General features: G+C 39.8%; 45 protein-coding genes (1 of these 45 only partly in view). 30 read left to right on the forward strand and 15 right to left on the reverse strand.

From position 1 onward, the window contains the following. Positions 1-171: 171 nt before the first annotated feature. Together AC106S_RS11155 and AC106S_RS11160 are read left to right on the forward strand one after the other, a co-directional pair. A complete protein-coding gene (locus AC106S_RS11155; RefSeq protein ID WP_482439144.1) occupies positions 172-1,311 on the forward strand; it encodes an acyl-CoA dehydrogenase in 1,140 nt (379 codons plus the stop codon). A 22-nt stretch (positions 1,312-1,333) separates the two neighbouring features. Then, on the forward strand, positions 1,334-1,699 hold the full coding sequence (locus AC106S_RS11160; RefSeq protein ID WP_482439145.1) for a hypothetical protein: 366 nt from the start codon (positions 1,334-1,336) through the stop codon (positions 1,697-1,699). 293 nt (positions 1,700-1,992) lie between these two features. Here AC106S_RS11160 and AC106S_RS11165 read toward each other — a convergent pair whose 3' ends face one another. The 4 genes from AC106S_RS11165 to AC106S_RS11180 form a co-directional block, all read right to left on the reverse strand. Further along, positions 1,993-2,946 carry a DUF4349 domain-containing protein gene (locus AC106S_RS11165; protein ID WP_482439146.1) on the reverse strand — a complete coding sequence of 318 codons (954 nt, stop codon included), beginning with the start codon at positions 2,944-2,946 and terminating at the stop codon, positions 1,993-1,995. 422 nt (positions 2,947-3,368) lie between these two features. Beyond that, positions 3,369-4,964 carry a peptide chain release factor 3 gene (locus AC106S_RS11170; protein WP_482439147.1) on the reverse strand — a complete coding sequence of 532 codons (1,596 nt, stop codon included), beginning with the start codon at positions 4,962-4,964 and terminating at the stop codon, positions 3,369-3,371. A 61-nt stretch (positions 4,965-5,025) separates the two neighbouring features. Further along, positions 5,026-5,745: a hypothetical protein gene (locus AC106S_RS11175; RefSeq protein WP_482439148.1), complete on the reverse strand. Its 720-nt coding sequence runs from the start codon at positions 5,743-5,745 to the stop codon at positions 5,026-5,028. 98 nt (positions 5,746-5,843) lie between these two features. After that, positions 5,844-6,536 carry a hypothetical protein gene (locus tag AC106S_RS11180; protein ID WP_482439149.1) on the reverse strand — a complete coding sequence of 231 codons (693 nt, stop codon included), beginning with the start codon at positions 6,534-6,536 and terminating at the stop codon, positions 5,844-5,846. Positions 6,537-6,647: 111 nt separating this feature from the next. Between AC106S_RS11180 and AC106S_RS11185 the strand changes: the two genes are divergently transcribed. The 9 genes from AC106S_RS11185 to AC106S_RS11225 all read left to right on the forward strand — a co-directional run bounded on the left by AC106S_RS11185 (position 6,648) and on the right by AC106S_RS11225 (position 21,968). After that, positions 6,648-7,478 carry a CPBP family intramembrane glutamic endopeptidase gene (locus tag AC106S_RS11185; RefSeq protein WP_482439150.1) on the forward strand — a complete coding sequence of 277 codons (831 nt, stop codon included), beginning with the start codon at positions 6,648-6,650 and terminating at the stop codon, positions 7,476-7,478. A 38-nt stretch (positions 7,479-7,516) separates the two neighbouring features. Then, positions 7,517-8,104: an RdgB/HAM1 family non-canonical purine NTP pyrophosphatase gene (gene rdgB, locus AC106S_RS11190; protein ID WP_482439151.1), complete on the forward strand. Its 588-nt coding sequence runs from the start codon at positions 7,517-7,519 to the stop codon at positions 8,102-8,104. Positions 8,105-8,244: 140 nt separating this feature from the next. Continuing rightward, positions 8,245-9,159, forward strand: coding sequence for a ribonuclease Z (locus AC106S_RS11195; protein WP_482439152.1), 915 nt, complete (start codon positions 8,245-8,247; stop codon positions 9,157-9,159). Positions 9,160-9,166: 7 nt separating this feature from the next. Continuing rightward, positions 9,167-9,937 carry a TIGR02757 family protein gene (locus AC106S_RS11200; protein WP_482439153.1) on the forward strand — a complete coding sequence of 257 codons (771 nt, stop codon included), beginning with the start codon at positions 9,167-9,169 and terminating at the stop codon, positions 9,935-9,937. 10 nt (positions 9,938-9,947) lie between these two features. Continuing rightward, positions 9,948-10,478, forward strand: coding sequence for a DUF1003 domain-containing protein (locus AC106S_RS11205; protein ID WP_482439154.1), 531 nt, complete (start codon positions 9,948-9,950; stop codon positions 10,476-10,478). Positions 10,479-10,696: 218 nt separating this feature from the next. Next, a complete protein-coding gene (locus tag AC106S_RS11210; RefSeq protein ID WP_482439155.1) occupies positions 10,697-13,042 on the forward strand; it encodes a choice-of-anchor L domain-containing protein in 2,346 nt (781 codons plus the stop codon). A 202-nt stretch (positions 13,043-13,244) separates the two neighbouring features. Beyond that, entirely contained in the window at positions 13,245-16,796 is a 3,552-nt protein-coding gene (locus tag AC106S_RS11215) for a choice-of-anchor L domain-containing protein (RefSeq protein WP_482439156.1), read from the forward strand. A 131-nt stretch (positions 16,797-16,927) separates the two neighbouring features. Then, positions 16,928-19,303 (forward strand): choice-of-anchor L domain-containing protein, encoded by a 2,376-nt coding sequence (locus AC106S_RS11220; RefSeq protein WP_482439157.1) that lies wholly within the window; start codon positions 16,928-16,930, stop codon positions 19,301-19,303. Positions 19,304-19,595: 292 nt separating this feature from the next. Beyond that, the gene (locus tag AC106S_RS11225) at positions 19,596-21,968 is read left to right on the forward strand and encodes a choice-of-anchor L domain-containing protein (RefSeq protein WP_482439158.1); all 2,373 of its coding nucleotides are present in this window, start codon (positions 19,596-19,598) and stop codon (positions 21,966-21,968) included. A 55-nt stretch (positions 21,969-22,023) separates the two neighbouring features. Here AC106S_RS11225 and rsmA read toward each other — a convergent pair whose 3' ends face one another. Continuing rightward, on the reverse strand, positions 22,024-22,794 hold the full coding sequence (gene rsmA, locus AC106S_RS11230; RefSeq protein WP_482439159.1) for a 16S rRNA (adenine(1518)-N(6)/adenine(1519)-N(6))-dimethyltransferase RsmA: 771 nt from the start codon (positions 22,792-22,794) through the stop codon (positions 22,024-22,026). Between the two features lie 91 nt (positions 22,795-22,885). On the opposite strand from rsmA, the gene AC106S_RS11235 reads away from it, so the two are divergent. The 7 genes from AC106S_RS11235 (at position 22,886) to rluF (ending at position 27,445) form a co-directional block, all read left to right on the forward strand. Then, complete coding sequence (locus AC106S_RS11235; RefSeq protein ID WP_482439160.1) at positions 22,886-23,782, forward strand: cell division protein FtsX; 897 nt, start codon at positions 22,886-22,888, stop codon at positions 23,780-23,782. 1 nt (position 23,783) lies between these two features. Next, the gene (locus tag AC106S_RS11240) at positions 23,784-24,080 is read left to right on the forward strand and encodes a DUF3098 domain-containing protein (RefSeq protein WP_482439161.1); all 297 of its coding nucleotides are present in this window, start codon (positions 23,784-23,786) and stop codon (positions 24,078-24,080) included. 101 nt (positions 24,081-24,181) lie between these two features. After that, complete coding sequence (locus AC106S_RS11245) at positions 24,182-25,000, forward strand: undecaprenyl-diphosphate phosphatase (protein WP_482439162.1); 819 nt, start codon at positions 24,182-24,184, stop codon at positions 24,998-25,000. Next, positions 25,001-25,450 (forward strand): hypothetical protein, encoded by a 450-nt coding sequence (locus tag AC106S_RS11250; protein ID WP_482439163.1) that lies wholly within the window; start codon positions 25,001-25,003, stop codon positions 25,448-25,450. Continuing rightward, complete coding sequence (gene truB, locus AC106S_RS11255; RefSeq protein ID WP_482439164.1) at positions 25,450-26,148, forward strand: tRNA pseudouridine(55) synthase TruB; 699 nt, start codon at positions 25,450-25,452, stop codon at positions 26,146-26,148. The genes AC106S_RS11250 and truB overlap by 1 nt, the downstream gene beginning before the upstream one ends. After that, a complete protein-coding gene (locus AC106S_RS11260; RefSeq protein ID WP_482439165.1) occupies positions 26,145-26,723 on the forward strand; it encodes a hypothetical protein in 579 nt (192 codons plus the stop codon). Before truB ends, AC106S_RS11260 begins: the two co-directional genes overlap by 4 nt. Beyond that, positions 26,723-27,445, forward strand: a complete 723-nt coding sequence (gene rluF, locus AC106S_RS11265) for a 23S rRNA pseudouridine(2604) synthase RluF (protein ID WP_482439166.1) — start codon at positions 26,723-26,725, stop codon at positions 27,443-27,445. The genes AC106S_RS11260 and rluF overlap by 1 nt, the downstream gene beginning before the upstream one ends. 182 nt (positions 27,446-27,627) lie before the next feature. Here the strand turns inward: rluF and AC106S_RS11270 are convergent, their stop codons facing one another. Then, entirely contained in the window at positions 27,628-28,890 is a 1,263-nt protein-coding gene (locus AC106S_RS11270) for a helix-hairpin-helix domain-containing protein (RefSeq protein ID WP_482439167.1), read from the reverse strand. 310 nt (positions 28,891-29,200) lie between these two features. Further along, positions 29,201-29,542, reverse strand: a complete 342-nt coding sequence (locus AC106S_RS11275) for a MerR family transcriptional regulator (protein ID WP_482439168.1) — start codon at positions 29,540-29,542, stop codon at positions 29,201-29,203. A gap of 206 nt (positions 29,543-29,748) precedes the next feature. Here AC106S_RS11275 and AC106S_RS11280 point away from each other — a divergent pair, with 206 nt between their 5' ends. Together AC106S_RS11280 and AC106S_RS11285 are read left to right on the forward strand one after the other, a co-directional pair. After that, positions 29,749-32,403 carry a zinc-dependent metalloprotease gene (locus tag AC106S_RS11280; protein ID WP_482439169.1) on the forward strand — a complete coding sequence of 885 codons (2,655 nt, stop codon included), beginning with the start codon at positions 29,749-29,751 and terminating at the stop codon, positions 32,401-32,403. 115 nt (positions 32,404-32,518) lie between these two features. After that, positions 32,519-33,400 (forward strand): AraC family transcriptional regulator, encoded by an 882-nt coding sequence (locus tag AC106S_RS11285; protein ID WP_482439170.1) that lies wholly within the window; start codon positions 32,519-32,521, stop codon positions 33,398-33,400. Between the two features lie 28 nt (positions 33,401-33,428). Here the strand turns inward: AC106S_RS11285 and ccoG are convergent, their stop codons facing one another. Further along, positions 33,429-34,871, reverse strand: coding sequence for a cytochrome c oxidase accessory protein CcoG (gene ccoG / locus AC106S_RS11290; RefSeq protein WP_482439171.1), 1,443 nt, complete (start codon positions 34,869-34,871; stop codon positions 33,429-33,431). A gap of 265 nt (positions 34,872-35,136) precedes the next feature. Between ccoG and AC106S_RS11295 the strand changes: the two genes are divergently transcribed. Then, complete coding sequence (locus AC106S_RS11295) at positions 35,137-36,030, forward strand: SMP-30/gluconolactonase/LRE family protein (protein ID WP_482439172.1); 894 nt, start codon at positions 35,137-35,139, stop codon at positions 36,028-36,030. Between the two features lie 257 nt (positions 36,031-36,287). Here AC106S_RS11295 and AC106S_RS11300 read toward each other — a convergent pair whose 3' ends face one another. Continuing rightward, the gene (locus AC106S_RS11300; RefSeq protein WP_482439173.1) at positions 36,288-37,595 is read right to left on the reverse strand and encodes a DEAD/DEAH box helicase; all 1,308 of its coding nucleotides are present in this window, start codon (positions 37,593-37,595) and stop codon (positions 36,288-36,290) included. Positions 37,596-37,942: 347 nt separating this feature from the next. Here AC106S_RS11300 and rpsA point away from each other — a divergent pair, with 347 nt between their 5' ends. The 5 genes from rpsA (at position 37,943) to AC106S_RS11325 (ending at position 46,578) form a co-directional block, all read left to right on the forward strand. Further along, a complete protein-coding gene (rpsA, locus tag AC106S_RS11305; protein WP_482439174.1) occupies positions 37,943-39,733 on the forward strand; it encodes a 30S ribosomal protein S1 in 1,791 nt (596 codons plus the stop codon). Positions 39,734-40,139: 406 nt separating this feature from the next. Beyond that, positions 40,140-41,567, forward strand: coding sequence for a T9SS type A sorting domain-containing protein (locus AC106S_RS11310; RefSeq protein WP_482439175.1), 1,428 nt, complete (start codon positions 40,140-40,142; stop codon positions 41,565-41,567). A 196-nt stretch (positions 41,568-41,763) separates the two neighbouring features. Next, the gene (locus AC106S_RS11315) at positions 41,764-44,364 is read left to right on the forward strand and encodes a T9SS-dependent M36 family metallopeptidase (protein WP_482439176.1); all 2,601 of its coding nucleotides are present in this window, start codon (positions 41,764-41,766) and stop codon (positions 44,362-44,364) included. A 129-nt stretch (positions 44,365-44,493) separates the two neighbouring features. Continuing rightward, positions 44,494-45,474, forward strand: a complete 981-nt coding sequence (locus AC106S_RS11320; protein WP_482439177.1) for an EamA family transporter — start codon at positions 44,494-44,496, stop codon at positions 45,472-45,474. Positions 45,475-45,582: 108 nt separating this feature from the next. Further along, positions 45,583-46,578, forward strand: coding sequence for an alpha/beta fold hydrolase (locus AC106S_RS11325; protein ID WP_482439178.1), 996 nt, complete (start codon positions 45,583-45,585; stop codon positions 46,576-46,578). A 369-nt stretch (positions 46,579-46,947) separates the two neighbouring features. On the opposite strand, the gene AC106S_RS11330 is transcribed toward AC106S_RS11325, so the two are convergent. Then, positions 46,948-48,120 (reverse strand): MFS transporter, encoded by a 1,173-nt coding sequence (locus AC106S_RS11330; RefSeq protein WP_482439179.1) that lies wholly within the window; start codon positions 48,118-48,120, stop codon positions 46,948-46,950. Between the two features lie 76 nt (positions 48,121-48,196). On the opposite strand from AC106S_RS11330, the gene AC106S_RS11335 reads away from it, so the two are divergent. Continuing rightward, the gene (locus tag AC106S_RS11335) at positions 48,197-48,979 is read left to right on the forward strand and encodes an AraC family transcriptional regulator (RefSeq protein ID WP_482439180.1); all 783 of its coding nucleotides are present in this window, start codon (positions 48,197-48,199) and stop codon (positions 48,977-48,979) included. Between the two features lie 120 nt (positions 48,980-49,099). After that, complete coding sequence (locus AC106S_RS11340) at positions 49,100-49,543, forward strand: SRPBCC family protein (RefSeq protein WP_482439181.1); 444 nt, start codon at positions 49,100-49,102, stop codon at positions 49,541-49,543. Between the two features lie 561 nt (positions 49,544-50,104). Here the strand turns inward: AC106S_RS11340 and rplS are convergent. After that, entirely contained in the window at positions 50,105-50,461 is a 357-nt protein-coding gene (gene rplS, locus AC106S_RS11345) for a 50S ribosomal protein L19 (RefSeq protein ID WP_062696960.1), read from the reverse strand. A 295-nt stretch (positions 50,462-50,756) separates the two neighbouring features. On the opposite strand from rplS, the gene AC106S_RS11350 reads away from it, so the two are divergent. Beyond that, positions 50,757-53,495, forward strand: a complete 2,739-nt coding sequence (locus AC106S_RS11350; RefSeq protein ID WP_482439182.1) for a fibronectin type III domain-containing protein — start codon at positions 50,757-50,759, stop codon at positions 53,493-53,495. 120 nt (positions 53,496-53,615) lie between these two features. Here the strand turns inward: AC106S_RS11350 and AC106S_RS11355 are convergent, their stop codons facing one another. The 3 genes from AC106S_RS11355 to AC106S_RS11365 all read right to left on the reverse strand — a co-directional run bounded on the left by AC106S_RS11355 (position 53,616) and on the right by AC106S_RS11365 (position 56,437). After that, positions 53,616-54,401, reverse strand: coding sequence for a GLPGLI family protein (locus AC106S_RS11355; RefSeq protein ID WP_482439183.1), 786 nt, complete (start codon positions 54,399-54,401; stop codon positions 53,616-53,618). 71 nt (positions 54,402-54,472) lie between these two features. Further along, the gene (locus AC106S_RS11360; RefSeq protein WP_482439184.1) at positions 54,473-54,679 is read right to left on the reverse strand and encodes a hypothetical protein; all 207 of its coding nucleotides are present in this window, start codon (positions 54,677-54,679) and stop codon (positions 54,473-54,475) included. Between the two features lie 237 nt (positions 54,680-54,916). Next, complete coding sequence (locus tag AC106S_RS11365; RefSeq protein ID WP_482439185.1) at positions 54,917-56,437, reverse strand: toxin-antitoxin system YwqK family antitoxin; 1,521 nt, start codon at positions 56,435-56,437, stop codon at positions 54,917-54,919. A gap of 383 nt (positions 56,438-56,820) precedes the next feature. Between AC106S_RS11365 and AC106S_RS11370 the strand changes: the two genes are divergently transcribed. After that, complete coding sequence (locus AC106S_RS11370; RefSeq protein ID WP_482439186.1) at positions 56,821-57,522, forward strand: CoA transferase subunit A; 702 nt, start codon at positions 56,821-56,823, stop codon at positions 57,520-57,522. Positions 57,523-57,578: 56 nt separating this feature from the next. On the opposite strand, the gene AC106S_RS11375 is transcribed toward AC106S_RS11370, so the two are convergent. Further along, positions 57,579-57,671, reverse strand: partial view of an ABC transporter ATP-binding protein gene (locus AC106S_RS11375; protein ID WP_482439187.1) — the final stretch only. 1,710 nt of this gene lie beyond the right edge of the window; only the last 93 of its 1,803 coding nucleotides appear in the window; its start codon lies beyond the right edge, outside the window; it ends in the stop codon at positions 57,579-57,581.

A 57,671-nucleotide genomic window follows, 5' to 3' on the forward strand; every position in this document is an offset into this window, starting at 1 on the left:
ATTGGAAATTAATTGAATGCCTGCCATAATATATAAATCCTCAAAACATCTTCCGGATCCCGGAAATATTAAAAATACAGACCAATCTTTATTACAGATTTCTTATTACCGATTCTATTTTCAGATTTCGCCAAAAAGTGTAAATTTACGGCTATCTAATTATTATTTTTTATGGACTTTAATTTATCCGAAGAACAGCTGATGATTCAGCAGGCTGCAAGAGATTTTGCACAAAACGAACTATTACCTGGAGTTATTGAAAGAGACCGTGACCAGAAATTCCCTGCAGAACAGGTGAAGAAAATGGGGGAAATGGGACTTTTGGGAATGATGGTGGATCCTAAATACGGTGGAGCAGGTATGGACAGCGTTTCTTACGTTCTGGCAATGGAGGAGATCGCAAAAATAGATGCTTCTGCAGCAGTGGTAATGTCTGTAAACAACTCATTGGTATGTGCAGGTCTTGAAAAATTCGCTTCCGAAGAGCAGAAAGTAAAATACCTTACCCCCCTTGCAAGCGGACAGGTAATCGGTGCTTTCGCTTTATCTGAGCCTGAAGCAGGTTCCGATGCAACCTCTCAGAAAACAACCGCTGAAGATAAAGGTGATTATTACCTTCTGAACGGAATCAAAAACTGGATCACGAACGGAGGAACCGCTTCTTATTATATCGTGATTGCACAGACTGATCCTGAGAAAAAACATAAAGGAATCAACGCTTTCATCGTAGAAAGAGGTTGGGAAGGTTTTGAAATCGGATTAAAAGAAGATAAACTGGGAATCAGAGGAAGTGATACACACTCTCTGATCTTCAACAACGTAAAAGTTCCGAAAGAAAACAGAATCGGTGAAGACGGTTTCGGATTCAACTTTGCAATGGCTGTACTGAACGGAGGAAGAATCGGTATTGCTTCCCAGGCTTTAGGAATTGCATCAGGAGCTTACGAACTGGCTTTGAAATATGCAAAAACAAGAAAAGCTTTCAAAACAGAGATCATCAACCATCAGGCTATTGCTTTCAAATTAGCAGATATGGCTACCCAGATCACAGCAGCAAGAATGTTGTGCTTCAAGGCAGCCTGTGAGAAAGATGCAGGAAAAGACATCTCTGAAAGCGGTGCGATGGCAAAATTATACGCTTCTCAGGTGGCTATGGATACTACCATTGAAGCCGTACAGATCCACGGCGGATACGGATATGTAAAAGAATATCACGTAGAAAGACTGATGAGAGATGCCAAAATCACGCAGATCTATGAAGGTACTTCCGAGATCCAGAAAATTGTGATCTCCAGAAGCATCGCAAAATAAAAATAATATCAACACACTGCTTATGAAAAAATCTTTGTGGATCACCCTCGGAGTTGTTCTCCTGCTGATTGGCGTATTTGTATGGTATAAATTTTTCTTCGTTTTCGGAGAAGGAGTAAAATCCGGATACCTGAACTACGCAATGAAAAAAGGCTATGTCTTCAAAACCTATGAAGGAAAGCTGATTCAGGAAGGTTTCGGAAGAGGAAAAACAGGCACGATAACGAGCTATGAATTCGAATTTTCCGTAGAAGATCCTGAAATTTTCAAACAGTTGGAAAACAACAGCGGTAAAACCTTTGATCTCCATTATAAGGAATACAACGGAACCCTTCCGTGGAGAGGAAATACAAAGTTTATTGTAGACAAAGTAGTGAATATGAAATAAGATGAAAGGCTCCCGGAAGGGAGCCTTTGCATTACAAACCACTTTTTATAATATATGATGATCTAACCTTAAAGATTATGAACATGGTTAGACATTATATTTAAGACTGGTCATAAAACAGCATCATGTATTTCAGCCGGATTTTATGAACACTTAAATATAGAAAGAACAAACAGGATGGCTCACTGATCCTGATTAAAATAATATTAAAAATACAGTAACCCGGGTACACCGGAAATTGACTGTCCAAAAAACACAGAAAAATCCGCCTCGGGGAGACGGATCAGAAAAATTTAATGTGAATTGTTATCAGAAACTTTTTTGTTTCTTTTTTTATAGAAGTAATATCCTATACCGGCAATCAGGAATAATGGCCACAGCGGAAGAAGGAAAAGGAAAATGGAAGTAATCACATTCCAGCCTGAAGAAATAGCCGCCATCGATCTCCCTCCGAAAGATTCCGATTCTTTTCCATTGGCTTTATCAGTAATGGTTACCACAATATTACAGATCGTATTATCAGCATAATGATCTCCGGTAGTCCGGATGTTTTTGCTTTCAACCGTTCCGATACTGCTTAAATCATTCATCAGGTTGTCAAAGTTCCTTATAGGTACCTTAATTTCCATATAATATGATTTCTCGTTCGCTGCTTCATCAGAAGACTGTCTGTCTGAATATTCGGAAGCAACATAAGAGAGCGCTTCGCTTTTTACCAATCCGTTATTTTTTATTGTTTCTTCTTTAATAACATCTTTTATCGTTTCAGTATTATCTGCTGCAATGGATAATTCTCCGGATTTTACCAGTCTGTTTTTTACAGCCAGTTCATAACTGTCGTTTTTAGGTTTGTCTTTGTATACAATTTTGGTTTCTTTAATGACTTTCGGAGCCGGTACATTCACCACGATTTTCTCAGATTTCTTTTCTGCCGAATCTTTTTTCTCCGTTTTGGATTCCAGTTTTACAGAAGCAATTTTATCTGATAAAGAATCTGCGCTTTTTGCTGTACTCTCTATCTTCCGTTGAATATCTTCCTGGGTATCGTCAAAATCTTTTATTCTTACATTGGCAGAATCCAGGATAGCACCCGCTTTATTGCTTATTGAGTTAGCTGTTTCTGTCATTGCTGAAGCAGTACTGTCTGCTGAATTAACCACGCCTTCTATTTTCGATTGTGCAGTTTCTCCCTTTTTGCAGGTAATAAATGTAAGAGATACTGCGGCCATTAATAGGAACTTTTTCATAATATTAATTTTTTGATGAAGTAAAATTAAGACCGGATCTCTTGTAGCACTTGTAAATGGAATGTATTATACTGGTAAAATTTTAACATTTTGATTTTCATTATTTTGTATTTGTTTTACAAAAGATTTACAAAGCCGTCAAATGAAAAAAAACTAAGAAAATCGCATGGTGCAATAAAAAATCTGCTCAATCTGCCAGATCAGCGGGAGAATAAAAAGAAATCTTTAGGTTGGAAAAACGCAAAGATTAAACTTAAAAATCAAAGTGTTTAAAATAAAACTTTCGTGACTTCGTGGTTTAAAAAAAGTTTAAACATCATTAATATAAAAATAAATTGCGTCTCTGTACTTCCCGGCAATACAAAAAAATCCGCAGAAAACTTCTACGGATATTATATGTTTTGAAACTTCTGCAGCCTTATTTAGCTGTTCTGAAATTCACTGATAAAATGCAGTTTCACATTCGGGAATTTTTCCTGCGTCATATGAATCGTGAATGAAGAATCTGCCAGGAATACCAGTTGATTATATTTATCTCTGGCAAGGAATCTCTGCTTTAATCTTGCAAACTCTTTGAATTCCTCAGATCTTTCATCAGCTTCTACCCAACAGGCCTTATGCATCGAAAGCGGCTCATAGGTACATTTCGCTCCATATTCATGCTCCAGACGGTACTGGATTACTTCATACTGAAGGGCACCTACGGTCCCGATGATCTTTCTTCCGTTCATTTCAAGGGTGAATAACTGAGCAACACCTTCGTCCATCAGCTGATCGATACCTTTGGCAAGCTGTTTGGCTTTCAGCGGATCGTTGTTGTTGATATAACGGAAATGTTCCGGTGAGAAACTTGGAACTCCTTTAAAGCTTAATTTTTCACCACCGGTTAATGTATCACCGATTCTGAAACTTCCTGTGTCATGAAGACCTACGATATCTCCTGGGAAACTTTCGTCTACCACTTCTTTTTTATCGGCAAAGAAAGCATTCGGAGAAGAGAACTTCATCTTTTTACCTTCTCTTACCAGCAGGTAATTTTCGTTTCTTTTGAATGTTCCGGAAACAATTTTCACAAAAGCGAGTCTGTCTCTGTGTTTAGGATCCATATTCGCGTGTATCTTGAAAACAAAACCTGTGAAAGTGCTTTCTTCAGGTTTTACAAGACGTGTATCACTTTCTTTAGGCTGCGGCATCGGGGCAATTTCAATGAAGGCGTCCAGAAGTTCGCGTACTCCGAAATTATTCAGTGCAGAACCAAAGAAAACAGGCTGTAAATCGCCTTTCATATAATCTTCACGGCTGAATTCCGGGTATACAGACTGTACCAGCTCCAGTTCATCCCTTAAAGTACGGGCCGCTTTTTCGCCGATCACTTCATCAATAGAAGGATCATTAATATCATCAAACCTGATCGTTTCTCCAACTTTCTGTTTCTTTTCCTCCAAAAACAGCTGAATATTGTTTTCCCAGATGTTATAAATCCCCTGGAAATCGCTTCCCATACCAATAGGCAGAGAAAGCGGAACAACGCTTAATCCCAGTTTCTGCTCAACTTCATCCAGAAGATCAAAAGCGTCCTTACCCTCACGGTCAAGTTTGTTGATGAAAACCAGCATTGGGATATTTCTCATCCGGCATACCTGGACCAGTTTTTCGGTCTGTTCCTCAACCCCTTTTGCTACGTCAATAACTACAATCACAGAATCTACGGCCGTTAAAGTTCTGTAAGTATCTTCAGCAAAATCCTTGTGACCCGGTGTATCCAGAATGTTGATCTTATGGTCTTTATATTCAAATGCCAATACGGAAGTCGCTACCGAGATTCCTCTCTGTCTTTCGATCTCCATAAAGTCGGAAGTGGCTCCTTTTTTTATCTTGTTGGATTTTACCGCACCTGCTTCCTGAATAGCTCCCCCGAAAAGAAGTAATTTTTCAGTAAGCGTTGTTTTTCCGGCATCCGGGTGGGAGATGATCCCGAAAGTTTTTCTTTTTTGTATTTCTTTGATTAAGTCTGACATATCGTATTTTGAAGTTGCAAAAATCGTGATTTTTTGCGAGGTTTTCAAATCTGGTGAACTTCTATTTTGAAAATAATCCTATAAATAAGTAAAATACATAGATGAAGCCCAGAACAAAGGCAAAAGCAACCACTGCTATTACCCATTCAAATTTTCCAAATTTTGGAGCAGGGGATGACTCTGGTGTCAGATAATACGTTTCCAAAGTACGGAAGCTTATTTTAAGATCAGGCCGGAAAGTCTGTACACCCAGCAGAAAATGCCGGTAGAGCTCATATTTATTTTTAAAGCTGTAATAATTATGATTGAGACTGATCTGACTCATTACGGCTTCTCCGGATTTATCATGTTTAAAAACAATGAGTGATTGGGTGAAGGAAGGCTGGTAGCTGTCTCTGCTGCTTACATCGGAAAGATATTTGTCGTTGGACGGGCAGAGGTCAGAATACTGTAAAGAGGAAATGAGTTTATTTTCAGCACTATAAATAGCTATTCCTTTTTCATCCACAATCACTTTGTGGTAATCATTTTTTCTGCCTTTAATCATATAGATCACCAGAAAAACAGAGAGAGCAGTGAGGACGGTTCCCGCAATAAGGAGAATAAAAAACTGATCCGGCTTATTATACAGGTAATCCGTAAATCCATAATCCCGGATTTCACAGACAAGAGTGAGTATCACAGCAGCTGTGGCAATAATCCCGGTCCAGACGAGGATAATTCCGAAGTAAGTCAGCGGCCGGTTGATTTCCGATTCCAGAGAGGTAAACTTTTCCTGCATAATTAACAATTAAAGATCATAAAGAATCAATATTGATTTATTTTTTTTAGACTATTTGATTTTACAGTGGCTTTCAATACCCAGAACTAAAAGTAATTTTAAGTAAATATCATCACCAGCCCGACCAATAATCCGGCAGTTAAAAATACGGCTAAAAAAATAAGAAGTAAAAATGAGGTCGAGCTTTTATCATTGACCTGCCATGTTTCTTTATCGATGGAATAATCCCGGAAGACTTTCGGATCAATTTTCAGGTCCGGCCGGAAAACTGAAACTCCTTTCAGAAAATGAGCATACAGATGAAGGCGGTTGCTGACCACGTGGACGGGAAGGCTCATTTCAATCCGTATTACTTTTGTGCCTTCTTTTTCATTCCGTACAGAAAATTCAAGAAGAGGAAAAAGACCTTTGGATGATCTGTCGGTAGTGGTAATGTCAAAACCGCGGCCTGAAGGGGAAAGATCAGTATATAGTACCTGAGTTACAGCTTTACGGTGGCCATTGTAATAGAATAATCCCATATCATTGACTATGATTTTCCTGGCTGTACGTTTTCTTTTGATAACATAGAACCAAACAGAAGGAGCCCATATAAAAACGAGCAGCAGAAAACAGATGATCACAGGAACGGCTATACCTTCCCATCCTCTTTTATAGATGCCGTAGACAGGAAATGCTCCGAAAATAAGAAGAAAGAACAGCAGAAGTCCATACAGAAGCATATTGATAATCAATGTTGTCATTACATTAATCTGTGATTCAACAGCAGGGAAAATTTCTTTTTGACTCATATTTTCACCGGGGTTATCATAAACAGGCGAAAATAAGTATTTCCTTTTTTAGTTGTTTAAGGGAATCAAAAAAATTATCTTTGTTTTTATTAAATTTTTTATAGAAATAGAATGGAAAATAGCAGGTATCCGAAGTATACTTTTACATGGATCGGGGGGCTTGTCTTACTGGCAGGATTATTCATAGGGACAATGTCTGTTTCTTTTTTTAATCTCTTTTGGAAAATTGTCTTCAAAGAAAATCTGGAGCTTAAAGAATGGTATCTTATGCTGGCCAATGCAGCCGGTTTTCTTACGGCAATCGCCTTTTTTGATTTTTTCATCGTGAGACCTTCCACAGGAAAGAAACTTAACTTTAACTTTTCCACGACCAATTTCTACACATACGTTCTGATCTTTCCCATGATGACCGGAATGATGTTTATTGCAGAATTCACCACCTCGCTTATTCCTACAACAGGGCCGTTCTGGGGGAAATACTATGAATTTTTCTCCGAGCTGATGAACCAGCTTACCTTTGAACCGGTCATGATGATCATCATGACCGTGATTATGGCTCCCATTTTTGAAGAAATCATCTTCAGGGGGATTATCCAGAAAGGACTGATCAATAAAGGGGTAAATCCACGGAGGGCTATTTTCTATGCTTCCGTGATCTTCGGCCTGGTGCACGGAAATCCGTGGCAGTTTGTAGGAGCAGTGCTTCTGGGCTGTGTTCTGGGTTGGGTATATTATAAGACAAAATCGCTGCTGCTGCCTATGCTGCTGCATGCTTTTAATAACCTGTGTTCATCACTGCTGATCACTTATACCAAAAGTGAAAGCTTTGCAGACGCATTTAAAGTTCCGGAATGGGCGGTTCTCATTGCAGGACTGGTACTGTTCTCCCTGTTTTATTACCTTTTCACGAAAAAGTATAAAGTACACTACGCCGAAATTTAATGCACAGGGAAACCGGAATAAAAAAGAATTAAGTAAAAATGAATATAGATATGGAATTATTGGTTGCTACACACAATGAGCATAAAAAAGAAGAGATCCAGCAGATTCTGGGAAATGATTTTACGGTAAAAAGCCTTACAGATTATGATATTCATGAGGAAATTATAGAAGACGGCGATTCTTTTAATGCCAATGCCCTGATCAAAGCGAAATACTGTTTTGAAAAGACGGGAATTCCAAGTTTGGGAGACGATAGCGGCCTGGCAGTTGAATCACTGGATGGCAGACCGGGGATTTTTTCCGCACGCTATGCCGGGGATCATGATTTTGCTAAAAATATAGAGAAGGTTTTAAGTGAAATGGAAGGTGAAGACAACAGAAAAGCCTATTTTATTACAGTTCTCTGCTATTATGACGAAAACGGGGCAAAATATTTTGAAGGAAAAGTACATGGGAATCTGTTAACAGAAAACAAAGGGCACAAAGGCTTCGGATACGATCCTGTTTTTGTTCCTGAAGGGTACGACAGAACCTTTGCTGAAATGAACCCCGGAGACAAAAACAAAATAAGCCACCGCAAGCAGGCATTGGATCTGTTTCTGGATTTTTTAAAAGTAAAAGACTAAACTGGCTGTATAAAATTCCCTTCCATCGGTTGGGAATTTAATTTTCCGGGAAACCGGAGAACACAAAAATACAGAAGAATCTCTATAAAGAATTATTTTTCGATTTTCTGTCGTACATTTGTTTATAATAAACTATTGATTTGAGTACTTATTTAACGATATTAGGCTTTAATTCGGCAATTCCTACCATCAATTCCTCACCCACAGCCCAGCTGCTGGAAATGGAAGAAAGACACTTCCTGATCGACTGTGGAGAAGGAACGCAGGTACAGCTGAGAAAAGCCAAAGCAAGATTTTCAAAGATCAACCATATTTTTATTTCACATCTTCACGGAGACCACTGTTTCGGTCTGCCGGGACTGATTGCCTCTTTCCGTCTTCTGGGAAGAGAAAACCCTCTTCATGTATACGGTCCGAAAGGAATCAAAAAAATGCTTGAAACTATTTTTCAGATCACGGAAACCCACCGGGGTTTTGAAGTGGTTTATCATGAGCTGGATAAAGATTATTCAGAAAAGATTTATGAAGATAACAGGGTAGAGGTATACACAATTCCTTTGGATCACAGGATTTACTGCAATGGATATCTTTTCAGGGAAAAACCAAAGGAAAGACATCTGAATATGAAAGAAATCGCAAAATACAGTGAAATAGAAAGCTGTGACTACCACAACATAAAAGCAGGAAAAGATTTTGTGCTGAGTGATGGTTACGTCCTTAAAAATGAAGTGCTGACCCTTGATCCGGCACCTCCGGTTTCCTACGCATTCTGCAGTGATACCCGCTATCTGGAAAGCGTTATTCCGGTCATTAAGAATGTTACCGTACTTTATCACGAATCCACATTCCTTCACGATCTGAAAGAAATGGCAGACTATACCGGGCATTCCACAGCACTGGAGGCGGGCATGATTGCTCAGAAAGCACAGGTTGGAAAATTGATTTTAGGACATTTCTCCAACAGGTATGCAGACCTGACAGTATTTACCGATGAAGCAAGAACTGTTTTCCCTAATTCTTTTCTGCCGAAAGCGTTGGAAAATGTAAAAATCTGAAACCGGTATGCTGAATTTTGAAGAATTAAAAAGTTTTTTAGACGAAAAAGCAGACCGCTATAACAACCCCGATTTTATAGAAAATGACCCTGTACAGATTCCGCACCGGTTTTCTTTAAAGCAGGATATAGAAATTGCCGGCTTTCTGGCAGCCACTATTTCCTGGGGAAACCGGAAATCAATTATTAATTCAGCAGAAAAGATGCTCGGAATTATGGGGAATTCTCCTTATGATTTTGTACTCAGTCACACAGAAAAAGATCTGGAAAGCTTCCAGGATAAAAGTATTCACAGAACATTCAATGGTGAAGATTTTGCTTATTTTATAAGGCAGTTCCGCAGAATTTATAAAGAAAACGAAAGCCTGGAAAACCTGTTTATGATGCAGGATCAGGAAACAAATTTTCAGCATGCGATCGAACGGTTCAGAAACGGATTTCTTGAAACAGGGAAACACAGAAGCCATAAACATATCAGTTCTCCCTACAAAAACTCTTCCGCCAAAAGGATTATCATGTTTCTGAGATGGATGGTGAGAAAAGATAAACGTGGCGTGGATTTTGGAATCTGGGAAAATATAGATCAGAAATACCTGTCTATTCCGCTGGATGTTCATACCGGAAATATATCAAGAAAGCTGGAGCTGATTCAACGGACACAGAATGACTGGAAAACAGTGGAAGAACTGGATATTGCCATCAGACAATTTGATGAAAATGATCCCGCCAGATATGACTTTGCTTTATTTGGGCTGGGAGTGACAAAAGAACTTTTATAAATAAAACAGGATGAAGAAATACAGTGAAAAGACAGAAGTTTTAGAAAAAATAGCCAACGGAATTACCTGGTGGATTGGTTCTATTCCATCATTGATTGCCCATACTTTATTTTTTATCATATCATTCCTGTTGCCGATGCTTCATCTGGTTGAATTTGATAAAATGCTGCTGATCCTTACAACGGTCGTTTCTCTGGAGGCAATTTATCTGGCTATTTTCATTCAGATGTCTGTGAATAAAAGCCATGAAAAAATAGAAGATATCCAGGAAGATATTGAGGATATCCAGGAGGATATTGAAGAGATCAGTGAAGATATCGAGGAAATCAGCGAAGATATTGAAGAGATCAATGAAGATATTGAAGATATTCAGGAAGATATTGAAGAAATCAATGAGGATGAAGAGGATGAAGATCATAACGAAAGAGCCAGAAATGTAATGCTTAAAAGCAATGTAAGCTCCAATAAAAATGAGATCAAGGCTTTAAAAGATATTATTGCCCAGCTTCAGAGCGAAATAGAACAGCTGAAGAAAGATTAATAACAATACCATTATAAATAAGACGTAAACAGAGCCTGCTTCAGGCTCTGTTTTTTATTTTAAAAAAAAATATCCTACTGAATTTGTGGAATATTCATCGGTTAAGGTTTTTTGATTGTAATTTGATAATAAATTAAATTAAATCCACTTAACTGGGATATAAAATAGTAATATTTTTACTACATTTGAACAAACAAGAAAAAATGTTAAGTTATAGATTGAAAAAATACTTTTTATTTTCAGTATTGATGTTTATATCTGTTGGGGCCTTCGCACAGAACCTGCGTAGCAAACCTGCAAAAAAGAACCTTTCAGCAGAAAGTAAAAAAGCAGGAGCATTTATAGACGTAAATGTGCCTACGTATACACCTTCAGGATATACCATAGAAGATATGGTGAAGAAAGTACTGATAGCGGGAGGCTCCGTATGTGCCGTACCGAATGTAAGCAATGTAACGGTTTCCCCCAATCAACTGCCGACTGACCCTGACAGAGCTTGGGGGTATTTCCATAAAGGAACAACCAACTTTCCCTTTACCGACGGCCTTGTTCTTGTAGCCGGAAAAGCAAGGAAAGCCGGAAATGGCCCTGAATCAGGAGTATTATCGGATGAGGTTGCCGGAGGCGGCCTGAATGATCCGGACCTTGTAGCTGCCGTTAATCCTCCTGTTGATCTTAAAGATGTGGTAACAGTAGAATTTGATTTTGTTCCCAACAGCACCCAGGTAAAGTTTAATTATCTTTTTGCTTCAGAAGAATATACAAGTGGATATCCTTGTGGAGATTTTGCAGACAGTTTTGCGCTTCTTCTTAAAAAAGCCGGAGATCCTAATTATACCAACCTTGCAGTTCTTCCCAATGGGGCAGGACCGGTAAGTGTAACCAATATTGTTCCGCCAGGCGTAGGATGTAATAATGAAATAAAGAATGAGGAATATTTCGCAGGTCTGAATGATCCTGCAACAGAAACCAACTTTATTGGAAGAACGATTCCTCTTAAGGCGGTTGCTACGGTTATTCCGGGGCAGACTTATCACTTTAAACTGGTTTTGGCCGATGCGTCGGATCAGAGATTTGATTCCGCCGTATTTATTCAGGGAGGTTCTTTTGATATCGGAATGACAATTGTTGACGGCAACGGAAATCCGCTTGGTGAAACCGTTAATATGTGTGACAATACCCCACAGACCTTAAAAGCACAGGTAGTAGCAGCTCCGGGAACCACTTACAGATGGTATAAGAACGGAGAGTTTATCCCTTATGCAACCAATCCTACGTACGTAGCTACCGCACCTGGCGTTTATGAAGTAAGGACATATGTAGGAACAACAGAATGTCAGAAAGCAAGTGTAACCATTATTGGTGGAACTTCCCCCCTGGTACAGAATGCTACCATGAAGCTTTGTGCTACACCCACACAGAGTACCTTTAACCTGGAAGATGCCAAACCTCTTATCAGTACTACATCCGGAGCTACTTTTAGGTTTTATGCTAACCAGGCTGATGCCGTAGCTCAGAATAACAGCTATATTACCAATTTAACGGCTTATAACGGAACAGATAATCAGGTGATCTATGTTGTGGTAAAAAATGACGGTTTCTGCAGCAAAATGGCTACGCTTACGTTAAGACGGGAAGAAACTCCGGTAGTACAGCTGAATGCGCCGAAAATAAAGATTTGTGAAGGAGAAACGCTGGTTCTGACCGCTACCGGAGGAGTAACCTATCAATGGAGCGACACTTCTTCGAAAGAAGGAGTAAGAACAGTAAGTCCGGCTCAGACCACCACTTATACGGTTTATGCAATCGGCGCTCAGGGATGTAAATCATTACAGCCTGCCAGAATTACGATTGAAGTCGTTCCTGCCATTGTCTCTACATTAAAGGGCGGCCATATCTGTGTAGGAGACATGATTCTTCTGGATGCAGGTGCAGGTCCCGGGTATACCTATGAGTGGAACACCGGAGAAACCACACGCGCCATTACAGTAGGTGAACCGGGTGAATATACTGTAAAGATCAGCAACGGAGTATGTTCAAGAGAATTTAAAACCCAGGTGATCCGTGCGGTAGTCCCTCAGATCATCAAAGTAGATTATAACGACAACGGTACAATGGTTCTTACAGCGAGCAATCCAAGTAACGGTACCCTGGAATATTCGGTAGATAACGGCTTTACCTGGCAGTCCTCGAATGTCTTTACGAACGTACCTAAAAATAAAGTAATATCCATTAAGGTAAAGGTAAAGAATACGAGCTGTGAAGGATACCTGGAATATTTTACGTTTGTGATGAAGAATGTGATCACGCCTAACGGGGATAATGTGAATGATATCATAGATTTCAGCGGAGTAAGTGATTATAAAGACTTCAAAGGATTTGTATTCGACCGCTACGGAAGGGAAGTGTTCAAAGCAGAGAGGACACGTTTGTATTGGGATGGTTACTTCCAGGGAAAACGCCTTCCTACGGCATCTTACTGGTATCAGGTGACCTTTGAGGATCCTGCAAGCAAACAGCTTACGGTAAAGACAGGCTGGATCCTGCTTAAGAATATCGAATGATAATTCCATTTATATAGACAGAAGCTGGCTTATAGGCCGGCTTTTTTTATGGATTGAAAAATAAGGGAAGTTTTTATTGTAAAATAAATAAACATGTATTAATGATAATGTAAGTTGTATTCAATGAAGTTTAAATTAAAAAAAATAGTATTTTTGTTTAAAATAATATAAAATGTTAAATAGGAGAAGCACAAATTTATTTTTGGCATTATTTTTTGCATTAATAGGAAGCTTTGTCTTTTCACAAACCAGAACGGGCGTGGGTGTAGCCAACCGGCCTTCAGCAGCGTCGATGAAAGCCGGGGCTTTTATTGATGTTAATACTCCCAATTACCCTGAGTCCGGCTATACTATTGCACAGTTGGTAAAAGATGTACTGATATCCGGTGGAGGCTGTTCTACTTCCAATGTAAGCAATGTAAATGTTTCTCCCAATCTGTCCGCAAGTAATTCTAACCGAAGCTGGGGATATTTCAATAAAGCAACCACCAATTTTCCGTTTGCGAAGGGGATTATTCTTTCAACAGGATATGCGGCAAAAGCAGGTAACAGTTTTCAGGCTTCTTTGGATGATCAGCTTACGACTACGGGAGACCCCGATCTTGCAGCAGCTCTGAACGTTTCAAACAGCTCCCTGAGGGATGCTGCCTATATAGAATTCGATTTTGTACCTACTTCTACAGAGGTAAAGTTCAGATATTTATTTGCATCAATGGAATATCAGGGGAATTTTCCATGCCAGATCACGGATGGTTTCGCTTTATTGCTGAAGAAGGCCAGCGATCCTACTTATACCAATCTTGCTGTACTTCCCAACAATGCAGGCCCTGTAAGTGTTACCAATATTGTTCCTTCTGATTTTTACTGCGGACCTAAAAATGCTGCTTATTTCGGAGGATTGAACACCGCGCAGATTGAGACCAATTTTAAAGGACGTACCGTTCCTTTAACGGCTACCGCCACTGTTGTGCCCGGACAAACCTATCATTTTAAAATGGTTCTGGCAGATTACACAGACTTCAGATATGATTCTGCCGTTTTTCTTGAAGCAGGATCATTTGATATTGGGGTAAGCATTTTAGACCCTGCAGGAGTTCAGCTTCCTGCTTCTGTTAATATGTGTGATAATGCACCTCAGACTTTTACAGCCTCCGTGCAGGCTCCGAATGTGACTTATCAGTGGTACCTGGGTAACGATCCGATTCCCGGAGCTACCAATGCCAGTTATACAGCCACACAGCCTGGAGTATACAGTGTAAAGGTATATATTCAGGGCAACACGTGCCCCGGAACGGCAACAATAACCGTTGTAGGAGGAACGGCTCCCACCGTACAGAATGCTACTCTCACTGCCTGCTACGGACCCGGAAATGTCACATTTAACCTGCCGGCAGCACAGGCTTCTATAAGTACAACTCCGGGGGCTACCTTTTCCTATTATGTAAACCAGGCGGATGCTGTTGCAGGAAATGCAGCTACGATCCCAAGTCCTGCCACCTATTCCAGCCCGGGAGGACAGACTGTGTATGTCAGGGTAATGAACGGCTTCTGTCCGAAAATAGCAGAACTGCAACTGGTAAAGGCTCCGCAGATGACGGCTTCGGCTGCTCCTCCGGCAGTATTAACCTGTGCCAACTCTCAGACTACTTTAAATGCCTCCGCTTCTGTTTATCCTGCCGGATCTACCTTCAGCTGGACGACTACGGGCGGTAATATTGTTTCTGGAGATAATACACTGACTCCGGTAGTGAATGCTCCGGGAACCTATACTTTAACGATATCAAATACTTACCAGCCCGGAAATATAACCTGTACGGCTGTTACCAATGTAACTGTAACAGGAGACAGTGCTCCACCGGTTACCGGAATTACTGCCAGCAAGATACAGATCTGTAACGGAGAGTCTGTGGTTTTAACAGCGTCGGGCGGAGTTACCTATAACTGGACCGGTCTTACGGGAACAGGAAATACCCAGACAGTATCTCCTACTGCTACCACAACTTATACTGTTGCCGCAGTAGGAGCAAACGGTTGTGTTTCGCAGAATCCTGCAACCATTACTATTGAAGTTTCAAATCCAATCACCGTGCAGAATGCAGTGTTGCATAAATGTTATGCAACAGGGCTTACCTATGATCTTACAACAGCGCAGAGTCAGATGACCACAGTAGCAGGAGTTACTTTTACCTATTATGTTCTTCAGGCTGATGCCCTTGCCGAAAATGGAAATACGATTCCGGATCCTACAAATTATGCACCTCCGGGTAACCAGACAATATATGTTCTTGTAAAAAATGGAGGATGTCACTACGTGGTTTCTCTGCAGTTACTGAGAACAGAGGAAACTACTCTTACCATCGCAGCTCCGCAAACTGTTACCTGTACCACCCCTCAGGTTACTTTAAATGCATCTGCTTCAGTGGTTCCGGCAGGTTCCACCATTGCCTGGACAGCATCTGCGGGCGGAACTATTGTATCCGGTGCCGGCACCCTTACACCGGTGGTAAGTACAGGAGGAACTTATACCCTTACCGTAACCAATGTATCTCAACCGGGAAATCTTAGCTGTACCTATACAGCCAACGTTACGGTAACACAGGATACAACCAGACCGACAGCCACATTAGTGTCTTCACAGCCAAGAATATGTCTGGGTGAATCCGTAACTCTGACAGCTTCCGGCGGGGCGACTTATAACTGGGGGAACGGAATTACCGGAAATGGCAGTACACAGGTTGTTTCCCCTACATTAACCACCGTGTATACAGTACATGCTGTGGGCGCAAACGGATGTATTTCTGCTACTCCTGCAACCGTAACGGTTGTTGTTGGTCCGCCTATTGCAGGTATTGCCGCTTCCAGATCAAAAATATGTGCCGGGGAATCGGTAACACTTACCGCTACGGGAGGTTTCACTTACGAATGGGTAGGGCTTACCGGTAATGGAAATACCCAGACTGTTACCCCTGACGTTACAACAACTTACTCCGTTTATGCACTGGGAGGAAACGGATGCCGTTCAACTCAGCCTGCTACCGTGAAGATTGAGGTGGTTCCGGCTATCGTCTCTACACTGGCAGATGTTTCAGTCTGCGCAGGAGATACCGGAATACTTGATGCAGGAGCCGGGCCGGGCTATACTTATGTGTGGAGTAACGGGGCAACTACCCAGACTATATCTACCAACGTTCCGGGAACATATAGTGTTACCATAAGCAATGGAGTATGTTCCAAAACATTCTCTGCACAATTACTGAACCCGGATCTTCCGCAGTTTACCAATGTAGTATATGAAAACCATGTTCTTACCCTTACTTCAAGCAATCCGACCGGAGGTGCTTTGGAGTATTCCATAGACGGAGGAATAACTTGGCATCCGTCCAATGTATTTTACAATATTTTGGATAATACCAATTACCGTCTGCTGGTAAGGGTAAAAGGGGCAAAATGCGGTTCCACTCTGGAATTCTTTACCTTTATTATCAGTAATGCCATTACTCCGAATATGGACGGAATCAATGATACGATAGATTTCACAGGGGTCAGCGGTTATAACAATTTTGCCGCGTCAATTTTTGACAGATATGGTGCTGAAGTATTCAAGGCGAAAAAAGGGGACGCTGTATGGAAAGGTTCTTTAAAAGGAATCAATCTGCCTACGGGAACCTATTGGTATAAAGTACAGTGGGAACATCCGGCAAGTAAAAAGCTGGAACAACGCTCAGGTTGGATATTACTTAAAAATAGAAATTAATTAAATAGTAAAATAGAAAATTATTCACAAAATCTTTCATTTTTGAAAGATTTTTGTGTTTTTATGAGAGTTTTCCATGTATTTCTGTGATTTTTTCATTGAAAAGGATAAGTTTGTTAAAATGACTTTCTATGAAAAAACATCTACTCATATATCTGTTTTTAATGATTTCGTCTGTTTCATACGGACAGATTACAGGCCCCAGAGTACCTCCCCGGGAAAAGGTGCTTTCAGGGATTGCTGCCAGGGCAGGAGCCTTTATTGATGTGAATACCCCGAACTATCCTGAGTCCGGTTACAGCATTGAACAGCTTGTAAAAAATGTTCTGATTACTTCAGGAACCAGTACCTGCCTGACACCAATAGTAAATAATGTCAAAATAACACCCTCTTCTATTGTTACAGATAACAACAGAGCATGGGGATATTTTCATAAAGGAACTACTAATTTTCCTTTTAAAGATGGTATTGTACTTTCCACAGGTTTTGCAAGAAAGGCAGGAAATACTTCTGCAGGAACGCTGAGTGATAATAACGGAGGTGTGTCTGATCCGGATCTGGCTCAGGTGATAGGAGGATCTGGAACGCTCACGAATTCTGTACTGCTGGAATTTGATTTTGTCCCTACTTCTTCCCAGGTTAAGTTTAATTATCTTTTGGCATCCGAGGAATATATAGGATCATATCCCTGTGATTATGCAGATGCTTTCGCCATTTTACTGAGACCAACCTCAGGAGGCCCTTACCAGAATATGGCCATACTTCCCGGGGGAGCAGGTCCGGTAAGTATCACCAACATTCATCCGGCAATAACGGGTTTTGGCGGCTGTCCGGCAGTGAATGAACAATATTTCGGAGGCTATAATACAACTAATATCGAAACTAACTTTCAGGGAAGAACAGTACCGCTCACTGCAACAGCAACTGTGACTCCCGGGCAGGAATATCATTTTAAAATGGTAATTGCTGATTACTCACCGAGTAATTTTACCGACAGTGGTTATGATTCGGCTGTCTTTATAGAAGGAGGCTCTTTCGATTTCAGTATAGAACTTTTAGATGCCGGCGGGGCAACACTTCCTCCGGAAATTAATGTCTGTGATAATGTACCACAGCTAATTACAGCTTCCGTAAATACTCCCAATTTTCAGTATCAATGGTTTCATAACGGAAGTCTTGTTCCGGGAGCAACTACCAATGCGATTACCGCTACACAGCCGGGAACTTATGAAATTCAGGTAAGCATCCCCGGAGCACCATGCCCGGGAAAAGCATCCATAGAAATTCACGGTGGAACAACCCCTCTCGCACAGGATGCAACATTACTGTTGTGTGCAACTCCGGATATCACCACTTTCGATCTGACGAATGCTATACCTTTAATCAGCCCGACTCCCAATGCGGTATTCAGGTTTTATGTAAATCAGACGGATGCCATAGCCCAGAACGGAAACTATATTCAGAATATACTGAACTATAATGGAAACGACGGCCAGATCTTATATACCCTAGTATCGGATGGTAATTTCTGCAGCAAAATGATAGAGTTGAAGCTGTTGAAAGAGACTGCTCCTACTGCGGGACTGAAATCCTCAAGAATTAAAATCTGTCCGGGAGAAACCGTAACTCTGACTGCAGAAGGAGGAACGTCTTACCAATGGACCAATTTCCTGGGAACAGGGAATATACAGACAGCAACACTTTATCAGACTACGACCTTCACGGTATATGCGGTGGGAGCAAAAGGCTGCCGGTCATTAAATCCTGCCAGAATAACGGTAGAGGTTACCCCGGAACTTACTTCTCCACTGAAAGATGTGGAAATGTGCCTGGGAGACCGCGTTATACTGGATGCAGGTGCCGGACCTAACTATAAGTACCTGTGGAATACCGGAGCCACGACCCAGACTATTGTGGCGAGTGACTGGGGTGTTTATACCGTAGAAGTGGATAACGGATTCTGTAAAAAAACATTTACCGCTAAAGTAGGCGGCGCTGCCGTTCCTTTTGTAACTGCAGTGAACTATGAAAGCGCTAAGAAAACATTAACTGTTACCGCAGAAAATCCTGTGATGAACAATATGCCAAGCAGCCTGGAATATTCTATTGATAACGGAATTTCATGGCAGGACTCCAATACGTTTACCAACCTGCTGGATAATACCAATTATACCATCATGATAAGAAGAACAGGAACACACTGTGTAGGAACATTTGAATTCTTTACCCTTCACATCGCCAATGTAATTACACCTAATAACGACGGCATCAATGATGTGCTTGATCTGAAATCCCTGGGTGATTTCAAAAACTTTACAGGATCGGTCTTTGACAGATACGGTGTAGAGGTGTTCCGTTTTTCTAAAGAACTGCCGGTATGGAACGGAACAGTAGGAGGTAAGAAACTTCCGACCGCGACTTACTGGTATAAATTCAATTTTGAATATCCTAAGTCTAAAGTTCAGATGAACTGGTCCGGATGGATTATGTTGAAAAACAGAGATTAAAAACATACGATGAAGTCCTTTTCAGGTCAAAAATTAATGTAGAAGAATTTTTAACGGCAATAATTTCAAAAGACTGTTTTCACATTATTGTGAGACAGTCTTTTAATTTTTTTACAAATCTGAATTAAATAAAAATGCTGTGTTTTTATTCTTTTGTTGTTGATTTGCAGGCGTTAATGAAAATTTCTTATTGAATATTATTGCTTCATTATTTTATCTTTTTTGTAGAAAAAAGTTAAATATGTATATGGTATATTTAAAAAACAATTAAATTTGTTGAAACAAAAGTATTATGAGAAGAATTCTACCAGTTATTTATTTATTCCTTTTAACGGTTCCCGTTTTTTTATTTTCACAAACTCCACAACCCCGGAAACCTGTAAAAAGGCAGGCTACCGAACAGGCCCGCCGAGCAGGAAATTTTATTGATGTGAATGCGCCCGGATATGCGGAAAGCAGTTATTCTATCACACAGCTGGTAAAAGATGTTCTGATCTCATCGGGAACCAATACCTGTGTAACTCCTACTGTAAATAACGTGAAAATAACGCCTAATCATTTAATTAGCAATAATAACAGATCATGGGGATATTTCCACAAAGGAACAACCAATTTCCCTTTTAAGGACGGTATTGTACTGTCAACAGGATTTGCGAGAGAGGCCGGAAATAGTTTTGTAGACGGTCTGGACTCTAACAACGGCGGCGGAACAGATTCTGACCTGGCACAGGCAATCGGATCTACCGGGACACTTGCTGACGCTGTTCTTCTGGAGTTTGACTTTGTGCCTACCACATCCCAGATAAAATTTAATTATCTCCTTGCTTCCGAAGAATATTACAGTTCATTTCCCTGCGATTATGCTGATGCTTTTGCCATTTTGCTGAGACCTACATCAGGTGGACCTTACCAGAATATGGCCATACTTCCGGCGGGTGCGGGACCAGTAAGTGTAACAAATATTCACCCTGAAATTCCGGGAGACTGTCCTGCGGTAAACGAACAGTATTTCGCAGGATATAATACTACTAATATAGAAACCAATTTTAACGGAAGAACTGTTCCTCTTACAGCAACAGCAACCGTAATTCCGGGTCAGGAATACCACTTTAAAATGGTTATTGCCGATTATACCCCTTATTCTTTTCCCGATCACGTTTATGATTCTGCGGTATTCCTGGAAGGTGGATCCTTCAATATCGGGGTAGAACTTTTAGATCCGAGCGGGGCCACACTGCCTTCGGATATTAATGTCTGTGATAATGTACCGCAGGTAATTACTGCTTCTGTAAGTGATCCCAACCTTTTATACCAGTGGTTCTTTAACGGGAATCCTGTTCCCGGCGCTACTACGAATACCATTACAGCAGTACAGCCCGGAAGCTATACCATTGAAGTAAGTGTACCTGGAAATCCTTGTCCGGGAAAAGCTACCATAGAAATTCACGGTGGAACAACCCCTCTCGCACAGGATGCAACATTACTGTTGTGTGCAACTCCGGATATCACCACTTTCGATCTGACGAATGCTATGTCTTCGATAAGCCCGACTCCCGGTGCGGTATTCAGATTTTATGAAAATCAGGCGGATGCAGTGGCACAAAACAACAGCTATATTCAGAATGTACTGAACTATAATGGAAACGACGGCCAGATCTTATATACAGTAGTGTCAAACGGAGGATTCTGTAGTAAAATGATTGAACTGACCCTTCTGAAAGAAACAACTCCTGTTGCAGGAGTAAAATCTTCAAGGATTAAAATATGCCCGGGAGAAACCGTAACTCTGACTGCGGAAGGAGGAACGTCTTACCAATGGGCCAATTTCCTGGGAACAGGGAATATACAGACAGCAACACTTTATCAGACTACGACCTTCACGGTATATGCGGTGGGAGCAAAAGGCTGCCGGTCATTAAATCCTGCCAGAATAACGGTAGAGGTTACCCCGGAACTTACTTCTCCACTGAAAGATGTGGAAATGTGCCTGGGAGACCGCGTTATACTGGATGCAGGTGCCGGACCTAACTATAAGTACCTGTGGAATACCGGAGCCACTACCCAGACTATTGTGGCGAGTGACTGGGGTGTTTATACCGTAGAAGTGGATAACGGATTCTGTAAAAAAACATTTACCGCTAAAGTAGGAGGAGCTGCCGTTCCTTTTGTAACCGCCGTGAACTATGAAAGTGCTAAGAAAACATTAACTGTTACCGCAGAAAATCCTGTGATGAACAATATGCCAAGCAGCCTGGAATATTCTATTGATAACGGAATTTCATGGCAGGACTCCAATATGTTTACCAACCTGCTGGATAATACCAATTATACCATCATGATAAGAAGAGTAGGAACACACTGTGTAGGAACATTTGAATTCTTTACCCTTCAGATCACCAATATCATTACTCCTAATGACGATGGCATCAATGATGTGCTTGATCTGAAATCCCTGGGTGATTTCAAAAACTTTACAGGATCAATCTTTGACAGATACGGTGTAGAAATGTTCCGCTTCTCCAAAGAACAGCCTTCCTGGAACGGAACAGTAGGAGGTAAGAGACTTCCGACCGCGACTTACTGGTATAAATTCAATTTTGAATATCCTAAGTCTAAAGTTCAGATGAACTGGTCCGGATGGATTATGCTGAAGAACAGAGAATAATAAAACAGTATACATTAAAAAAGCCTTTCAGATTAATTTTGAAAGGCTTTTTTATTTATTGATTTTCTTTCCAGAGATTGGCAAAACCGATGAAATCAAGAACGCTCAGTTCCTCCGCTCTTTTATCTAAAAACTCATGCGTTTTTAAAGCTTCCGGAATTTCCAGTACCTTCAGGGAATTTGAAAGTTTCTTTCTCCTTTGGTTAAATCCTGCTTTTACGATCTTTTTAAAGAGGATTTCATTTCCGGCCAGGCCTTCTTTTGGATTTCTCGTCAGCCTGATGACGCCCGATTTTACTTTCGGAGGCGGATTGAAAACATTTTCATGCACCGTAAAAAGATAGGATACATCATAGTAGGCCTGGATCAGTACGGAAAGAATTCCATAGTCTTTGGTCCTCGGAACGGCTGCTGTTCTTTCAGCAACTTCCTTCTGAAACATTCCTACCATTTCAGGGATCAGCTCATAATGATCCACGATCTGAAACAGGATCTGCGAAGAAATATTATAGGGGAAATTGCCGATAATGGCAATCTGTTCTCCGTTCACGAAATGAAAATCCTGTTTCAGGAAATCTCCCACAAATGTTTTTTCCGTGATCTTCGGATAGTTGTTTTTCAGATATTCAATAGATTCGGTATCGATTTCTGCCAGATAGATGTTCTGATCTTTTTCAAGGAGATATTTGGTAAGAACGCCCATCCCGGGGCCTACCTCCATCACATGATGATAGTTCTCAAAACTAAGACCTTCCACGATCTTTCTTGCGATATTTTCATCTGTCAGGAAGTGCTGCCCCAGATGTTTTTTTGCTTTTACACTCAAAGTTTTTTATGATTTTATTAACAATGATTTTCTTTATTTGGTCCCAAATTTCGGAAGTTTTTTTCTATTTTAGCCAAAAATTTTAATATTAATGGCTAAATCTGTAGAAGAGTTTAATAAGAAAAGGCTTCGGTCCAGCAATATTACAGTGGTGATAAGTATTGCCTTAGTGTTATTTTTACTGGGGCTTATGGGGCTTATTCTGATGAATGCACAGAAGTATTCAGACTATCTTAAAGAACAACTTGTTGTAAATGCATATTTCGATGAAAATTATGATGTAAAAGATTCGGCTAAAATATTAAAACAGGAGAGTGAAGCAGTTCAGCAGATCCAGAAACTGGAATCGGTAAAGCGTACTACCTACATCTCAAAGAAAATGGCTTCGGCAGAGGCAAAGAAGAGTTTAGGAGTCAACAGTGAAGCGCTTTTTGAAGACGATATTTTTCCCGCTTCCGTAGAAATTGCCCTGAAGCCGGAATATACGGATTCTGCTAAGATCGGGAAGGTGCTTTCACAAATTAAATCGGTGCCCGGAATTGTAGATGTGAAAAACGATTCCGATTCTCAGAAAATCTATGATAAACTGAATCAGATCCTTAAATGGATTCTGGCCTTCTGTATTTTATTCCTGGTTCTTGCTATTGTATTGATCAATAACTCGATCAGGCTGAAAGTATTTTCAAAAAGATTTATCATTAAAACCATGCAGCTGGTAGGAGCGAAGCGCAGGTTTATCCTGATTCCTTTTATCAAAGAGGCACTTATTCTCGGAGTTTTAGGAGCCATACTCGGATTGCTGGCATTATTCGGAATCTGGTATTATTTCACAACTACCATCAAGACTCCTTTCGTACAGGATACCAATCAGTATATATGGCTGGTGGTACTGGTATTCGGAGTAGGGATTTTCATCAGTGTATTAAGTACAATCATTGCAACATGGAGATTCTTAAGATCTAATGTTGACGACTTATATTATTCTTAACATGAGCAAAAAGACAGATAAATTTTCCGCTTCAGCGTTTGGCAGGGAAACTGAAGTTTCACAGGAAAACACTTTTTATTTCGGACAGCAGAACTTTAAGTGGATGCTGATAGGACTTGCATTTATCGTTGTAGGATTCCTTCTGATGATGGGGCCGGATGCCAATACAGTGGATGGCAAGTTTGATCCCAATTCATGGAATGACGGTATTTTCTCTATCCGCAGAATCAGAATTGCCCCATTATTTGTGGTGATAGGTTTTGCCATAGAAGTATATGCGATTTTAAAAAGAAAGTAATTAATCAATTCTTTATTGAGAGATTAAGAAATTAAGAGGTTCGAAATTTATTCCGGATCTCAGGATCTCTTAATCTTTTAATTTTTTTACAGACACAAAATATGGATTTAATTAAGGCAATTATCATTGCTATTATTGAAGGACTTACAGAGTACCTTCCGATTTCGTCTACGGCCCACATGGGATTTACAGCCAATCTGCTGGGATTACCCGAAGATGAATTCCTGAAAATGTTTCAGGTTTCCATTCAGTTCGGTGCTATTTTATCAGTAGTTGTCGCTTACTGGAAAAAATTCTTTGACCTGAATAATCTTCAGTTTTATTTTAAACTTGGTTTTGCTGTGGTTCCTGCATTGGTTTTAGGATATCTGTTTGATGATAAAATAGAAGCGGTTCTTGGAAATCAGATTGCCATTTCATCCGTATTGGTATTGGGCGGAGTGGTCCTGTTGTTTGCCGATCAGTGGTTCAAGAATCCTAAGATCGATGATGAAAAAGGAATTACCATAAAAAAGGCGGTGACGATTGGTTTCTGGCAGTGTCTGGCCATGATGCCGGGAACAAGCCGGAGTGCAGCTTCCATTATCGGCGGGATGACGCAGGGACTTACCAGAAAGGCTGCTGCGGAATTTTCATTCTTTCTTGCAGTACCTACCATGCTTGCCGTAACCGTATACTCTGTTTTTCTTAAAACATGGGGCAAAGGAACCGTAAATCCTCAGAAAGGATACGAAATGATTATGGCTTCCCAGGATCACATCATGATTTTCATTGTAGGAAATGTAGTGGCGTTTATCGTTGCTCTTATTGCAATTAAAGCATTTATCGGAGTCCTTAATAAATATGGTTTCAAACCCTGGGGTTGGTATCGTATTTTTGTTGGAGTTGCCCTGCTGATCTATTTCTATTTCTTTAAATAAATGAAAAGCAATATTTTTAAAATACTGGCTGTCTGCGGTTCAGTAATGTCCTGTGCACCGGCGCATACCGTCTTTGTAAAAAACAATACCGATGAAAGGCTGGATTTTTTTGTTGAACTGAAAGAGAAAACCCAGGTTAAAGAACTGCTGATCTGCAAAGAGCTGGTTCCGGATGAAAAGCTTGAAAGAAAAGCTTTCATCAGTTATTATAAAGAAGAGAAATGCTATCACCAGACGGTAAATGCCATAAATAATCAAAGCTATAAATTTACGCTGCCTGTAAACTATACCGTTAATATTGCTCCCAATAATTCCGTTTATCCTTTTAAGGCAATTTATTACATGAGGGAGGGGGTAAAGTGCTTTATCAATACAGGTACTTCCGCAGAATGCCGGCAGAAAACAAGCCAGCAGCCCGGTTTAGTAAATATTACAGAAATTTTAGAATAATGACAGCTGAAGAACTGCAATCAGGATATGTGTTTTTATTGGACAAGCCTCTGGACTGGACTTCCTTCCAGGCTGTCAATAAAATGAAATATAAACTCAAAAGAGAATTTGGCCTTCCCAAAAAGTTCAAAATAGGACACGCAGGAACTCTTGATCCGAGAGCAACGGGGCTGCTTATCGTGTGCTGTGGAAAGTTCACCAAGAAAATCCCGGAAATCCAGGATGCTCCCAAAGAATACTGGACAGAAATCAAAACAGGTGTTCAGACAGAATCGTATGATACTGAAAAACCGGAGATCCTTCATCAGGATATATCTCATATTTCAGAGGAAATGATCCGTGAAGCACTTGATAAGTTTGTGGGAGAAATAGAGCAGAAACCGCCGGTATACTCAGCGATTAAAATTGATGGTGAAAGGGCTTATAATCTGGCCAGAGCGGGAGAGGAAGTAGAAATGAAATCCAGAAAAACCACCATATTCTACATTAAAGATATAAAAATTGAACTTCCTTTAGTCAGCTTTACAGTAGGATGTTCAAAAGGAACTTATATACGGAGTCTGGCGCATGATATAGGCCGGGAGCTGGGAGTGGGGGCTTACCTTACGCAGCTCAGACGGACAAAGATAGGAGACTATACCGTTGAAAATGCTACCTCTGATTATTTAGATAATGAATTCAGATTTGAAAATATATGATGAAAAATCTATTTCTGTTGGGATTGCTGTTTACTTCCGCTCTGTTTTCTGCACAGGAGACGGAAACCCGAAAACCCAAAATGGACTTTTATTTTAATCCGGCGCTTAACTTGGGCTATAATGGGAACTATAAAAAACCGGAGGCTGTTAATTCCCAATATATTCAGCCCGGGCACTTAGGGAAAATTACGTATGGAATCACCGCAATAGGAGGTTATAATTTTCTTCCTAACTTTGCGGTCGGAACCGGCCTGAGATACAGTTTTGCAGAAAATAACAATCATATGGTATTCTGGATGATCCAGCCCAAGATTATTTTTTCACCGGGAGACCGGCCTTTTTATATCGATCTCAACTATGGCAAGCAGATCAATCATTCGGCGGTTTCCGATTCTGAACTTTGGGGAGCAAGACTGGGGATGATGGTTTCCTATTCAAAAAGGCTGAGCCAGGAAGGAGGAATTGTATTGGAAGCACAAAAGATACAGGGAGATTCCAATGCCCTTTTCATTGGATTAAGCTACGGAATCACGATTTTCAGCAATAAAAATTATACCGGTTACGGAGAAGATTAATGGAAAAAACGCGCATCAATAAATATCTGTCAGAAGTAGGGTACTGTTCAAGAAGAGCGGCAGATAAACTTTTGGAAGAAGGAAGAATAACGATTAACGGGAAAGTTCCGGAACTGGGAACCAAAGTTTCTGATGAAGACCTTGTGGAAGTAGACGGAAAACCGATCCGCGAACCTCAGGACAAACCTGTTTATATTGCCTTCAACAAACCGGTAGGAATTGTCTGTACCACAGATACCAGGCGTGAAAAGAACAATATTGTAGATTACATCAGCCATCCGAAAAGAATTTTCCCGATCGGAAGGCTGGATAAACCCAGTGAAGGTCTTATCCTGCTGACCAGTGACGGAGATATCGTCAATAAAATCCTCAGGGCAAGGAATAACCACGAAAAAGAATATCTTGTTCGCGTAGACAAACCCATTACCCCGAGATTCCTTGAAAAAATGAGAAACGGTGTGCCTATTCTGGATACCGTTACCAAAAAATGTGAGGTAGAGAAGATTGATGATATGAATTTCCGTATCATTCTTACCCAGGGACTGAACAGACAGATCCGCAGAATGTGCGAATACCTCGGCTATGATGTAAAAAAACTGAAACGTATCAGAATTATGAACATTAAGCTGGACCTTCCGGTAGGAAAATGGAGAGATCTTACGGAGCAGGAACTTTCAGCACTTAATCTGCTGCTTGAGGACTCAAGTAAAACAGTGGATTAAAACCATGTCATTCCTGTCTATTCAAATTTGTAACCCGATTATTCATCATCGAATCTCTTTCTGTCTTCAGGAATCATTCTGTCTCTGAGAAGGCGGAATGTATAGCCGTTTTTTAGAATATCTCGATCAAAATACTTCCGGAAAAATGTCAAAAGTGTAGTATTTCTACGATTTTACTATGACTATTTAAGGTACAGCCTCATCCGTGCCTCATATTCGGGCTTCACCTTCAGGAGTTTCCATATTTTCTTATCATCGGAATTGCTGATGCGGTAGAATATGATTTTGTCTGCGGAGTATTTAAAATAGGGATGATTTTTCAGCCAGTCTTCAGGAGCATCGGCTAAGGTATATCTGGGAACTTCTGAGGAATTCAGGGGACATATGGAAATCAGCTTCTGAACTATTTCTTTATCGATATTATAAGTTTCCAGAATCTGTTCTTTAGTGATAAAACCTCCCAGTTTCCTTCGGAAACCAATAAGGTATCCTGCGCTTTTTTCATCCAGACCAAACTCTGTTAACTGCTTAAAACTGATTGTATTCAGATCTGTTTTTGAAAAATCGGTTTTCTCCTGCTGTTTTTCATTATTTATGATGACTGATAAATTTAATTTGATATAAGGCTTCAGTTCCCGGAACTTTTCAGGGGAGATGACAAAGCATTTCTGGATGTCTTCAAGGCTTTTAAAATTTCCATGAAGATTCCGGTCGCGGTAATTCACAATGGTCGCGGCTTGTTTTTCAGAAAAACCGAGTGACTTCCATCCGTCCCGGTTTAATGTATTGGGATCAAAAGGACGGTAATCTGTTGTTGTACCGTTATTTCCGGATGAGTTTTTAAGATGATCCTTCGTTTTTGAAGGCAGAAGGAGGTAAGGGCTAAGTTTGGTATACGCCTCATCGGAAATAATGAAGCATTCTTTGAACTTTTCTTTGCTGATAAAACTTCCGCCCAGATAATTCCTGTATTTCACAATAGCCTGGGATTGTTTTTCACTGAAGCCCATCTGCATCCAGTCTGCGGCAGAAAGACGGTCGGGATTGAATTTTCCGGAAACACTGATTTTTTTCTTTTCGAAACTTTTAAAATGTTCTTCATCCTTTTCCGGAAGCATAAGATAAGGCTCCAGTAAGGTAAATTTTTCTGAAGAGACAGCATAACATTTACTGAACTGTTCTTTGGTAGCAAACCGGCCGCCAATCATTTTTTTATAATTAAGAATGGTTTTGATCTGTTTTTCAGAAAAGCCAAGTTTCTGCCATTGTTTTTCATCCAGAGAGTTGGGATCAAAATAAGACAGGTCCGGAGTACCTGCTTCAGAAATAAATCTGATCTTGGGAAAATCAGCCTTTTCTCTGTCGATATATTTCTGAAAGGCCATCAGGACAATCAGCAGCATTCCCAATAATGCCATTTTCCGGTAATAAATTTTTCTCATCATACCACAAACTTATCAATACAAACAAGTTGAGGCAATAGGAAAGTATAAAGTGAATGTTTTTATAATAGAGAAATAATTATCCGGTTTAAAATATAAATCAAAATAAGGTGATATTTTTAAATAATTAAATACCAGTACCTTAATTTGCTTTTTTGGAAAATTAAGGTGAGCTGTGTAGGAAGAAATATTTCTATTATTTCCGAAGGCCGGGACAGATCATTTTGAAATATTTTAATCCCGCTGATATACGGATCCGCTGATTCGGGTATCTGATCCTGTAATGTGCCGCAAACCCGAAAACAGACAGAATTTATTCAGGATGATCAGCTAAAGAATCCTTCAGCTTAAGAAGTTCAGCTTTCACAAATTCAAGGCGGTCGATTAAGGTAACGGTTTCGGATATTTTACTGTTGGTAGTCAGAGCAATCCTTGCACCATCCAGTGTATACCCTTTTTCCTTGACCAGATGGTAAATCATCTGAAGGTTTTTAATGTCTTCCGGAGTGAAATAACGGTTCCCTTTTTTATTCTTCTTAGGTTTGATAATAGGGAATTCCTGTTCCCAATAGCGTATTAATGAAGTGTTTACGTCAAATGCCTTGGCCACTTCTCCAATAGAATAATACAGCTTATCAGGTAGATTTATTTTCATGTGATGAATCCTAAAGTCCAAAGATAAAAATTTTTCAAAACCGGATGCAAATATATAAGGTCAAATCTCTTGTAAAAACCTTCTGTATGTGCTTTTTTTTGAATATTCCGCATTGTTCTTTTTATTTTTTTTCAATGGAATGTGCTGATTTTGTGTTATTTATTTGTTAAATATTATTAAATTAGTAAACACTAAAATTACACATTATGAAACATTATTTCTTCATTTTCGCACTGATGGTTCCTCTTCTGGGATTTTCACAGTGGACAAAAACAGAGCTCCGGACTCAGAAAGTTAAGAAATCTCAGGAAAAGCTTGAGTATTCGGCCCTTTATTTATTAAACGCAGACCAGCTCAGACAAAATCTTGAAAAAGTATCTGACCGGTTCTCCGGAGGAAAAGGAGTGATCATTTCAATTCCTGCTGCCAGCGGTAAGCTTGAAAAATTTCAGGTATGGGAATCTTCCAATATGGATCCTGCTCTTCAGGCAAAGTATCCCGACATCAGATCTTATGTAGGAACAGGAGTGGACGATCCGTCAGTCTATCTGAGATTCAGCCTTTCTCCGGTGGGTTTCTCATCCATGATAACACGATCAGGAGGCTCAGAATTTATTGAACCCTATACGGAAGACCGTAAAATTTATGCTGTATTCGATTCCAATGCCAGAAGGGGACAGGATAAAGAACCCTTTGAATGTACGGTTATAGAAGAGGCTGAAAAAAAAAACACTGTTGCCGCTAAAAAAACCGCTGGATTTAATGTATTCAGGCTGGCTTTATCCTGTACAGGAGAATATGCCCAATACCATTTAACGGTTTCCGGAACTCCGGCAACGGCAACAGATGCTGAAAAAAAAGCGGTTATACTGGCTGCAATGAATGCTACCTTAACAAGGCTGAACAGTGTTTTTGAAAAAGATCTTTCACTGCATTTCAATCTCATCGCCGAGAACGAGACCGTCATATTTCTTAATTCCACAACAGATCCTTATACGAATGGCGGACCTAATGAAGCCAATACTCAGATTTCTGCATTGATCCCGGCGGCAAATTATGATATGGGGCACCTGATAGATAAAAAAGGAGCCAATGGAGCAGCCGGGTTAGGGGTAATCTGTAATAACAGTTCAAAGGCAGCGGGATGGACTGCCCACAATTTTCCCGAAGGTGATAAATTTGACATCGATTACGTAGCCCATGAAATGGGGCATCAGATGGGGGCAGGGCATTCATACACTTTCACAACTACGCAGGCCGATCAGAGGGTGGAGCCGGGAAGTGGAAGCACTATTATGGCCTATACCGGGATAACAGGCAATTCAGATGTACAGTTTAATTCCAATGATTATTTTCATACCAACAGCGTTACACAGATTAAAAATAAAATAAACAGCATAAGCTGTGGTACGAATGTTCCTTTTTCGATACCTGCACCCAACATCAGCGCAGGAGCAGACTACATCATTCCTAAATCTACGGCATTTGTGCTGACGGCTTCAACCACTGATACGAATCCTGCAGCTTATACCTACAACTGGGAACAGGCCGATCAGGCTGCCAATGCGCAGATCGGAAGCGGAAATACTTCAGCAGCCTATCCTGAGAAACCGACGGGACCAACTTTCAGATCAGTACCGCCTGTAAGTTCTCCTGTCAGATATTTCCCGGAATTTTATAAGGTGCTGGCAGGCGTAATGTCCACCCGTTGGGAGAGTGTATCAGGTGTAGGTCGTGATCTTAATTTTGCGGCTACCCTAAGAAATAATAATCCAATCAATCCACAGACCGGTAAAGACGCTACGGTTGTTACGGTAAATGCCAATGCAGGTCCTTTCAGGGTCACCTCACCGGTATTCGGGCAATCACTAAGTTCCGGAAGCACACTGAATGTAACCTGGGATGTCGCCAATACCAATCAGGCCCCGATCAGTACAGCCAATGTAAATATCAAGCTTTCTAAAGACGGAGGACAGACATTTACTGTCATTGCAGCCAATACTCCGAATGATGGCAATGAGCAGATTACGATACCGGCCGGTTCTATTTCTGCCAATGCCTATATCCTTGTTGAAGCAGTAGGAAATGTTTATTATGCTGTAAGCCCGAGCTTTGTAATTGATTATACTGTGGCCGGTGAAACCTGTAACACCTATACATATACCGGAGCTGCTGTCCCTATTACAGATGGCCCGGGAGGAAACGCAATATCTTCACCAAGAGTGATCGCTCCTTTAACGGTAAATAATCCGGGTATTATTACCAAAATAACAGTAACACCTTCCGTCACCCATACCTATGTGCAGGATCTGGCAATAGGAATAGAAGGACCTTCAGGTGCGTCTGCCCTTATATGGAACAGATCATGTAACTCTCAGAGTAATATTGTTGCCACTTTCAGTGATACCGGAGCAGCTGCCGTATGTACCACTCCAATCCAGGGAGAGGTAAAATCTAATGAATCGTTAGGAATATTTGCAGGACATCCGGCTCAGGGGCAATGGAAATTATTTGCTTCCGACAATTACCCCGGAGATACGGGAAATATCAACGGATGGAGTCTTCAGGTATGTACCCGCCAGACGGAGACGCTGGGCATCAAAGAAACTTCTGCAATGGATGACGATATTAAGATTTATCCTAATCCAACAGATGGAAATTTCTTCATTAAATCCAGAAATATAAAAGGAGAAATGAAGGTGACGATGTTCGATGCAAGCGGAAGGCTGGTTCATTCATCAGCTTATAAGGGTGAAAACGAGACAACCAAAGAATTCAATGTGCATGTTCCGAAAGGAGTGTATATAATCAGCATCAATTCTTCAAAAGGAGTTTATAACAGTAAGCTTGTTGTAAAATAAATAATAGACTTATCATATATTCAGTAAAGGACCGGCAATTTGCCGGTCCTTTTTTACGGAAGCTTGTATTTCGACTTTGTTTACCGTATTTTTATGCCATTAATGCCTATCCCCAATGAACCCTATATCTGTTCTTCATATTGATCTTTTTCAGCCCGGTAAAAATGCTTCAGATTTTTATTTCAATACCCTGAAAAACCATCTTATCCTGGGACACCGGCATATTGAAAAACCTCACAGACATGACTTTTATGCCGTTGTACTTTTTACGCAGGGAAAAGGGATTCATGAGATCGATTTTCAGAAATATGAAGTTTCGGCAGGCAGTCTTTTCTTTTTATCGCCGGGCCAGATACACAGCTGGGAACTTTCGGAAGATATTGACGGGTATATTTTTTTCAGTTCACAGGGGTTTTATGAAATGCATTATGTAAGCCAGAAGCTCAGGAATTTTCCTTTCTTCGGTTCTGTGTCTTTTCCCAGAAAGCTTCAGCTGGATAAGGTGGAATTGCAAAATAATATCCATCTGTTTCAGGAGCTGGAAAAAGAGCATTATGGTAAACAGATCATGAGAGAAGGAAGAATTCTTTCTCTCATGTCCCAGATATTTATTAATACCACCCGGTTGTTTTCAAAGGATATGGATACATTATCTTCCTCTGCCGGTCTCTCTTATTTTAAACACTATCAGGATTTTGAAGATCTTATCGAGCTGCATTTTACCGAACAGAAATCCATTGGCTATTATGCGGATTTATTGGGAATATCTTCAAAGCATTTAAACAGGGTAGTGCAGACAACGGTTCAGAAAACCGCAACGGAAGTCATTACAGAAAGAGTAGTCCTGGAGGCCAAAAGAATGCTGATGTACCTTAATGAAAGCCTGGTGGAAATCGCTTTCAGGCTGGGATATGAAGAATATTCCTACTTTGTAAGAGTATTCCGGAAAAGCTCCGGAATGACTCCTACTCAGTTTATGAGGAAATATAAGGCTTGATGGTTTAATGTTGTTTCAGATTCCGGGATCACAGTGCCAGTTTAAAAGGTCCTTCAAAAGTAGTTTCAAATGAGTCTACCAGAGTGCCTTTTTCATCAAAAACACCGATCACCATATTCTGTTTGGAGAGCCTGATCTCTTCTTCAGGGAAGGAGATATTAATATTTCCTTTTAGAATTTCATCTCCTTTCAGAACAATTTTTTCAGAGCCGAAATAGGTGATCTCAGCATTGGAAGGAGTGATTACTCTGATATAAAGCGTCTTTTTCTCATTGGACTTGTTTAAAAGAGTGTAAATAAAGGTATTGGTGATTTTACCGTTCTTTACAAAGAAAGTAGAACCGGCAGGTTTAATAAATTTGGCTTCCATAGATCCGCGGTCATACATTAAAAACCCGAGAAATCCGATGAGCAGGGCCAGAATTACCGTAGTTGCCTTCATTCTTGACGTAAATCTGAATTTTTCCCGGTTTTCAATCTCCGATTCTGTGGCATAGCGGATCAGCCCTTTTGGAAGTCCTACCTTCTCCATAACTTCATCACAGGCATCGATGCATGCTGTACAGTTGACGCATTCCAGCTGCTGTCCGTTTCTGATGTCAATCCCCGTAGGACATACCACCACACATTGATGGCAGTCGATACAGTCTCCTTTTCCCGCCGCTTTCCGGTCTTCATTATTTCTCCATTTAGAACGGCCTTCCCCTCTTTTAAAGTCATAATAAACATTAATGGTCTGCTTATCGATCAGTACTCCCTGAAGTCTACCATACGGACAAACCAGTGTGCATACCTGCTCGCGGAGCCATGCAAATACAAAATAGAAAGTCATTGTAAAAAAGATCATGGTGATAAACTTCAGCGGGTGCTCGGAAGGCCCCTCAATCATGATCCGGAAAACCTCTTCATATCCTACAATATACATGAACATAAACGTGGATATAACCAGAGAAATCAAGAGAAATACACTCCATTTGGTTAATCTTTTTCTTATTTTCTCAGCATCCCACTCCTGCCTGTCAAGTTTCATCTGCTTATTCCGGTCGCCTTCAATCCAGTATTCAATTTTACGGAATACCATTTCCATGAAAAGGGTCTGGGGACAAAGCCAGCCACAGAATATACGCCCGAAAACAACGGTAAACAGCATCACAAAAATCACAGAAGTTACAGCTCCCAAAGCGAGAATAAAGAAATCCTGAAGATAAAAAGGCTGCCCCAGAATGAAAAACCTTCTGTCGATCACATTAATCAGCAGAAATGGGTTGCCGTTTATTTTTATAAAAGGAAGCCCGAATAACAATGCGAGAAGAGCATAACTGGTATAATTCCTGTAATTGGTATATTTTCCTTTAGGTTTCCGTGGAAATACCCACTTTCTTTTTCCGGTTTCATCCATGGTTCCCACCGAATTTCTGAATTCTTCGTTGTCGGTTTCGATGAACTTGCTGTTGCCTGATTCTGCACTCATTGCTTTACTTTATTTAATTGAAAAAGTATTAAGGTAATATTTGAGGCCGGATCAAGTTGTTTTTCAGTCAGTTTTACAAAGGAAAATTTTATTGATCTCCCACCTGTGCAAAGGTCTTGATTAAACTTTTTGAGTACTAATATTATCTACTTCAAAAATAGGACAATTGGGACATTTTTATTTTTCCTGTAAAATAGATCAAAATGAAAGAATAGATTGTGAAACTGTTCCTGATGTTGTAAATTACCCTCTTTAAAAATGAAGTATGAAAAATATCTGCAGAACAGGTCTGATTGGTTTGGTTTTCGCATTGGTAAACTGTCAATCTGTAAATAACAGCACAATGTTTTATGATGGGGTACAGCCTGAAAAAATTTCAGATCAGTTCAGCTTTACGGAAGGTCCTTCATCCGATAAAGAAGGAAATGTTTATTTCACGGACCAGCCTAATGATAAAATTTACCTGTGGGACTGGAAAACCAATCAGGTGACTTTATTTCTCGATAAAACAGGAAGAGCCAACGGAACTCACTTCGATAAAGATGATTTTCTGATTACCTGTTCCGATGAGCAGGGCGAAATGTGGAAAATCTCAAAGGATAAAAAAGTGGAAATTCTGTTTAAAGGTTTTGAAGGAAAACGCCTGAACGGGCCCAACGATATCTGGAATGATGCTTTTGGAGGGATGTATTTTACAGATCCTTTATATGAAAGAGATTATTGGGTGGATTTCAAACAGGAGCTGCCTCATAAAAGTCTCTATTACAGAAATAAAAATGGGAAAATCAGCAAATTAGAAACCTTCACCCAACCCAATGGAATTGTAGGCAGTGAAACCATGAGGAAACTGTATATTTCAGATATAGATGCCGGAAAGACCTATGAGTACGATATCCTGGGCGAAGGCAAATTATCCGAAAGAAAACTGTTCTGTGAAATGGGCTCTGATGGGATGACTTTAGACAAACACGGAAATCTTTACCTGACGGGTGATGGAGTACACGTCTTTAACCGCAAGGGAAAAAAGATCTATCACATCCCGATTCCTGAAAAATGGACTTCTAATGTAACTTTCGGAGGAGAAAACAACGATGTTTTATTCATCACGGCATCAAAATCAGTGTATGTTTTACCAACAAAAGTACGGGGAGTGAAATAACCTTTAAATCCGGTTAAAATTTTTTAAAACTCCAACTTTTATCGGAATCGATGAAGACACCTGCGTGTTGAGTTTAAAATAGACAAATTCTATTTACCACTCAATAAAAGATCTGCCAAATCTGCAAGATCAGCGAGCGATCTGAAAATAAAGAATTCGTGTATTCATGACAGCTACAAAAAAATGAGCCAACTTTCCTAAATAAAGTTGGCCCATCAATATCTCAAAATTGCTGAATTTTTGCGTCTTTGCAAATTTTAATAAGCAACCTCCATTTTCACCTTTTTCCCTTTCAGTTTTTCATTCTGAAGCTTTCTTAAAACTGTATTCACCTTATTTCTGGCAACAGCAACGTAGGATGTGGTATCTTTTACTTCGATAACCCCAACATCTTCTTTCAGTAATTCTCCTTTTTTAAGTAAATACCCTACAATATCTACTTTGTTTACTTTGTCTTTTTTTCCTGCACTGATGTAGATCGTCTGGAAAGGAGTCTTCTGCGGAACTTTATCAAATCCGGCAACACTTTCTTCAGGGGTATCGTTTTTAATGAAAGGGAAATTTTCTTCTTCCGTCATGATCAGATAAACAAAACCTTTCGCATTCATCCTGGCAGTACGGCCGTTTCTGTGGATGAAAGCATCTTCTTTGGGAGGCAACTGATAATGAACAATAGATTCTACTTCCGGAATATCGAGTCCACGGGCGGCAAGATCCGTTGTAATAAGGATTCTGGCAGAATCATTTCTGAATTTCAGTAGTGCGCGTTCTCTTTCATCCTGCTCCATTCCGCCGTGGAATGTTTCTCTGTCTATTCCCATCTGATGAAGCAGTTCGGAGATACGGTCTACCGCTTCCCGGTGATTACAGAAGATCAGGGTTCTTTTATTTCCGATTTTACAGACCAGATTGAAAAGAGTATCCAGCTTTTCTTCAGGAATGGTCATTACTTTTCTCAGCTGGAGATCCGGTTTAATATCGTTTTCTTTCAGGAAACTGATGGTCTTCTCATCTTTTAATCCGGTAAAAGCCGGAATCTCATCCATTGCTGTTGCAGAGGTCAGAATTCTTTGAGAAAGTCCTTTTAGAGAATTACAGATAAATTCCATATCATCATGAAAACCCAGTTCCAGGGCTTTGTCAAATTCATCCAGAACCAAAGTCTTAACCGTTTTCGGATCAAAATTATTGTTCCTTACGTGATAGGTAACTCTTCCCGGAGTCCCGATTAAAACAGCAGGAGCTTCAGTTAAATTATTGACTTCAATCTTTTTATCGTGACCACCATAGCACACGGAAACCTTAAAATCTGTTCCCATCGCTTTGAAAACCTGTTCAATCTGTAAAGCCAGCTCTCTGGCAGGCACTAAAATCAACGCCTGAACACCCTGAACATTTTTTTTCAGATTTCGAAGAACCGGAAATAAAAATGCAAGTGTTTTCCCGGATCCGGTAGGAGAGAGCAGAACAATATCCGTATTGTTTTCAGATGCCTTATAAGTGGATTTCTGCATCTGATTCATCTCCTGAATCTGCAGCTTTTGATAGATCGATTGTAGTTCCATGCTGCAAAGGTAGTGATTTGAAGAGTATATTTAATAAAGGTGTCAATCGTAAAGGGGCAATCTGCTTTGCTTGGGAATTCTAAAGGTATTTATAATTTGACATTTCACTTGCGAAGCAATATTCACAATTCACTCCTCTTTACATTAATATTGATAACCAGTTGTTTACGGAATCAAAAGCTAAGGGGTGAAATATTGTTTATCTCAAATAAAATTTGTACCTTTGCACCCACTTTTTGTGTTAAAGGTCTGAGAAAGTAAAATATTCAATATTAATAACTTCCGTATTTTTCAGTCACATTGATTAAGACCGTTGAAAGAGAAGGAATACAAATTTATTTAGAATTATGTCAAAAGAGACAAATTCAGCAGAATTATTATTAAACCAAAACGTAGCACCTGAACAATTTGACTGGGATTCATTCGAATCTGGTCTTGATGCTGATGCTAGAAAAGAGAAAAGCGATTTAGAAGAAATCTACAACGGATCTTTAAACAACCTGGACGATAACGACGTTCTGATTGGTAAAGTGGTAAGATTAACTGATAAAGAAGCTATCGTAGACATCAACTTCAAATCTGAAGGTGTTATCTCTCTTAACGAATTCCGTTACAACCAGGGCCTAAAAGTAGGTGATGAGGTAGAAGTAATGGTTGACAGAAGAGAAGACAAAACTGGTCAGTTACAGTTATCTCACAGAAAAGCAAGAACGCTTAAAGCTTGGGATAAAGTAAACGAACTTCACGAAACTGGTGAAATCGTTAACGGTTTTGTTAAATCCAGAACTAAAGGTGGTATGATCGTTGACGTTCACGGAATCGAAGCATTCTTACCAGGTTCTCAAATTGACGTTAAGCCAATTAAAGATTACGATCAGTTCGTAGGAAAAACTATGGAGTTCAAAGTTGTGAAAATCAACCCTGAATTCAAAAACGTAGTAGTTTCTCACAAAGCATTGATCGAAGCAGATATCGAAGGTCAGAAAAAAGAAATCATCGCTCAGCTTGAAAAAGGTCAGGTTCTTGAAGGTACTGTTAAGAACATCACTTCTTACGGTGTATTCATTGACTTAGGAGGTGTAGATGGATTGATCCACATTACAGACCTTTCTTGGTCTAGAGTGAACCACCCATCTGAAATCCTTGAGGACGGACAGACTGTAAAAGTAGTTATCCTTGATTTCGATGATGAGAAAACAAGAATCCAGTTAGGTATGAAGCAATTAGAAGCTCATCCTTGGGATGCTCTTTCTGCTGACCTGAAAGTAGGTGACAAAGTAAAAGGAAAAGTAGTAGTTCTTGCTGACTATGGTGCATTCGTAGAAATCGCTCCAGGTGTAGAAGGATTAATCCACGTTTCTGAAATGTCTTGGTCTACTCACTTAAGATCTGCCGGAGATTTCGTAAAAGTAGGTGATGAAGTTGAAGCTGAAGTATTAACTTTAGACAGAGAAGAAAGAAAAATTTCTCTTGGTATCAAGCAGTTATCTAAAGATCCATGGGAAAACATCGAAGCTAAGTATCCGGTAGGATCTCAGCATGTAGGAACGGTAAGAAACTTCACTAACTTTGGTGTATTCGTAGAGTTAGAAGAAGGTATCGACGGATTAATCTACATCTCTGATCTTTCCTGGACTAAGAAAATCAAGCACCCATCTGAGTTCTGTGCAGTAGGTGATAAATTAGATGTTGTAGTTCTTGAGCTTGATATTCAGGCTAGAAGATTATCTCTGGGTCACAAGCAATTGACTGAAAACCCGTGGGATAAATTCGAAACTAAATATGCTGAAGGAACTATCCACGCTGGTAAAGCAGTAGAAGTTCACGATAAAGGAGCTTCTGTACAATTCGAAGATGCTGAGGTTGAAGCATTCTGTCCTTCAAGATTATTAGAGAAAGAAGATGGATCTAAAATCAAAAAAGGTGAAGAAGCTGATTTCAAAGTAATTGAATTCAACAAAGAGTTCAAGAGAGTTGTAGTTTCTCACACAGGGATCTTCAGAGACGAAGAAAAGAAAAACGTTAAAGAAGCTTCTTCCAGAAACGTATCTTCTTCTTCTAACAACGAAGAAAGATCTACTCTTGGAGACATCGATGCATTAGCAGAGTTGAAAAGAAAAATGGAAGAAGGTAAATAATCTTTGATCCATTATAAATAGTAAGCCACTCATTTTTGAGTGGCTTTTTTGTTTTGTATTTTCAGGAGCTTTTTCCCGCTATCCACTCATACTCCTCACGCCGTGGCTCTTCCAGCTCTGAATCCCTTCGCTTTTCCTTTCATGTTGCGGGGTAACCGTTACTATCGGGGCTATTATTAATGTTGGTAATGGTAGATAAAACCTGTTAGGTTTGCGTCTGCGGCTTTTCAATTACCAAATCTTTTACTTTGGGTTTATAACAGATCAATAATTCTATAAAGAAATTGTATATGTTTAGCTTTAAGTATTTTAATGTACGATTTTACTTTTTTTCTAATTATGTTAAAATATTTCACTTATTAAGGAAATTATGTTATTTTTATCCCGCTAAAACAAACTATTAACTATGAAAAAAACATTTTTATTTTTCTTCATGGCATTCTTCATGTCATGGGGTAGTCTCAAAGCACAGGGGCTTGATTACATTTTCATGCTGGATAACGGAAGTTCCATTACCGCTGCTGAATACGCTAACATGAAGCGGGGTGCCATTAAGCTGATGGAAGAGCTTCTGGCCTGTAATAACAAAAACAGAGTAGCTGTTGTACAGTATGGAACAGGAAAGTATGGCGATACCAGCGGGAACTACAAGCCCATGATTTATATCGAATCCGATTTTACCAGCGACCAGTTTATCGCCCAGAACTTCGAGAGACGTCTGGATTTTGGAGATCTTTTTCATGAATCTTTGGGAATGATTGGTGATGCGCTTGACGGAAATCCAAATGCCGGTATTATAAGTCCTCAGACAGTTTTAGGAGTGGCGCAGGATCTTAGAGTGGTTGTATTTACAGATGCAATGAGGAATCTGGGTAGCCCTCTTACAGGTTCTTATCTTGTAAACTCCAGCAGCCCGGCTTATGGGACTCAGGCAGCATTTGTGAATGAGCTGAAGTTCAAATATAGCAGAGGAGCAAGATTTACCATGATCCATACCAATACAGTGATGTCAGCTATGAGGGCTGCAGCTGCCATTGCTTCACATGGAGCGGGATCATATTCCGGAGCGGTAGAGCCGGTTCAGGGTGATCCTAATATTACCTCAACTCCAAGATTATATTTTAACAGACCTGGTGGATTTGCCGTTTTATCCGGTGAAATGAGCTATTGGAGAGATCTGGCACAGAATATATGCGAAACCAATGGTATGGGAACCGTAGACTTCAGATACGAGCCGGGAGAATGTATAGGATATACACAAGGCGTTGGCGGATATCATCATCTTCCGGCCGGGGCTACCTTATTGAATCTTAAGCTGGAACTGGTAGGCTTGCAGAACGGAACGGTTTTCCCTATTCCGTATAACCCTTCATTCGGACCCGGTAACTTTTTTGTCTATTATCCACAGGCCTCAGACTTTGCTGCTGCTATCAATGGCGGAGCAACAGGACCGCAGAAGTTCAAATTGACCATGGAATACTCTTATAACGGTCAGACTGAAGTAGCATATGCCTGGAATAATTATCCGTTTTTTGACTATGACATTAATATGGAATGCCCGGTATTAAAAGCTGCAAAACCATCAGCAGAAGAGAAACTGTTCAAGCTTACTCCTAACCCTACCAACGGATTATTTAAAGTGATCCTGAGTAAAGAAGGTAAAGGTGCAAAACTTGAAATCAGAGACCTGAGCGGAAATATGGTTTATAATAAAATTCTACGTGGTGAAAAGGAAATAAATGTAGATTTGAGTTCCCGAAAAGAAGGCGTTTATATTGTAAATATGACAACAGAGAAAAATGAAATTTACTCAGAAAAAATTATAAAAAAGTAATAAATCAACATCAATAACTGAGCTGCCCGAAGAAGGCAGCTTTTTTTATAACAGGTCTGATAGAACAGGATTAGTAAATCAATAAAAAATCATTTATTATTTTTATACTATTGAGTAAGAGTTATTATTGAAAATATTTTATAAAAATAAATATTGATTGTGAATTATTTGTAAATTTGCTGCTTTATTAGTAAAAATGAAAAAAATAACTCTACCACTACTATTTGCTGTATTTACAGCATTTCCTTTAACTTTATTTTCGCAGGATAACAATAGCCTGATTAAAGATTATATTTCTCAAAACACAATCAGAGAATATAAAAAATCAGACCTAACCAATTTTGTTATTGATAATATTGACCGTTCAAAATCCATGAATGGAGATGTTGTCAAGTTTAAGCAGATCTACAACGGCCTTCCGGTATATGGTACTGCAGGAACAGCATTGGTAAGAGATCAGAAAATTATTTATTACACAGATAACTTTATCAAAGATTATAAAGTATCTTCCCCGGCTGATGCCGGGATTACAAAAGAGCAGGCCCTGAAGAAAATTGCCGGAGATCTGGGAAGTGAAGAAATTTCCAGTCTGCCTGTTATGGCTTTTTTCGAAAAAGGACCGGATAAAATGACTGCTGCCAAACAGCGTTTGGTTTATACCGCCGATAATAACAAAGATCTGAAGCTGGCTTACGAATATTTATTACATGAGCCGGGTACATCCAATCACTGGGATATTCTGGTAGATGCTCATGATGGCAAAATTTTGAGTAAAACCAATCTTACGGTTTCATGTAATTTCGGTGAAGGAGCTTACGCTCATGAAGAGCATATGGCTGCGGCGGCATTACCACAATACGAAGGAAGTTATCATATCAGCCGTACCAATTTTGTTACGCTGTCTCCCGATAACGCTACATACAATGTATTCCCTTTACCGGTAGAGGCACCGACTTTCGGGTCCAGAGCTTTGGTAAGTAACCCGTGGATTCTGGCTTCTTCACCGGAAGGATGGCATTCCAACGGAACCACTCATTATACCGTTACAAGAGGAAATAACGTGTATGCTTACGATGATAAAGATGCCAGAGAAATTACATTTGGTGTTTCCCCGGATGGAGGAGCTTCCAGGACTTTTGATTTCCCGTATAATCCTAATGCATTAACGTATACCAATTTATCTGCGGCTACAACCAACCTGTTCTATATAAGCAACATGGTGCATGATATCTTCTATAAATTCGGGTTTACAGAATCGGCAAAAAACTTCCAGAGTAATAACTTCGGAAAAGGAGGGCTGGATGATGATGAAGTTTTTGCACAGTCTCAGGACGGAGGCGGCTTCAATAATGCCAATTTTGCCCCATATCCGGATAGTTATAATCCCGTTATGCAGATGTATCTGTGGCTGGCATCAAACCGTAAACTTTTTTACAGTGCACCGTCTGATGCTGTTTCCCGTAATGTAAATGCGGGAATTGCACAGTTTGGCGCTCCCGTCAATGATGTAGGCGTAGCCGGAGATGTAAAACTGGCCAGTGTAATTGATGGCTGTACTGCTTTACCTGCTGGTGAAATGGCTGGAAAAATCGGTTTAATTGAGAGAGGAGGAACTTGCAGCTTTCCTGCGAAAGTGAAAAATGCCCAGAATGCCGGAGCAATAGGAGTTGTTATTTATAACAATGCAGCCAGTGGTTCCACGCTTGGAAATATGGGGGGTACAGATAATACCATCACTATTCCTTCAATTTTGATTACCAATGCTGAAGGAGAATACATTAAAACAAAACTGGCGGCAAGTATCCCTGTAAGTATTACAGTAAGGGCCGATACAAAATATGACGGCAGCTTTGATAATGGAATTGTAACCCATGAATATGGTCACGGGATCTCCAACAGACTTACAGGAACAGGGTTTAACTGCCTGAATTCCAATGATGACAAAGAACAGATGGGCGAAGGTTGGTCAGACTTCTTTGCACTGATGCTTACGAACAGACCGGGCGATAATGCTTCCGTAGCAAGAGGAATGGGAACTTATCCTATCGGGCAGTCCATTACAGGAGGAGGAATCAGACCTTTAAAGTATTCACCTGATTTTGGAATAAACTATGCTACATACGGACATACAAACGGAATGGAATATAACAATGGATCTGCAATGGTTCCTGATGTACACTCTATTGGTTTTATTTGGGCTACCATGCTTTGGGATCTTCACTGGAAATATGTTGAAAAATACGGATATTCTTCAGATGTAACTTCCAATACACCCAACGGAAGCACCAAAGTATTACAGCTGATTACCGACGCACTTAAACTTCAGCCTTGTAATCCTTCCTTTATCGAAGGAAGAAATGCTATTCTGGAGGCAGATATGGCAACTACCGGTGGACTGGATAAATGTGTGATCTGGAGGGTTTTTGCAAAAAGAGGACTGGGAATCAACGCTTCAGCAGGACTTAAAACCGATATCAACGATCAGGTGGAAAGCTTTGATCTTCCTACAGGATGTTCCGCTCTTTCTACGGAAGAGATAAAAGCTGCTAAAAATAAGATTTCCATCTATCCGAACCCGGCTAAAGATGAATTCTATATCACCTTTCCGGACAGTATGCTTGGAAAAGTAAGCATTGAGATCTATGATATGTCCGGTAAACTGATTTCTTCGGAAGATAAAGTTTCTCCGGATGCTAAAAAAGCGATTTCAACCCACAAAATGGTTAACGGAACTTACATGGTAAATGTAAAAGGTCTTGGCTTTGAATCATCATCCAAAGTGATTGTGAAGAAATAATCATACTTTTAATATTATAAAAATCGCCGCAGGAAAAGACCTGTGGCGATTTTATTTATCTATCATGCATACATCACCGGGTATTTTAATTATTATGTCGTAAATTTGCAGGCTGTTTTAAAAAAAATTATGAAGAAGAAAAATATACTGAAAGGAGTTTTATTTGTCGGGATCGGAGCTAGTATATACGGTATGTTGGCTACATTTGTAAAGATGGCCTATAAAGATGGTTTTACCACTTCTGAAGTCACTACATCCCAGTTTTTATTAGGATTAACCGGGCTTCTGGTCCTGAATTTTATCCAGACCATTACCTCTAAACAAAAGCTTTCATCTCCGAGCGGCAAAGAGGTCCGGATGCTGATGCTGGCGGGAACTTCTCTGGGATGTACCAGCCTGTTTTACTATATTGCCGTTCAGTACATAGATGTTTCTATTGCCATTGTATTACTCATGCAGTCCGTGTGGTTCAGTGTAGTAGTGGAAAGCTTTATCTCCAAAAAATTACCGAACGCCAGAAAAGTAATTTCAGTGATTATTGTACTGGTAGGAACCATCTTGGCTACCAACCTGATGAATATGGATATAGAACTGGACTGGCACGGGATATTCTGGGGATTAATGGCAGCAGCCTCCTATACCCTGACGATGTTTACATCCAATACTCTGGCTACCCATCTTCCGGTGTTCAGGAAAAGTATTATCATGCTTTGCGGTGGTGCAGTTGTGGTATTTGCGTTCCTGTTTTTTGCACAGATCGGGCCGATGTATTCAGACAGTCTGAGATCATTCTATCTGAACTTTACAGAAAATACGGAGCATATCCACTCTTTCAACTATTCCATATTCTGGACGTACGGTTTTGTACTGGCATTGTTCGGAACCATTATTCCACCGGTTCTGTTCAACATAGGTTTTCCGAATGCCGGACTCGGATTGGGAAGTATCGTTTCTTCACTGGAGCTTCCGGTTTCTGTAACGATGGCTTTCGTTTTACTGGATGAGAAAGTAATACTTATACAGTGGGTGGGAATTGCACTGATCCTGTTTGCTATCGTACTGATGAATCTGCCTTCAAAAGAAGAATACCAAGCCGTGGAGTTATCTTAAACAAACAATAAGCCTGCCCGGGCAGAGCTTAATTAAATTAAAAATATCAGTAATAAACCGTTCTTTTGGAGCGGTTTTTTTAATTTTATATCTCTAAAATAAATCGGAATGAAAAATTTCAGAAATGCAGTTATGATAATAATGCTGTCAGCAGTTCCCGGTCTCATGTTTTCACAGGTAAAACCTTTGGATGCTGAATTGTCCGGATATGAATATCCTTACAAAGTTCATTATCTCGATCTGAAATCCCAGAATAACGACCTGAAAATGGTGTACATGGATGTGCAGCCTCAAAAACCGAACGGAAAAACCGTCATGCTTCTTCATGGCAAGAATTTTAACGGAGCCTATTGGGAAAGGACAGCTAAAGATCTTTCAGATAAAGGATTCAGGGTGATTATTCCCGATCAGATAGGATTCGGAAAATCCTCGAAACCTCAGAATTACCAGTTTTCTTTTTCGCAGCTTGCTGAAAATACAAAAGCTGTTCTGGATCAGCTTAAGATTGACAGAACAATTGTTTTGGGACATTCTATGGGAGGAATGGTTGCCACAAGATTTGCGCTGCTTTACCCTGAAAGGGTTCAGAAACTTATTCTGGAAAATCCTATCGGACTTGAAGATTATAAGACTTTCGCTTCTTACCAGACGATCGACCAGGCATATCAGTCAGAATTAAAAAATACAGCGGAAACCTATAAAAATTATCAGCTGAAATTTTATTACGACAATAAATGGAAAGACGAGTATCAGCCCTGGCTGGATCTCATTGCCGGATGGACCCTGCATAAAGATTACCCGAAAGTAGCCTGGGATGCCGCTCTTACAACTGATATGATCTATAATCAGCCTGTTTGCTATGAATTCAAAAATATTAAAGCTCCCACATTGCTCATTATCGGGACCCGCGACAGGACAGCGATAGGGAAAGACAGGGCTCCCAAAGAACTTCAGCCGAAAATGGGACAGTATCAGGAACTTGGAAAAAAAACACAGCGTGAAATCCCCGGCTCAAAACTGGTAGAGCTCGAGAATGTAGGCCATCTTCCCCATATTGAAGTTTATCCTGAGTTTTTCAGTGCTCTGTATGATTTCATCAGATAATTCTGAATCTGACGAAATAAATAAGCCTGAAATATAGGAATGGTCAAAATGATCATTCCCATATTTTCAGTTCTTATAACCCTTTTTAAACGGATAATTTCTGAACCGGCATTTTCTCTTTTGTTCAAACTTTTTTTGAAGGACATTAAAAGTATAAAATACCCCTTGTGATAAACTTAGCCGCCAACTGAAGGTTCAACGTAGTCAAAAGAACAAAAGTTATTTGTAAAGAGGTTAGGATAAAGGTTCCCGAAAGAATAAAAATCAAAGACTTTATGTAAACCTCTATGTGTAAAGCATTTAAACTTAAAAAAATCGCTAAAGCATTTAAAATAAAACTTTTGTGCCTTCGTGGTTTAATAAAAAAGCTTAATGTTTCGAATAAAATAGTCTTTTATTCCATAACTTCTTTTTTCCACGAAATACGTAAAGCGATACCATCCCAATTCCGGAAAAAAGAATACAGGAAATTCCCAGATTTTGGATAAATCCGATCACGATCAGCCCGCATCCGATAAGAATATAATAGATAAGACCCAGTAAGGCTCCTGCGCTGCCGGCTTCATTCTTATACCTGATGAGTACAGTGCTCAGAATATTGGGAATAGCTATACTGAATGCCATCACAATAAAACAGTAAGGAATCAGAAAAAACAGTTCCCGGCCTGAGATCCATACAAAAACTGAAGCGGTAAATGAGATCCATATACCTGTCTTTACCAGGATTTCAGGCGCAGTGTTTCTTATCAGCAAATGCCTGTTCAGGTAAGCCCCTGCAAAAGTTCCGGCCGCCAGAATAAAACTGCTGTATCCGAAATCATAGGAGCTCAGACCGTTCTCTTTAAAAATAAACGGTGCCAGTGAATAATAGGAAAACAGCAGGACATTAAAACTCATAATCAGCATACAGCTTCTGATAATTTCAGGATCACCCAGCATACGTTTCAGTAAACGGGTCAGTGTTTCCATGCTGATCTGCTTTTTTACCTGAAGCGTTTCTGAAATATTGTTTTTTGAAAGAAACCAGAACAGGAAGGCTAATAAAAACAAAGTGATGAATACTCCCTGCTGTCCTGAAAGTGAAACCAGCACAGAACCGGAGATCATTCCGATGACAGGACTTACCGATAAACCGATCCCGATCCAGGAAAACACTTTACTGATCCTGTCCTTATCATAGAGATCCCTTAAAATGGTCTGAGCAATAATAGAACCTACGGAAATTCCGAAAGCAGAAACGATCCTTCCCGCGAGGAGAACGGTAAAATCGGGTGCTACAAGAGCGGTAAGCGCTCCGGCTCCGTAAATAACCAGTCCGTATTCAAGTGCTTTTTTCCGTCCGATGCGGTCGCTCTGAATCCCCCAGAAAGCTACCCCTGATGCGAAAGCTATAAAATACAGACTTATCGTTAACGTTGCCGATTCTTCCCGGACAGAAAAGTGTTCCTGTATCATCGGTAATACAGGACTGTAAATGGTTTCTGCAAACTGAGGAAGCATGACCAAAAGCGTAAGCAGCCACAGTGGGTTGGTTTTTTTCATTTTTTTTCTGCAAAGTTTTGAAAAATTGAATGTATATTTATAATGATATAAATACAAAAAACATCAAAAATAAGACATGGCCGTACTTCTGCAGAATGAAGCATTTGATGCCGACAGCATTCACGAAAAGGTGATTGGCATAGCATCCGATATGGTAATGCACGACTCCGGTTTCCATTCCCATCAGACTAAAGCACAGCTTCTGTATGCACCTTCAGGCTGTATGACGGTGACAGCATCCAACAGACAGCTCGTTTTGCCGCCTTTCAGAATGCTCTGGATTCCTGCAAAAGAAGTTCACAGGGTAAATTTCCGGAATGTTGTGGCTTACAGATCTGTTTATTTTGATGAGGATTTTGCCGGAAAATATTTCAGTCCGGATCTTAAGGTGCTGCAGGTAAATCCTCTTTTAAAAGAGATGATTGAGAGGATCTGCTTCTGGCAGTGGACGGTCTTGGATCAGCATCAGGAAAATATTTTAAAAGTATTCTGGAATGAACTGAAAAACGCTCCTGAAGAAAAACTGGAACTGAAAATACCAATTGACCGGCGCTTTAAAAAAGTAACGGAAGAATGGACGAAAAGAACTTCCATACCCCCTATGTTGAAAATGCTGACAGAAGAGGTGGGAGCGGTAGAGAAAACAATTAGCCGCATCTTTAAAAAAGAAACCGGATTATCTTATCAGGAATGGAGACAGCAGTGGCGTCTGCAGAGATCGATAGAGCTTCTGGTAGAAGGGAATCCAATAGGAGAGACTGCCCATTTATTAGAATTTTCATCAGACAGTGCATTCATTGAATTTTTCAAAAAACATACAGGATCCACACCATTGCAGTATCTGATGAAAAATGAATAATAAGTTTTGCCTGTTTTTCGACTGTATTTCTTGTCTTATGCAAAGACTTTTAAAAAATAATTTACATAAAATTGCTGTATTCAATGAAATGGTTTTATATATAACTAAAAAACAGGAATCATGGATAATTACACTCATACCATTGAAATAAAAACGACAGCAGACAGTGTATATGATGCGTTGACGAATAAAATTCCTCTTTGGTGGACAGAAATGTTTGAAGGTTCATCAGGAGAGGCGGGGGATGTATTTACGGTCAGATTCGGGGAGAATATTCACAAAACAATGAAGGTGAAAGAATTGATTCCCGGTTCAAAAGTGATATGGTATGTTGAAGATTCTATGATTGCTCTTCCTGAGCTGAAGAATCAGACGGAATGGATAGGAACAACCATCATCTGGGAAACAGAACAGGAGGGAAACAGGGCTTTGATAAAGGTTACCCATATGGGACTGCATCCGGCTGTTGAATGTTATGAAATATGCTCGGGGGGCTGGCAGCAATTCATCAGCAGTCTGAAATTATTCCTGGAAACCGGGAAAGGAAGTCCATATAGAAACTGATTTTCAGTCATAATCTACAATAGGTCAGCAAGAAAAGATTAAATTATAAAAGTTGTTTTTTATGGCATCTTACTTCCGGTTTCAAGCTTGCTTAAATAAGAAGTTTCTATTCCTGAATAAGTTAATGTGCGGTATTTATTCAGTAGAGGTAGACTTTAGTCCGCCTGAAATATTAGAAAATAATCCATTGGCTTTAGCCAAAATCTATGTCACCGATCTGTAAAATCCATTAGAGCAATAAAAATTCGTGTATTGGTGGCAATCCCCGGGTTGGAAAACGCAATGGCACAAAATTTTTTGATTATGCCGACGTTTAAGGCGCAAGAAAATTCAAGATTTTCAACAGGTAATACAGTAGTAAACTTTATCGAAGATAAAATCTTAGCGCCTTATACCCATGAAGGAAGGAAAAAATGGCGCCCTTGCGCAAACCAATAACTGTACACTCAAAAAAAATCTGCGCCGTCTGCCGGTCAGTGAGAAAATAAAATCCGGAGTTAAAAACAAAAAAGAAGCTGTTCACCATGTAAACAGCTTCTCTTATATGTATTGTTGTCTGAATTATTTCTTCTTGTAAGCAGCGTCTTTAATTCTCGCTTTTTTACCTCTAAGGTCTCTGAAGTAGTAAATTCTAGATCTTCTAACTTTACCTCTTCTGTCAACTTCAATTTTCTGAAGAGCCGGCATGTTGATTGGGAATACTCTTTCTACCCCTACATCACCACTCATTTTTCTGATGGTAAATGTTTTTGTAGCACCAGTACCTCTCAATTGGATAACGGTACCTTTGAAGAACTGAGTTCTTGTTTTCTGTCCTTCTTTAATTTCGTAATACACAGTAATTGTGTCTCCTGCTTTGAATTCAGGGAAATCTTTTTTAGTAATGTACTGGTCTTGTACGTACTTTAATAAATCCATTATTAATAAAATAAAATGTTAAAGCTAAGCAACTTACACGTTTTTCGTCAGAGGTTGAATAACAGGTTGCAAATGTACGAAATAGTTTTTGAATGTGCCAAATAATTTATGTGCTAAAAACTATAATTTTTCTGCCTCAATTATAGCTGAAATTTAACACTTCTTTTAAGTTCTCATCAGACTGAGTTTACATACGGTTTTTACTTTTGCCCGAAAATAAAAAGGTCTGAATACTTTTTTATAAACTGCTGATTTACAATTGAAACTCTATACCATTTTTTATAATATAACAACTATGAAACATTATTTCTTCTTTTTTTGTTTTGCCGTCCAGATGGCATTCGGGCAGGTATTATTTCCGTACCTCCAGAATCCGACGCCGAACTCAATGATCGTGAACTGGAAAACAGCTTCCAATAACGAGACTACCGTAATCTACGGTACTTCTCCGGCCAATCTGAATGTTACCGTAACCGGAACCACCAATATTTTTTCAGATACCGGTTACAATAATAACTATTATTATCATACTGCAAAGATCGTAGGCCTCCAGCCCAATACAAAATACTATTATAAAATAAAGACGGGAACCGGTGAATCGGCTGTATATAATTTCAGAACCCTGCCGCTTCCGGGCCAGCCTGTAACCGCTAATGGAAAGATCCGTTTCCTGATCATGGGAGACAACCAGATCAAAGCAGAACCGAGATATGACAGCCTTACCCTGAATGCATTCAAAAAGCTGAAAGAAAAATTCGGAACAGATTCTGATCCTTCCGATAATATTGCACTTACATTCATGGTAGGAGACCAGGTGGATGTAGGTACGCTGGACCATTATGAGAACGTACATTTTAAAAAGAACACCAAACTGTCTCCTTACCTTCCGATCCAGACCACTGTGGGAAATCACGAAACCTACGGAACCCTGGGAATGAATTCTTATTATGCCCATTTTTATATTGATGAAATCAAGTATAAAAACATCTCTTCAGGAAACGAAAATTATTATGCACAGCAGGCAGGAAATGTCTTATTTGTAAGTTTAAGTTCTGAACATACGGGAACTGCGCAGCAGACCTGGCTTTCCCAGATCCTTAATGAAGCCAACAGTGATCCTACCGTAGACTGGATTATCTCTTTAAGCCACAGACCGTATCAGGCAGAGCAGTACGTAGGAGATATTTCTACCTGGGTAAGAAATAATGCCGTTCCTTTGCTGGCAACTTCAGGCAAATACCTGATGCATGTAGGAGCTCATCATCATTTATACCACAGAGGACAGCTGAAGAATACCCCGAATTACCAGATCATTTCCGGAGGAACCGCCTGGGATCAGTATTGGGGAATGTCTAACGAGCAGGATTTTGATGATGTTCAGAAAACCCTTACAGACTGGACGTATCAGATTGTAGAAGTGGATATACCAACCGGAAAAGTAGATGTGGAATGCTATTCCATCGGAGGGGTTTATAACAGAAAATACAATGAGCTGGTAGATACTTTCCACCGGTATAAAAACCAGCCGCAGCCTTCAAAGCCGTCCGTAACGAATACTTTTTCAGCCCCTGTGACATTACCTCTTACACTGGACGGAAGTGCTTTCGCTTCAGCCGGCGGAGAACTTCTGAACACCACGCAGTTTCTGATCAGTAAAGCTCCGGATTTTTCAGTAATCGAAAAAGAAGTATACCGTGACTATGAAAACTGGTTCGGAAAAGACGGAAACGGAACTCCTGATAAAACAAAAAATTTAAATGCCGGCGTAGATATTACCAAAGTGACCCTTCCTGCCAATTCTATTTCCAACGGAACTTATTATGTAAAGGTACGTTACAGAGACAGAAATCTTGAATGGAGCGACTGGAGCGAGGTAAAGCAGTTTGAGGTCACAGGAAGTGTGGTATCCAATCCTACCTTCATTTTAGATAAAACAGAATACACCCAAAATGAACCGATTACCGGAACTTATACCGGAGGACCGGGAAACCAGCAGGATTGGGTGGGAATCTATAAAAAAGGACAGACTCCGTCTGCAACAACTTCTCAGGGGTATGTTTATACCAACGGTCAGACTGCAGGAACAGCCCTGTTCAGCAATGGCCTTCCAAATAAAGGACAGTATTTTGCAGGTTTCTTTGCCAACAACGGTTATACGGAAATCACCCCCAGAAAAAATTTCTATGTCGGCCCGAAAGTACAGCTTCAGGCAACTGCCGATACCTATCCGGTAGGGGGAACAGTGGTTATCAATTTCAGCAACGGTCCGAATCTGGTAAAGGACTGGATCGGAATCTATAAAATGGGACAGACCCCGGGAACCAATACTTCCATCAAATGGAGCTATGTGACCACACCTTCAGGAACCCTCAATTTTACAGGCCTTCCCAAAGGATATTACTATGCCCAGTATCTGCTTGAAGACGGATATACAGGAATCGGAGATAAAGTATTCTTTAAAGTAGGGGATATTGTTACAGAGCTATGGACCAACAAGCCGGTTTATACATTAGGGGAAAGTATTACCGCTTCATGGACGGATTCTCCGGGAATCATCAAAGACTGGCTGGGAATCTATCCTCAGAATATCCAGACTCCGGATGATAACTTTGTTTCCTATACCTATTTCGACGGGATCACACAGGGAACAAAATCAATTCAGGGAACAGCGGTGCCGGCCACTCCGGGAAATTATTATATGGTAATGTTTACCAATGATTCCTACACTGAAGTTTCCAACAGGGTACAGTTCCAGGTAACGTCACCAACACTGGGAGTAGAAGAGGCTAAAGCTACCGAAAAGAATGTCGTTCTATACCCGAATCCAACCAGACCAGGGCAGCCTACCTTCATCAAAAGTGATTACCCGATTGAGAAGATCGAGCTGGTATCCGCTTCAGGAGAACTGCTGTATGAGTCTAAGAACATCAATAATCAGCGTTTCTCCCTGGTGAACGAAAATCTTCCGAAAGGAGTTTATTTTGTAAAAGTTCATACCAGAAAATTATTTACTTTAAAACTGATTGTACAGTAAAATTCAGAGAAATATTAAAGCTAAAACGGCCGTCTCAACAGACGGCCGTTTTTTCAAAATTGATCTTTAATCAGAACTAAAATATTTTTATCAAGTTCTGTTCAAGAATTCTTTTATATCTTATTCAATTCTCAGTTCTGCGGGATTATAATTCTTTGCTCTCTCCTGAGCCCTCTTCATAAGAAATTGTAGTGTTTCCGGATCGTCAACCAATTTATTATAAGTATTCGGATCTGATATTTCTTTTCTTTGATAGTCAAATATTTTTGATTTTTTCACTAAAGTTGCTTTAGCTTCCATATTGGCTGATTTTACAAAATATTTTCTTTTTCTGAAATTATACATAGAATAGACATAGTCATTGTTTTCATCATAAATTTCTATAATAAGCCCGGGTAATTTATTAAACTTGTAAGGGCCAAAGGGAAAAGGAATTTCAGGAGTAAACCAGGCGGTCCAGTTTCTTCCATATTTTTTTGTTATTGCCTTCTGACATCTGTACTTACCTATTTTTCTGAAATCATTTATAAGTTTCCACTCAATATTATTGGTTTCCTCATATTTGAATCCTTTACCTGATATTGAAGTAGTGACATAAATTTTTCCGGATGTAGTTCCGATATATTCAGGAAAGTCAGTAGCATATTTTAGGCCTTCTGTAAAGCTGGTCTTGTCATTGATCTTTTTTTCATATTTCAAACTGTCTTCAACATACTTTTTCATATTCTTGAAATAGGATTCTTTTTCATTGATAAGAAGCGCAAAAGTATCCTCCTGAGTAAATGCATTAATAGTCTGATCCTTATATGTTAACTTATAATCTGCTTCATATACCACATCAAAGCCGATCTGTGCATGTATCGTTTTTGCTAAAAAGATCAATATTAAAGTAAAGGCTGTTTTCATTCGAATATTCTTTTTAAAAAGTAAAATATGGCTCATTAAGAACCATATTCTACCAATAAATTTATTTTGAATTAATGATTATAAATCGTAATACCTACATTTGTAGTTCCACAGGCAACGCCATTCATTATTTTTAGAGTATTAACAACCTGGGTATAGGTCATTTTCTCAATACCAGCCTCATTTACCTGTAATACTTTTCCACAGGAAGTTCTGAAGGGAAATGCACTTAGCACACTTGCTGCTAATAAAGCGGTTACGAATAATGTTTTTTTCATAATCAATCGGTTTTTTAGTTAATTATTATTTATAAAATTCCGATTAAAAATATGAAATAAATCAAACGTTTGGTGATTTATTTTTTTATGTTAAGTCCTTCTGTTACCTGTTATTTACATATGTGAAAAATATTTTTTTTATATTCTGAATTCATTGAAATAACTTTAGGAAAAAAAGCGATTCAAATGTTTTTTTTATATGCTGTAAATAGAATTTTCTTTATCTGCAGATTAGGATCATAACTCATTCAGCAGATCATCCTCGCTGAGGTTGGTCTGAATCGTACTGTAAGCATCCTGATCTTCACCAGCCAGTACTTTGGTGTCCTGGATCAGTTTTCCGTCTGTATTGTAAATTTTCAGCAGAATCCATTTTCCGCTGCGTTCCAGCTCTTTCATACCTGATTCTGTTTTGTATTTTACCTTTCCGCTCTGAAGAATGCCGTCTTTCACCGTTGCTTTATTGCCGGGTTTACCTTTCACATATTGTACGATCTGCCCTGTAAAACCGTCTGTATCTTCCAAAGGCTGGGTATACGTATAAAGAACAGCTCCTTTTTCATCATATACAGTAGAATCATATCCTGTCTGCTTGGCATTAAGCTTTTTCTCGGATTTTAATCTTTCATCCTCTTTGAATACTTTGGATAACGTTACAATACCGTCTTTATAGTGCTGTTCGCTGTAATCCTCATACACGGTTCCGTTATAAGGCATCTCATCTTTATAGGTTACACTGCCTTTTGATCTTCCGTCCGGATAATAGTATTTGATTTCCTGAACGGCGTTATCAGCAGAAATTTTTTCAGACGAAAGCTTCCCGTTGTCATCAAAATACCTGTTGAGAACTACCGAACCGTTTTTATAAACGTCAATCTCGGAAATATGGGAAAGGTCATAATTGAACTGGTAATCTTCACCATTCCAGGCTGTATAGGAATCCGTATCCCTATTATACTGATAGACAAGATTTCCTATTTTTTTGCCGGCTTCATCGTAAGTTGTTTTATAACCGTCTTTTTTATTTTTCTTTTCTTCCTGAAGGATTTTTCCGCTTTTTGAATAAATCATGCCTTCTTTTACCGTTCCGTCGCTTTTATACTTTTCGATCTTGGAAACTTTCATTGGATCATAATAGTATTCTACCATAATATTTTCATCGGAGCTGCCGGAATTATTGGTTCCGATGTGCTTTCCTTTTTCCCCGTAATATTTGGTCTCATATTTTCCGCTGCTGTCCGTTGTTACTTCATAACGGATTCCTTTAATATCTTCATCATAAACGATTGTTTTAAAGCTCTCTGCACTTTCGTATACGGTAATGCTATTATAATAGGAAAGGTTTTCCGGATCCTTGTAACTGTAAATTTTTCCTTTAAAAGTTCCGTCAGCCTTATAAACAAGGTCTTCAGTAGGTCTTCCTTTTTCATCAAACGTCTGGGCCGGTCCTACCTGTTTTCCACCGGAAAATGTTCCCATACTGGCGATCTTACCCTCTGGAGTATACCAGGTTACTTTACCTTCATACACTTCGCTTCCCGGAGTGGTATCAGAAGCCAGCCCCTCCATCTGAAGTTTCCCGTTTTTATAAAAATCTCTGATTAAAGTAAATTTACCCTTGATCTCAGTTTCGCGGTAAAATTCCATGTTTTCCCGGGTGGTTGGCTCCCAGTTTTCATCAAAATAGGTTTTTTCCTGGGCATATACATTAAAGCCGAGTACAAAGACAAACAGCGCCGAAGTCAATAATTTTTTCATGTTTTTATTTAAAATTTAAATGATTTGAATAGAGTAGGGCTTAATTCTGAAGCATCACAGAAATGCCGGTGAAACATTAAATAATGTCCGATTGCCGCAGAATAATCCTTTTACATAGAAGTTGTGTTGTGTTTAATAATTGATACCTGAATCCCATAAAAACACTGAGAGTTCAGGTTTGATGGCCCAAATATAAATCAATTTGATGAGAAATAGATAGTAAGCAGACCGATTTGTTCGTTTGTAGTATGTAATATGTTGAAAATTATTATTTTAATTATGTCAAAAATGATTAACTTGAAAAAGAGAAAAAACCGGATAGTTCCGGCCACCGGATTACGGGAAATTTTATTAAATTTAGCCAACAGAAAATCTAATATTTCATGATAGATAAAAGAGTACAAAATGCGAAGGAAGCCATCGAAGGAATTAAAGATGGAATGACCCTGATGCTGGGCGGATTTGGTCTTTGCGGTATCCCTGAAAACTCCATCAACGCATTGGTAGAAAGTGATGTGAAAGATCTTACCTGCATCTCGAACAATGCCGGCGTGGACGATTTCGGATTAGGATTGCTGCTTCATAAAAGACAGATCAGAAAGATGATCTCTTCCTATGTAGGAGAAAATGCGGAATTTGAAAGACAGATGCTTTCAGGAGAACTGGATGTAGAACTTACACCACAGGGAACCCTGGCGGAAAAATGCAGGGCAGCACAGGCGGGAATTCCTGCCTTCTACACCCCTGCAGGCTATGGGACAGAAATAGCAGAAGGAAAAGAAGTAAAAGAGTTCAACGGAAAACCCCATATTCTTGAACATGCCTATCAGGCAGATTTTTCTATCGTAAAAGCATGGAAAGGTGATCATGCCGGAAATCTGATCTTCAAAGGTTCAGCCAGAAATTTCAACCATCCGATGGCCGGAGCGGCAAAAATTACGATTGCTGAAGTGGAAGAGCTGGTAGAACCCGGTAAACTGGATCCTAACGAAGTACATATTCCGGGGATCATGATCCAGAGAATTTTCCAGGGAGAGAAGTTTGAAAAGAGAATTGAGCAGAGAACAGTAAGAAGCAGGGAATAGTTTCTGTTCGGAATGACCATAAAAACAAAGCGCTGAATCTACATTCAGCGCTTTGTTTATGCCTGTGGGGCAATCATTTTCCGTTCCCCGATCTGCTGTCGCCACATGGCGTAGTATAATCCTTTTTCAGCAATCAGATTATTGTGGGA

The sequence above is a fragment of the Chryseobacterium sp. FR054 genome (assembly GCF_056844565.1).

Coding starts and splice junctions, on each gene's coding strand:
- AC106S_RS11155 (WP_482439144.1), top strand. CDS start 172: ATGGACTTTAATTTATCCGAAGAACAGCTGATGATTCAGCAGGCTGCA.
- AC106S_RS11160 (WP_482439145.1), top strand. CDS start 1,334: ATGAAAAAATCTTTGTGGATCACCCTCGGAGTTGTTCTCCTGCTGATT.
- AC106S_RS11165 (WP_482439146.1), bottom strand. CDS start 2,946: ATGAAAAAGTTCCTATTAATGGCCGCAGTATCTCTTACATTTATTACC.
- AC106S_RS11170 (WP_482439147.1), bottom strand. CDS start 4,964: ATGTCAGACTTAATCAAAGAAATACAAAAAAGAAAAACTTTCGGGATC.
- AC106S_RS11175 (WP_482439148.1), bottom strand. CDS start 5,745: ATGCAGGAAAAGTTTACCTCTCTGGAATCGGAAATCAACCGGCCGCTG.
- AC106S_RS11180 (WP_482439149.1), bottom strand. CDS start 6,536: ATGAGTCAAAAAGAAATTTTCCCTGCTGTTGAATCACAGATTAATGTA.
- AC106S_RS11185 (WP_482439150.1), top strand. CDS start 6,648: ATGGAAAATAGCAGGTATCCGAAGTATACTTTTACATGGATCGGGGGG.
- rdgB (WP_482439151.1), top strand. CDS start 7,517: ATGAATATAGATATGGAATTATTGGTTGCTACACACAATGAGCATAAA.
- AC106S_RS11200 (WP_482439153.1), top strand. CDS start 9,167: ATGCTGAATTTTGAAGAATTAAAAAGTTTTTTAGACGAAAAAGCAGAC.
- AC106S_RS11205 (WP_482439154.1), top strand. CDS start 9,948: ATGAAGAAATACAGTGAAAAGACAGAAGTTTTAGAAAAAATAGCCAAC.
- AC106S_RS11220 (WP_482439157.1), top strand. CDS start 16,928: ATGAAAAAACATCTACTCATATATCTGTTTTTAATGATTTCGTCTGTT.
- AC106S_RS11225 (WP_482439158.1), top strand. CDS start 19,596: ATGAGAAGAATTCTACCAGTTATTTATTTATTCCTTTTAACGGTTCCC.
- AC106S_RS11235 (WP_482439160.1), top strand. CDS start 22,886: ATGGCTAAATCTGTAGAAGAGTTTAATAAGAAAAGGCTTCGGTCCAGC.
- AC106S_RS11240 (WP_482439161.1), top strand. CDS start 23,784: ATGAGCAAAAAGACAGATAAATTTTCCGCTTCAGCGTTTGGCAGGGAA.
- AC106S_RS11245 (WP_482439162.1), top strand. CDS start 24,182: ATGGATTTAATTAAGGCAATTATCATTGCTATTATTGAAGGACTTACA.
- AC106S_RS11250 (WP_482439163.1), top strand. CDS start 25,001: ATGAAAAGCAATATTTTTAAAATACTGGCTGTCTGCGGTTCAGTAATG.
- truB (WP_482439164.1), top strand. CDS start 25,450: ATGACAGCTGAAGAACTGCAATCAGGATATGTGTTTTTATTGGACAAG.
- AC106S_RS11260 (WP_482439165.1), top strand. CDS start 26,145: ATGATGAAAAATCTATTTCTGTTGGGATTGCTGTTTACTTCCGCTCTG.
- rluF (WP_482439166.1), top strand. CDS start 26,723: ATGGAAAAAACGCGCATCAATAAATATCTGTCAGAAGTAGGGTACTGT.
- AC106S_RS11270 (WP_482439167.1), bottom strand. CDS start 28,890: ATGATGAGAAAAATTTATTACCGGAAAATGGCATTATTGGGAATGCTG.
- AC106S_RS11275 (WP_482439168.1), bottom strand. CDS start 29,542: ATGAAAATAAATCTACCTGATAAGCTGTATTATTCTATTGGAGAAGTG.
- AC106S_RS11280 (WP_482439169.1), top strand. CDS start 29,749: ATGAAACATTATTTCTTCATTTTCGCACTGATGGTTCCTCTTCTGGGA.
- AC106S_RS11285 (WP_482439170.1), top strand. CDS start 32,519: ATGAACCCTATATCTGTTCTTCATATTGATCTTTTTCAGCCCGGTAAA.
- ccoG (WP_482439171.1), bottom strand. CDS start 34,871: ATGAGTGCAGAATCAGGCAACAGCAAGTTCATCGAAACCGACAACGAA.
- AC106S_RS11295 (WP_482439172.1), top strand. CDS start 35,137: ATGAAAAATATCTGCAGAACAGGTCTGATTGGTTTGGTTTTCGCATTG.
- AC106S_RS11300 (WP_482439173.1), bottom strand. CDS start 37,595: ATGGAACTACAATCGATCTATCAAAAGCTGCAGATTCAGGAGATGAAT.
- rpsA (WP_482439174.1), top strand. CDS start 37,943: ATGTCAAAAGAGACAAATTCAGCAGAATTATTATTAAACCAAAACGTA.
- AC106S_RS11310 (WP_482439175.1), top strand. CDS start 40,140: ATGAAAAAAACATTTTTATTTTTCTTCATGGCATTCTTCATGTCATGG.
- AC106S_RS11315 (WP_482439176.1), top strand. CDS start 41,764: ATGAAAAAAATAACTCTACCACTACTATTTGCTGTATTTACAGCATTT.
- AC106S_RS11320 (WP_482439177.1), top strand. CDS start 44,494: ATGAAGAAGAAAAATATACTGAAAGGAGTTTTATTTGTCGGGATCGGA.
- AC106S_RS11325 (WP_482439178.1), top strand. CDS start 45,583: ATGAAAAATTTCAGAAATGCAGTTATGATAATAATGCTGTCAGCAGTT.
- AC106S_RS11330 (WP_482439179.1), bottom strand. CDS start 48,120: ATGAAAAAAACCAACCCACTGTGGCTGCTTACGCTTTTGGTCATGCTT.
- AC106S_RS11335 (WP_482439180.1), top strand. CDS start 48,197: ATGGCCGTACTTCTGCAGAATGAAGCATTTGATGCCGACAGCATTCAC.
- AC106S_RS11340 (WP_482439181.1), top strand. CDS start 49,100: ATGGATAATTACACTCATACCATTGAAATAAAAACGACAGCAGACAGT.
- rplS (WP_062696960.1), bottom strand. CDS start 50,461: ATGGATTTATTAAAGTACGTACAAGACCAGTACATTACTAAAAAAGAT.
- AC106S_RS11350 (WP_482439182.1), top strand. CDS start 50,757: ATGAAACATTATTTCTTCTTTTTTTGTTTTGCCGTCCAGATGGCATTC.
- AC106S_RS11355 (WP_482439183.1), bottom strand. CDS start 54,401: ATGAAAACAGCCTTTACTTTAATATTGATCTTTTTAGCAAAAACGATA.
- AC106S_RS11360 (WP_482439184.1), bottom strand. CDS start 54,679: ATGAAAAAAACATTATTCGTAACCGCTTTATTAGCAGCAAGTGTGCTA.
- AC106S_RS11365 (WP_482439185.1), bottom strand. CDS start 56,437: ATGAAAAAATTATTGACTTCGGCGCTGTTTGTCTTTGTACTCGGCTTT.
- AC106S_RS11370 (WP_482439186.1), top strand. CDS start 56,821: ATGATAGATAAAAGAGTACAAAATGCGAAGGAAGCCATCGAAGGAATT.